Here is a 57671-nt window from a genome sequence, read left to right as displayed (position 1 = left end):
GGAACGGATACCGAACTGATAGATGTTTTTGCCACCCATCAACTCCGCTGCTTTACGTACTGGTGTGGAGTGGGACAATGGCTCGCCTTCATAGTTTTCACGAAGGTCTGCGTGTGCATCAATATGAATCAGGATAAGATCCGGGTATTTCTTGTACATCTGTTGAATGACTGGCCAAGTAACCAAATGTTCGCCACCCAATCCAATTGGAAATTTGTCGTCAGCCAGCAGACTGCCGATGTATTCATGAATCACTTCCAGGCTACGTCCCGCGTTACCGAAAGGCAGTAGCAGGTCCCCAGCGTCAAAGTACGTCATGTCTACAATGCTTTTGTCGAGATACGGGCTGTACTCTTCAAGTCCAACCGATGCTTGACGGATATGAGTTGGGCCGAAACGGGAACCCGGACGGAAGCTGACGGTGTAATCCATCGGCATACCATAGATAACCGCCTTGGAGTTCTCATAATCCTCAGAGCTGCAAATAAATACGTTTCCTGAATAAGCTTGATCCAGTTTCATTAATGATTTCCCCTTTATTTCGTTAAATCTTCCACGAATTTAGGAAGTACAAATGCTGCTTTGTGCAGACGCGGAGAGTAATACTTGGTATCCATCTCCGGAATTTGAGTCTCATCCACTTCGAGCGGGTCATGTTTCTTGCTACCCATGGTGAATGTCCACAAACCACTTGGATAGGTTGGAATATTACAGCCGTACACATGTACGATCGGGAAGATTTCTTTGACGTCTTTGTTAACCTTCTGGATCAGATCCGCCTTGAACCAAGGGTTGTCCGTTTGGGCAACGAAGATTCCGTCTTCTTTGAGTGCTTCGTAAATGCCTTGGTAGAAACCGCGCTCAAATAATGGAGCAGCCGGACCTACAGGCTCAGTGGAGTCTACGATGATCACATCGTATTCATTTTTATGTTCAATAATATGCATGTAGCCATCGTTCACGAGCACTTCAACATTGGGCTCGTCCAACTTGCCGGCGATTTCAGGCAAATATTTTTTGGAGTATTCAATAACTTTACCGTCAATTTCGACGAGAACTGCTTTTTCTACAGCAGCATGCTTAATGACTTCACGAATGACTCCGCCATCGCCGCCACCGACAACCAGAACTTTTTTTGGATTCGGGTGAGTGTTTAGCGCAGGATGTGCCGCCATTTCGTGATATACGAACTCGTCTTTTACGGTAGTCATCACCATGCCATCAAGAAGCAACATGTTGCCGAATTCCTCGGTCTCTACCATGGCCAAATCTTGAAAATCTGTTTTCTCTGTGACATAGGTCTGTTTAATCTTCGCGGTGATCCCGAATACCGGGGTCTGTTTCTCCGTAAACCACAATTCCATAATCTCTACCTTCTTTCCGTAAAGTTAATGATCAGCCATACCCGACCCAAGTGCCGTGCACTATAATCGGTTCGCCCAAGCACGTCCAGCGTTCGGAGCCATATCGCGTTATGATTGCTGGCCTGCGGGAAAGGTCCGCGGTTCTCTCTTCATTATATAGATTAAATTGACCAGAGCGTGCAGAGCGTCTGACTAAAATCAATGAATCAATGAATCAATGACCATTCGTCTGTTCGTCCTTACGCGCTTTAGTATCTTGTGCCGAATCTTACCTTTTCATTACCCTTTTGCATTATACGCGATTGACGTTTATACTGCAAAACGGTTTTTCCGGCGAAAATGCTACATTTTGTTCGCTTATGCACCCGATTGAATATCCCTGCCAATCAAGTCCCATACTGGAAGAAAAGAGAGGAGCCCGTTCCATGATCAAGCCAAACCAAAAGACCCGCAAACGCGGGTTCCGTGTACGGAAATTGTTTAAAAACCTGTCTCTGCTCGCCGTGCTCGCCATACTTGCTACCGCTGCCGGATTGGTCTATCTATACGCAACCAGCCTGCCCCTTGCAGACTCTGACCGGAATTCCAGATTGCTGGACAGTCAGGGTGAAGTCATCGCTACCTTCTCGGCAGGCGGCAAAGACTCTGTGCCCGTTCAACTGGAGGATATCGCTCCAGATCTGGTCAATGCCACTTTAGCAGTAGAGGATCGCAAATTCTATAATCACTACGGGTTCGACGTTCAAGGGATGGGACGGGCTGTGCTCGTTAACCTCGAACACATGCAGATGTCACAGGGTGCGAGTACATTAACCCAACAACTGGCGCGTAACCTGTATCTGTCTCATGAGAAAACATGGACTCGCAAAGCAAAGGAAGCCATGTACACGGCGCAATTGGAAATGAAATATAGCAAAGATGAAATTTTGAAGATGTATCTGAACGAAATCTATTATGGGCACGGTGCATACGGAATCGAAGCGGCTTCGCGGATGTATTTTGGCAAATCAGCCAAACAACTGGATCTCGCAGAGAGTGCCATGCTGGCAGGAATCCCGAAAGGGCCTACCTACTATTCACCCTATAACCATATGAAGAATGCCAAAGACCGACAGAAAATTGTGCTGAATGCCATGGCGGATATCGGAAAGATCACCCAGACCGAGGCGGATAAAGCCTATGAGAAAATGCTTTCGTTCAAGCCGGAAAGTGAACGTAAAACGGTGGAAAGTGCTCCTTATTTCCGTGACTATATTCGAAGTCTGGCCATCAAAGAGCTGGGAATCAGTGAAGCAATGCTGGATCATGGGGGATTGAATATCTACACCACACTGGATCTACGTGTACAAAAAGCGGCTGAAGATGCTGTAGCAAAAGGTATGGATGCCAAAAGCGAGCTGGAGACGGCTCTCGTGTCCATCGACCCTCGCACGGGTTACATCAAAGCCATGGTGGGCGGCAAAAACTACCGCGCCAATCAGATTAACCATGTACTGGCAACCACACGCCAGCCAGGCTCGGCGTTTAAACCCATTATGTATCTGGCAGCACTGGAATCTAAGCAGCTCACCAGTGCATCCATGTTTAACAGTGAACCTACGCTCTTTCATTATGACAATGACCGCAAAACCTATAAGCCTGGCAACTTTGGAGACAAGTATCTTGGTGAGATTGACCTTAGGCAGGCGATTGCCGCTTCAGACAATATCTATGCGGTGAACACCATTATGCAGATCGGTCCTGAGCAGGTTGTGAACATGGCGAAAAACCTCGGTATTACAAGCAACCTGAGCGCTGTGCCTTCCCTTGCCCTGGGAACCTCACCTGTCAGTCCGCTGGAAATGGCATCCGCCTTTTCCGTCATTGCTGCTGGTGGACAACGGACACCACCTGTCGCCATTCTGCAAGTGACAGATGCCGCAGGGCGTGTACTCTATGAATCTCCGCAGACCAAAGCTGAGACCGTGGTGGAACCTGCAGCAGCTTATGTCCTGACTCGTTTAATGGAAAGTGTCTTCGAAAATGGGGGAACGGGTAACCGGGTGTCTGCTGCGATCAAACGTCCGGTAGCCGGGAAAACAGGGACGACCAATACGGATGCATGGCTGGTTGGGTTCACACCGGAGCTCTCCACCGCTGTATGGGTTGGGTATGACCAGGGTAAAGCCATCTCGACTTCGGATGGCCGCCGGGCGGCGCCGATCTTTGCCCAGTTTACAGAGCAGGCACTTGCGAGCGTACCACCCAAAATTTTCACCGTGCCTGATCATGTTGTAAGTGTCTACATTGACCCGGAATCCGGCAAGCTGGCAGGCAACGGTTGTGAAGAGAAACGACTGGAAGTCTTTATTGATGGTACTGAACCGACAGAAGTATGTCATGGCACGACAGATGATTCGGATTCAGGGGAGGACCAGAAAGCCCGTCAGGTAGAGAATCAACAAGGCATACAGGAAGAGAAGCATTCCTGGTGGAGTGACTTCAAACGTTGGTGGGTTGAATGACGAAAACACGAGATGACTTAATTACGTCATCCCTACTCCCTGATTATATTGGGCATTTGGAAATTCCACTTCGGATGAAAACTCATAATTATTCAGATCGGTGAATACTGTTACCATACAAGCAAAAGGCCCCGAACCGAACTTTCCGGTCAAGGGGCCTTTTGTTTTTTTGCTTTTATACTGTATTGAATGATCTGTCTTAGGCCAGTGCTTCCTTCAATACATCCGGAGAAGCATTCCACCATTCTTCGTTGTGTGAGATCAGCAGTGTCTTAAGTGCAGCTCGGGCTTCTGGTCCAAGCTCATCCAGCATGAAGCGACGCTTCAAGGCATAATCCATGCGATTCACATGTTCCGCCAGCAGTTTCCATCCACGTCTTGCTTCCGTATCAATCCACATCTCACATGCCGTTGCCCCACCATACAGTTGGCCTTCCTCCGTGCGATCGACAGCTACCCACACCAGCCATACTTGGCGTCCGTTGGGCACATCTTCACGATTGGTAGAGAACTTGATATTGCGTTCCACTTTGCTCTTCGCATGCATCGCACCGATATCGATCTTGGCTTCGCCATTATCAATAATGACCGGGGAAAGGTTATTCAGATCAATGGAGCCTGCACCGAAGCCTTTATGCTTGCTTTTTGCACTAACGATATTCAAGGCAATCTGTTTTTTGCCGTTTTGCTCGTTTTGGTCCATGTTTATAGCCTCCAAGGGTTGATACAAATATTTTAACTAATAATTGGCCCATTGCAAACATATACATGCTGTAGATGCTTGTCAACGGGAGGTATTTAACGATGATTCCACGACGCGCCAAGAGCTGGCTCACCGCATCCCTGGCCCTGTGTGTACTTGCCGGAGGGATATGGATCACTCTGGGTTATAATCGCTCAACTCAATCCGAATTGCCAGTACTCGCCCCCGAATCGGGCAAGCCCAAGGCAATAGCCCCAACCCCAGCACCTCCAGAAAGTATACAGACCCCTACCGCCGAAGTGTACAGCAACCGTGTTGTGGAGTATCACATGGATGTGAAACTGGCCGAAGGGAACGTATTGAAAGGGACTCAGACGATCACCTGGACACATCCAGGTAAAAAAACCGTCAGTGAACTATATTTTCATATGTATCCCAACGCCTTCTCTTCTGCTGACACCACCTTTATGAAGGAATCCGGTGGAAAGCTTCGGGGTGATATCATGCCTACCAATGGCTATGGCTCCATGAACATTACCGAAATGAAAACGGAGGACGGGCTCTCTCTGCTCCACCGGATGCAGTATGTGCAGCCAGATGACGGAAACATCAAGGATACCACCCTCATTAAAGTACGCTTGCCCAAACCCGTCAAAGGCGGGGAAAGCATCACACTCCACACCCGGTTCGAAGTAAGTCTGCCGAAGATTTTTGCACGGATGGGAACCGCTGATGATTTTGTCATGGCCGGTCAATGGTTTCCCAAATTAAGTGCCTATGAACCTGTGGGCAGGCGTGGAAGAACAACGGAAGGCTGGAATCTGCACCAATACCACGGCAATTCGGAGTTTTACGCCGACTTCGGTATATATAGTGTGCGTATTCGGGTACCTGAAACATACAAAGTTGCTGCTACTGGATTCCCAACGCAGCAAGCTGTGGTGAAGAATGGAGAGAAAGTCTATCAATTCTATGCCGATGATGTGCATGATTTCGCCTGGGCAGCCTCACCCGATTTTGTCTACGCCGAGGAACCCTTCTCTGCACCCAATGTTCCTGGGGTACGAATCAAGCTGTACCTGGACCCTGCTCATCAAGATCTGAAAGAACGATATTTCCATGCCGCTAAGGCCGCACTAGCCAATTATAGCAAATGGTTTGGTCCATATCCTTACGCGACCTTATCCATCGTTGTTCCGCCCAAAACGGGGAACGGTGCCGGAGGTATGGAATATCCCACGCTAATCACAGCCTTTGGTGCGGATGATACCACGCCAGGCTATGACCTGGAACGTACCGTAGTTCACGAGATTGGACATCAATACTTCTACGGCATGGTTGCCAGTAACGAATTTGAAGAAGCTTGGCTGGATGAAGGGTTCACCTCTTATGCAGAAGACAAACTGATGGAGCAGGAATATGGACTGATCCCGAACCTGCCGGTACAATCGGGCCTGATTACGTCTCCTTCATCATTAACACAGGAATCCTGGAAGTTCGAGTCACAGAATGAGTACGCGGCCAATGTCTACACACGTGGCAAGCTTGTATTGCTCGGTATAGAACATCAAGTCGGTGCGAAAACAATGGAACGTATTCTCTCTACCTATGTGAAGAAGTACCGCTTCAAACACCCCACATCAGCTGATTTCCAGAAAGTTGTAGAGCAAGTAACCCGTACTTCCTGGTCTGATTATTTTAATCAATACATCTATGGTAACGGAATGGCTGATTTTGCTGTAGAGGATATTCGTGTTACACCCGTGCAAAAAGACGGCCAAACATTGTACGAGTCTTCCGTGACGATCGTGAAAAAAGGCAGTGATTACAACGCCGTTCCTGTTCGCATTGCTTTTGAAGACGGGCATATCCTTACCAAGCAATGGAATGGCAAAGAAGATCGCATCACCTATAAATTAACTCACACATCCCCTGTCTCCTGGGCCATGACCGATCCTCTGTACACGATCGTGCTGGAGAACCGCCACATGAACAATTTCCTGAAATCCGGACTGGATGAGCCAACAAAATCCCGCTGGAGCATGAGTGTAACCAAACTAATAGAAGCCATATTCGGAGGTCTGTCATGGTGAGGTGGAAACGGTGAAAGCAAAAATACGCGAAGGCTGGTTTCTCGTCCGTCAGCATATGTTCATTGCAGCACTCTTATTTCTCTATCAGCTCATATGGGGATATTTCCTCTATCGAATGGTTCAATCAGCGGTCGTCCCACTGCTCCTGCGCTATCCTGACCCTGATGCCGGGGAGTTAAGTACGCTTTTGTTCAAAATGGAAAGCCAACTTAACCTGTCCACCCATCCGGAGGTTCATCGTTATCTGTGGATCCTGGGGGCTATGCTGCTGGTTCGCATGTTGATCAGCCCCCTCATTCAAGCAGGACTGCTCTACTCGCTTCAGCACTATAATAGTACTGAAGAGCGCATTCCATTCGTCCGCGGAATCAAAAATCTGTGGAAACCGATGCTGTTGCTCCACAGCATACGTACATTATTGATACTTCTACCCGCCTACTGGCTCATACCGAAGCTGTATTCAATTCTACTGGATGGATTTCATTCCCTTCAATTACTCTTGCCCGGCATACCTTATATAGCTGCCTGGTTCATATATGGCTGGGTTATCCATCACGTCCTTCTCTACATGCAGTTCGGTATTTCCGCACCGGAGGGAGAAGGTGGCGCTCACGGCACACTCAAAGCACTCTGGATTGCACTACGACATCTCATCGCCGTGATTGGCATTGCACTGCTGCTGGGCGGAGTTCACCTGCTTATCTTCGGGGCGTTCACTTCAGCCTCATGGTTACTAACAGGACTCACCGGACTTATACTACAACAGACGTATCCTCTTGCCAGATGTCTAATGAGCCTGTGGAAAATATGCGCCCATTTTCGCTTATGGCAGTCCAAAACATCCAAAGGTTAGAGCAAATCGTTTAAAAATTGTTACCATCGCATGTTAAACTCATGGCCTAATAAGTACTTATAAATAGGCAAACCTCAACCTTTCCCCGTCAAAGGTCGAGGTTTTTTTTGCTAAATTTATTGTTAAACGTTGCCAAACCGGTACACCTCTGTTACAATAATCGCAGTGAGTTTTTAGTAACAACTTTGTAATCTTTATATTCATATTTGTAACTACTTAAAATTAAATCGTCATTTCTTGATTTCGCAGGTGCATAACTAGCATAGCCAAATTCCTGGCACCTGGGAAGCGGGGGAACCAGTTATGGGTGAATTGATCTTGCTACAGAGGGATCATAGGGGACCTTCAACCGAATCCTTAAGCTAACCTCGCAGGCGTTGGAAGGGGTATATCTCTTGTTCAAAAAGAAATTAACCGCAGCTGTACTTAGCCTCACATTTGCATTATCGCTTGGTGCAGGCAGCGCATTCGCAGATTCAAAAATGGATACAGTAATTGATTCAGCAATGGGAACTACATACAAAAGCGGGGGAACAACGCTTAACGGCTTTGACTGCTCCGGGTTCACACGGTATGTATTCGACAAGTTGGGTATTGATTTGGCACGCCAATCCAGTTCCCAATTCGAAATGGGCGATTCCGTATCCCGCATGGAGATGAGAGCTGGCGATCTGGTATTCTTTAATACAACAGGTAAAGGCGTATCTCATGTAGGAATCTTTGTAGGGGATGGAAAGTTCGCACACTCCTCTTCTTCCAAAGGTGTTACGATCAGTGCATTGAGTGAAAACTACTGGGCCAATCGTTATGTTGGCGCTAAACGGATTATGAGCACGGACGCATATGAATCACTGGCCCTTGACTAGGGACAAGCTGGGCAACATGATGCTGTAACCATTAACCCTACTGGAACGAAGTAAGAAGTATAACAGAACCGCCCGGTACATTCTCCGCAGGAATGTATCCGGCGGTTTTTTTGTGCTTCATCCCCTGTTCACGTAGCAAGTAACACATGAGGCATATCCTGCGACATCAACAGCTTTACTTGGCGTTCGTTTGTCCGTGCCCTTATGATGTTTTTACCCATCCCGTTATAATATAAACGTAATTACCGGAACTTTTGTTTCATTTTTTTCCCAAAGTTGCAGACTTGCTAAAAGAACTGCTCTTTTGTAGAGTGGACAGAGGGTTTGGTGATGAATGAGAGGAGCGTGCAGATGTATGAATGAAGCCCCTGTGACGTTTCACGTTGTACCCATGCTAGAAGAACATGCGGAGTTTATCTGCAATTGGCAATACGAGCCGCCTTATAATATCTACAGCTGGCTCCCCTGGGAGCAGATGAAGGCACTTGAAGTGGAATTTGGGGATGCACAGCTGCGGCAGGAACAATATGCGATTGTTCTAGATCAGAACGAACGCATATATGGATTTGTTCAATACTTCCCCCTTCAAGGGGTAACCCGGATTGGCCTCGGCATGCATCCAGAGCTGTGTGGTCAGGGTCAAGGGAAAGCTTTTGTCACCGCCATTGTACAGGAAGCCATTCGCCGAAACCGGACGAATGAGATTGACCTGGAAGTGCTGACTTGGAATGCCCGTGCCATTCAAGTCTATCTGAAGAGTGGATTTGTCATCCAGGATACATACGAACGACAGACCCCTACCGGCTTAATGCCCTTTCACTGCATGGTCTATGAAGGGCCTCGTGATTAGAATTCATTGCAAAACAACCAAATCTGCTCCTTGTTATGTGATTAGTTCAAAAAATTACCACAAAATGCTATGATGTGACTACAGGTTCCGTTATAATGATATGGATAGTTTCAGGTTAGATGATCTTTCATTCTGGAGGGGACATAAGGGATGCACAAATGGATCATGAGCGGGGTATTTTTTGCAGCATGCGCTTTAGCTATTGTTTTAATGTTTACGCTTCCAGGGAAAGAGGAAGTGGCTGAAGAAGCGAAACCAACCATGCCGGAAGTGACGATGGATGCAGGACAGGCTGAGGCACTGGTCAAAGCCAACTGTATTTCCTGTCACGGGGATCAGCTTCAGGGTGGCGTAGGTCCTGCTCTGGCAAACATCGGCAGCCAGGATGATCTGGAGAAGATCTATTCTACGATTATCAAAGGTAAAGGTGGCATGCCTGCCTTTAAGGGCAAACTGCAGGATGAAGAGATTGCCAATATCGCCATGTGGTTGTCAGAGAAGAAATAATCTCTGCACGCGCATAACGAAGAGGCCCTTAATCCCCCTTTGGGAGAGTAAGAGCCTCTTTGTTATGCAGATTATTGAGCTTCTGGCGCGTGCTCGGCCAGAAAGGCCTCGACTTCATGTGCGGACGGCATCCCGGACTGGGCGCCGAGCTTCGTCACGGATAACGCGGCCGCGCCCATGGCGAAGCCTACAGCCGCGTCCAAGGTCTCACCGCGCGCGAGGGCTACCGCCAGCGCGCCGTTGAAGCAATCGCCAGCGCCGGTCGTATCGACGGCGCTTACGGCGTAGCCGGGCGCACGGCACGCGCCGGCACGCCCTGCTTGTACGCGGCCACCAGGCGCCGCCGCGTACACTGCCCCCTCGGGGCCGAGCGTCGTGACGACAGCGGCCCCGAGGGATGCGGCGAGCTCTGCAACCGCCGCATCCAGGTCTTCCGGCCGGAGATGATCCCGGCCGGTAAGCACGGCAAGCTCAGTGCGGTTCGGCGTGACAACGTCGACGCACCGCAGGAGCTCTTGGGGCAGACCCGGCACCGCGGGAGCCGGGTTGAGCACAACCAGTGCGCTGCCTTCAGCCGCTAGTTGGGCGGCGCGGGTGACCGCAGGCAGCGGGATCTCCAGCTGCAGCAGCACCGCTGCGGCTGCAGTCAGGCTTTTTACCGTATCCGCCTCCTCCAGCATCGCAGGCACAACTTGTCCATTCGCCCCAGGAATAACAATAATCCGGTTGTCTCCTTGTGAGAGCCAAATGGACGCCGTCCCTGTAACCGTGTCTTCCAATATGCGAACCTGCGAGGCATCTGCACCACTTTCCGTCAGACTGTGCAGTAGACGTTCGCCAAAACTGTCCGACCCCACCGCACCAATCATCGTGGTTTGTCCACCCAGACGCGCAGCGGCAACAGCCTGGTTCGCCCCTTTACCACCAGCGAGATAATGCAGTTCCTCACCGCTCACCGTCTCTCCCTCTTCCGGAATCGTGTCTGTCTTCACCACGAGATCCATATTGAGACTGCCTACGACAGCAATAAGAGGTTGTTTCTGATTATAGCCTGACATGTATGGTTCACTCACTTCCGCCGTGCGATAATAACCGAAATCGTTATTCCGACCTCATTTTGTCATAAGCTTCGTTATACTGCCCTGCTTCCTTGATATCTACAGATGTAATACCGCCCGCATCCCATGACGTAAGACGCAGCGTAACCGTTGTATAGTCAATCGTAATAAAAGGATGATGATTGAATGCTTCCGAGATCGCAGCGACCTCATCCACAAATGCAATCCCTTTCATGTAGTTGGAAAACACGAATTTACGTACAATCCACCGTCCCTCTTCCAGTTCCCAGCCTTCCAGCCTTCCCAGATGAGCTTCGACTTCCTCTTGTGAAAAAACCATGCGTTATCTTCCTCCCCATAAGATGGTACATTACAGACGGATGTCCGTATAACCACCGACACCTTCGATGCGATCCATAGCAACCTCAAAGGCCAGGCACACCGCCATGCGGTTGGCCCATTTCACGACTAACATCTTACCACGGACAAGCTTCAAAATCCAATCAACCAAATGGCATAGATCCAATAACCGTAAGGCTTTGAGAACATGTGCACACACTAAATTAAAGGTACAAACGTCAGCTCTTCTTCCCCGATCAAAATATGAATGCGGTGCTGATCCTTATCATGGATGACGACTCCACTTCCAACCGGGATGACAGACTCTTCACCCAGTGCATAGAACAGATCCTCCGCCAACGCCTCATCCACTTCAAGTTGCTCAGGCGTGCCTAGTCTCTCCCACTCTTCCGAGTCCATTTCAAAGAAAACATACCGATCCGGTATGCGTCCGAGTGCCGTTGTCAAATCTGTCAAAATTCCTTCATAATCCCGTCCATGCTTTACGCCCATTGGCTTTTCACTCCTATTCGGCCCCTAAGGAGCGGATTTGATCTTATTATACCTGAAAATAACCCTTAAAAAAAAAGGCCTATTGGTCGATAAATACTATACATGATCGTTTTAACTGTTTTGGCAATCCAAAAGAGTGCCAAGCATTAAACGAATTGCGGCTCTACGTTCGTCCGGAAGCCCGAATATAGCCGCTTGAAAGGATTCAATTTTATCTCATGGATGAGGTGTATGATGAACATTTCAACAATTATTGGACTTGTTTTGGGACTCGCTTCACTTGTACTCGGTATGATGTTGAAGCATGCTCCCCTAATTAATCTGGTCAACAACCCAGCAGCCTACATGATTATATTTGTTGGTACCGCAGGAAGTATTTTTATGGCATTCCCCATGTCAGAAATTAAGAGAGTTCCGAAGCTCTTCGGGATTTTGTTCAAACAGCAAAAATTGATCGACCGCGTATCCCTAATCGGCACATTTATGGACTGGGCTTCCACTACCCGTCGTGAAGGTTTGCTTGCACTAGAATCAAAAGTTGAAGAAATCGACGATCATTTCCTTCGCAGCGGCATGCGAATGATTATCGACGGGAACGATCAAGATTTCGTCAGCGATGTTCTAATGGAAAATATTCACACTACAGAGGAACGTCACCGCAGTGGTGCACTGATCTTCTCCCAAGCAGGTATGTATGCTCCAACACTTGGCGTTCTTGGAGCCGTAGTTGGTTTGATCGCAGCCCTTGCGGACCTTAGCGATATGGATAAGCTCTCTCAAGCGATTGCAGCAGCATTCATCGCTACCCTCTTGGGTATCTTCACAGGTTATGTACTGTGGCATCCAATGTCCAACAAGTTGAAGCGGATGTCCAAGCAAGAGATGGAAATCAAGCTCATGATGGTTGAGGGTCTGCTCTCGATTCAATCCGGTGTTTCCACCATTGCTATCAATCAGAAATTATCTGTATTCCTGACACCTTCCGAACGTAAACAACTGGAAGAGAAGGAGGGTTCATCAGGTGAAAAAGGCTAAGAAGCATGAGCCACATGAAGAGCATGCAGACGAGAGTTGGTTGCTCCCTTATTCCGACTTGATGACCTTGTTGCTCGCTCTGTTTATTGTGTTGTTCGGCATGAGTTCCATTGATGCGGGTAAGTTTGAACAAATGGCTTCCGCACTAAGCAGCGCATTGAATGGAGGCTCCGGAATTCTGGACCATTCGTCCATGAATCCGGATACGCCAGGTGCTGATTTGGGTAAGAACAAACAGGAACCTACAGAAATCACCAAGAAAACACCAGCTCAGATTACGGATGCGCAGATGGCTCAAAAAGAGCAAGAGGATCTGGAGAAGCTCAAGAAGCGGCTTGACCAGTATATCTCGAAGAGCGGGCTTTCGGACCAGCTGAACACCAAGCTGAATCAGTCTGAATTGAAGATCACGATTAGTGATAACGCCCTGTTCTCCTCAGGCCGAGCAGATGTGAAGCCTGAATCACGATCCCTGGCCAAAGCAATTTCGAGCATGCTGCAGGAGTTCCCTGAATATGAAGTGGTGGTATCCGGTCATACCGATAATGTTCCCATTTCGAACAACCAATATAAGGATAACTGGGATCTGAGTGCGGATCGTGCGCTCAACTTCCTGAAAATCCTGTTGCTGAACACGCAATTGGACCCTTCCAAATTCACACCAAGTGGTTATGGAGAGTATCACCCCATTGCCAGCAACGACAGCAATACCGGACGGGCACAGAATCGCCGTGTAGAGGTGTCTATCATTCGGAAGTATCAAAGTAACAATACAAATGTAAAAGCCGTAGGCGAAGGAAACTAGAGGCCTGCAGCGATTCATTAAACAAAGACCGTTCTCCAGATACAAGGAGAACGGTCTTTTAGGTTTATATAGGGCTTATGTATAGTTTATCTACATATTTCTGTACTATTCGGTATTATTGACCAGCCTTCATTAACTCTGCACTAAAAAGCCCTGCGCTCCTTTTCGGAAAGCAGGACTCAATTGGTTAAATTAGTAAAAGTAGAGTCGACTATTCCAATGAATAGTCCAGCAGACCACCCAGTTCCGCTTTTTCTGCGGTGGTAAGCTCTCTCCATGAACCTGTCGCCATTTCTCCAAGATGAATGTTCATGATCCGAACCCGCTTCAACTTACGGACCTCGTAGCCAAAGGCACTACACATGCGCCGGATCTGACGGTTCTTTCCTTCAGTCAGGATGATACGGAATACTCGATCCGTCATTTGGGTCACTGTACAAGGTAGTGTCATCTCCCCCAGGATCTTCACCCCAGTGCTCATACCTCTAAGGAAACTCGGGGTTACAGATCGATCAACAGTGACGATATACTCTTTCTCATGGCGTCCTTCTGCTCTAAGAATCCGGTTAACGATATCTCCGTCATTCGTCATCAGGATCAAACCTTCTGAGTCCTTATCCAAGCGTCCAATTGGAAAGATACGTTCATCGTGCCCGACAAAATCAACGATATTCCCCTGAATATGCTGCTCGGTTGTACTTGTGATCCCAACCGGTTTATTCAGGGCAATATATACGTGTTTTCTCTTTTCCTTGATTGGCTTGCCATTGATTCGTACATCGTCGCATTCTTCTGCCTGACTGCCCAGTTCAGCCTTAACTCCATTAATCGTCACCTGACCGCTATCCACCAACTTGTCTGCTTCACGCCGGGAGCAGTAACCAGTTTCACTAATAAATTTATTAATACGCAAAAGGTAATCTCACCTCATCTATTTCTCTTCATCTGTAAGTGATTCATCCGTTACCTGATCTACCTCAATAACTTCCGGTTGTTGCTCGGATGCAGGTAGTTCAATAATAACCGTTGTTCCCTTGTTCATGACGCTTTTAATATCCATCATGCCCTTATGTGATTGAATAATGCGTTGACTGACCATAAGACCAAGCCCTGTTCCAGACTCTTTGTTTGTAAAGAAAGGCTCCCCAAGTTTGGGCATCATCTCTTCGGGGATACCAATCCCTTCATCCTTGATCTCAATTCTGACGCGATTCAGCTGTTCGTCATGCTTGAGCTTAATATGGATGCTTCCTCCATTTGGCATGGCCTCCATGCCATTTTTCAGCAAATTGATAAATACCTGCTTCAACTGGTTCTCTTCACAGTGTACCATAGCCGAATCGGATGAGGCACGCAGTACAAATTCTACACCATGCAGATGCGCCTGACTATCCAGCAACGAGATGACATCACCGAGAATAAACCGAATATCCCGATTCTGAAAATGAACTGCCTGCGGTTTCGCCAGAATCAAAAACTCACCGACTATAAGGTTGATGCGATCCAGCTCCGATAACATCAGATCCAGATGACGATGATTCAGCTTATTGCTCTCTTGCTGGAGCTGCAGGAACCCGCGCAGTGTGGTCAGTGGATTACGAATCTCATGTGCTACACCCGCTGCAAGCTGGCCCACCGTTGTTAGTTTCTCAGAGCGTCTGAGCAGCTCTTCCATCCTGTTACGACTTGTAATGTCCCTGGAGACACTAATGAGCGCGGTAATCTCTCCTGCCTCGTCTCGTACCGGAGCCGTACTGACACTGACCTCTACCCGGGTCCCGTCCTTCTTCATCCAGGTGGTTTCGTTGGACGTAATGGACATCCCCTCAACGAGTTGGGCATGCTGACGTTTCATTTCTTCCTCTGCCTCTGGCGGGATGATCTTCAGATTACGACCTTCCACCTCACGACTTCGAAAACCATATAGTTGTTCAAATGCACGGTTAACCCGTAGCACTTTTCCTTCAAGATCCGTAATGTGAATGGCATCAGCCGTCTGATTGATGATGGACTCCAGATGCTCTTTAACCGCCCGATTCTCTTCATACATCTGTTTCAGGCGGCTCGTATAATGGCCCAGATTGCGAATCATGGCATTAATACGGTTGGCCAGTTGGCCAAGTTCATCTTTCCTCCGGACTTTCAAACGGAAATCAAAGTGTCCATCCGCTACCTCATTCACTTTGCCCAGTATGGATTGGATCGGGCGTGTAATATACCCTGCGAGCAAGTAGCTACCAAAGATCACGATCTCCAGTAAAACCAGAGATATTGAGGCATGGCTCACCAGCTGCTCCGATACCATGGAGGATATTTGCTTATAGTCCATGACAATACTGATGACATAGGAAGACTGATTGGGTGTGAAAATGGGAATAAAACTCTTCAGTACCTTCTGTTCGTGCGTTTCACTGACAAAAGACACATTTTGCCCTGTCCGAATGGCGCGCACCACAGCACGATGGTCCTCATCCGCAGAACCATACTGATATGTGCCGAAACGAATCGGTCTGTTATTCAACTTGCTAAAGTTCGAATCTCTTCCGTCACCACCCATGTTCGGGCTGCCGAAAGTTAACGGATTGATGCCTGTAATCTCCAGAATGGAGGGATTGACCTCACGAATTTTATTCAAAATCTCATCCGGACTAGAGATTTTCACATAGTCATCAACTTCCGTATTATTATAGAAGGGATTGATTATGTAGTTTCTCTTTCCATCATGGTAGTAACCCCAGATATCAATATCCGAAGGACTGGATGTAGAATACTCGAATCCATCTGACCAGAAATGATCCAACTTCTGCCCTTGGGGAATCGTCACCTGTTGTTTTTCAAACAACTGCTTAAAGGCTTGATACCAATAGGTCATGGATTTGGTGGATAGTCCGATCTCTCTCGGATCTGAAGATCGACTAACCACAATGTCATCAGCCGTCTGCTCCATCAACGAAATATGCGAGACGCCGACCTTTTGGCTCATGCGGACAAGTTCTTCATTTGTGATATTATTAATATCCGGGTCCAATTCTTCCGCTGCCATAACGGCAGCAAGCCACAGATTGTTTCCAATCTGTCGTTTTACATAATTCGAACTGTATTGATTCTGTTCGACAGCAATTGCAATCTGCTTCGCAGTGAGCACCATCTTGTTTTCACTGTCCTGCCGCAGATTCTCTTCTGTAGTATAATAACTCAATGCGATATTCAACACTAAAATCACGAGCACTGAGCACGACATAATCATGGATAATTTCGTTTTAATAGACAACTTTTTTGTTCACCTCTCGGCTTGTACCCTCTGGCGATATATGGCAAAACCTATACCCATCATAACGCTTGTATGTCTATTTGAAAAGTATAATTGACCTCCGTCCAAAAGTTACCGATTGGCTCAAAAGCTCGAAATTCGTTGTTTTTTGCCTTTTTGGACTCTACAATGAAATTTAATCACTATATTTATCCACAAATCCACAGGCTTGTGGATAGTTTGTTTATAACTATGTGAGCAACTGTACGGTTATCCACAATTCTATACACAACATGTTAACAACCCGAATACTTGTTCGCTGAATAAACGCTTTTGGAAGGAGTTATATTGTAATGACTGACCATTTTCTCCAGCCCGACCTTTCACATTTATCCGAGGAAGCTCAGCATGAGCATTGGATGCGAGAGGCCATTGCCGAGGCATACAAAGCCGAGGCTCTTGGCGAAGTTCCGATTGGAGCCGTAATCGTACAAAATAATCAAATCATTGGTCGAGGATATAATCTGCGTGAAACTACGCTGGATTCCACCGCCCACGCGGAGATGGTAGCTATCCGTCAGGCCAGCGAGACGATTGGAGCTTGGCGTTTACTGGATTGTGCTCTATATGTCACTCTGGAACCCTGTCCAATGTGTGCAGGAGCAATTGTACAATCCAGAGTCCCCCGCGTAATCTATGGTACAGCTGATCCCAAGGCAGGCTGCGCAGGTACACTGATGAATCTGCTACAAGAGCCTCGTTTTAACCATCGTACCGAGGTCGTTCCGGATATTCTTCAGCCTGAGTGCTCCACGATGCTGACTCAATTCTTCAGACGTTTACGCAAAAAATAACAATAATCATCGATTACGAAAGCCCAATTGGAAAGGAAGTGTATTGCAATGGCACTAACACTCTATGATACAGCCAATGGCATAAGCCTTCGGTTGCTCACACCCCAGGATACACCATCCTATCTGGACCTCATTCAGATCACACGCATCCCATATCAAGCTGTAGAACCTGTGCGAGAGGACGATTTCTATACACTGGATGCTCAGACTCGGCGGATTCAGGATCGGGTCAAGGCAGCAGAAGAAGGTACAGGATATCAATTTGGAATCTATACCATTCAAGACAGCCTGCTGATTGGACAAGTAAGTCTCAACAATGTGGTATTGGGCGTTGCCAATTATGCTGACATGGGTTACTTTATCCATCCGGATTATCAAGGCGGTGGACGAATGACAGCAGCGGTTAAACTCGCCGTAGCTTACGGCTTCCGTGCACTGAAGTTAAATCGGATTCAGGCTGCGGTATTACCCTCCAACAAAGGTTCGCAGCGCGTACTGGAGAAGAACGGATTCCAGTTTGAAGGTACTGCTCGCAAATACCTCAAAATCAACGGCAAATATCAGGATCATCAGATCTATGCTGTACTTGCTGAAGACTTGGATGAACTTACAAACTAATTTTAGAAACTCCCCACACAACAGTCTACATTCCAATTCAACAAATTACATTCATATACAAAAAACCGCCTGTATTCAAGCAGAAAGATATTTTCCACTTGAATAACAGACGGTTTTGGTTGGACTCGACGAGATTAGTAACCGTACGAAGCGTTCATCAATTCTTCGAACTCTTGCATGGTAATTACGTCATCGCCCGTAGGGATGTTGATTTTGAATGCTGCTTTTTCGTTAATCTTGGTGTACGTATTGGAACCGGTAAATGCCAATTTCACTTCGTCTTTCGTATCTTCCGGCTTGATCAGCACATCAGCGACCATCTTTTGATATACCGGGAAGTCGTTTTTGTCCAATGCAAAATCGATGTTGAATTGGTTAATTGTCAGAACATCTTTCAATTTGTCCAGGTCTTTAGCCATTTCAGCCTGATCTGCCTCAGTGACTTTCATATCTTCTTTAGCTTTGTCAATATCAGCCTGATCCATTTGCAGCAATTCACGATATTCCTCTTTGGACAGAATATCCAATACTTTAGGCATAGCTTTCGTTACCAGTACAGTAACCGCTTCTTTAACATTGTCATTATTCACCGAGAATTGTACAACCTGCTTCGCATCTACACCTTCAGGAAGTTGTGCATCTTTGGTGTCTAGGTTTTTGAAGAATTTAGCTTGATCGTACTCGCCCAGCACTGCGTCCATTACTTCGTTGCTCAGCTTTTGCGTTTTGGCTGCATCCATAGCATCCGGGTTCCATTCTGTGCCCTCTTGCTCAGCCAATTCTTTCAGATCCAGCTCCAAGAACTTGTTAACAACGTTCTCGGGAATCGGGAAGAATGGAATGTTCGGCACTTTCACATAAAGTTTCTCTGCCGTCATCACCATTGGAATGTTAAAGGTCATCCCCATGTCGCCTTTAAGCTCGATGCCAACAGTCATCTCTGTCTGCATTGGCTCACTTTGGTATACACCCGTTACATTCAATTGAGCATCCTTCAGCATGCTCATAAACTGAGTCATAGTAGGATCAGTTTGTGACGCATCCCCCGGTTTATAGCTCAATTCATTAATTGTAAAGTTGGAACTCATTTCATACGAAGTCAATTTGGAAGCATTGGCCGCAGCCGTCTTCAATGCCTCTTTTGGTTCCTGCTTGCTGCTACATGCTGTCAATGCCATAGATACGGTCAACAGCAATGTAAGAAGAAGCGCCCCCATACGTTTAGTCATTTGTTTCTCTCCTCTCGTGATAACCCCAAAAAAGTAATTCAATCTCAATGATATACCATATCACCAGATACCGAAACCTAATTTGGGAAAAATGTGATCTTTCCTCTTTAAAATGGCTACAAAGACCTATGTCAGCTTGTGGGAATAACCATGTGCCAGTCTTTATATATGTATGAATACGCAAAAGCCCCCTGTTAGGTAACAAGGGACTTTTGCTGTAAATCTGTTTCTTCTATTAACCTTGAGGATTCAAATGATCCACGTGGTTTTGATTTTTAACTTTTTTGGAACCGGATAATGGCTCCTGCATGGAAGAGCGTTTGGATGAATGATGATGCTGTTCGGATGCTTGCGCTTCCGGTACGGGAATTGTTTTCGGTTTGCTCATATTATTGCCCCCTCATCATTGTTTAGGAATGGGATGGGTCCCTATCTTCCGTTTTATCATGATTCAGTGCATCCTGATGACGGCGATCATTAATATCTTGCTGAATCTGCTGAGCATGATGACTGTTTACGGCTGGCTGCTCCAGATCATCAATTACATTTTGCAGGTTTTTGTCTACTCCCGCTTTGGCTTTAGTCAATTGAGTTCACTCCTTCAGATTTCAGGCTATTATCTCGTCTGGGATTGTAACGACTGGGCGCATTCATGAATGTGCCGTGTATAATCGTGAGCCAGTTCCTGAATCGGTTCTGTACGCTCATCTGTCGTTCGTCCATCACGTTCCACATCAATCAGCTGTACGCTGACTTCACGGGAATCGACATATGCACATTTGAAATCAAAAGAGTACATCTCGTGCCCTGCTGTAGCAATGTGTATCCGAATAGCCTGCTGATCGGCTTCATCGGCCATTACCTGAGCCTGGTCTCCAACATTCAGGACTTGAGGCAAACGTTCTTGCCAGGCCCCCACAAGCTCTGTCTGATCGATGTTTAACTCGCGGTTCATCTTACCACCTCCACTCCTATAAAGTGCGGCGATGAGGATGTTTTTATACATAACAGCTTTATTGAAATATACCGTGACACTGGGCAACCTATACATCGACGGCCAACTTCTAGATTCAGGGCTTTATACGTACATATAACGCAAAAAAGGACCCGAGCGATATCGCTCGAATCCTTGTTATAAGTGTAGTATGGCGGAGAGGGTGGGATTCGAACCCACGTGGAGTTGCCCCCTAACGGTTTTCAAGACCGCCCCGTTATGACCGCTTCGGTACCTCTCCAGGGAATTAACTTTTATAAACTTGCCACGAAAATTATCATACCACAATTAGATATGAAGATGCAACCTTTTTTTATATCGCTATTCAAAATTTAGTTCAGATCGCGGATTTAGATATACAATACCTTCCCATCCGCCATTCAGAATGACAGACAGGAATGGTATTCTTTTTGATATGTGAATCGTTAACTCACTCTTAAGAACGACGTGCAATCACACTGATGCCACCCATATAAGGACGCAATGCTTCCGGAATGACAACCGTGCCATCTTCCTGTTGATAGTTCTCCAGGATTGCTGCTACAGTACGACCAACAGCCAATCCTGAACCGTTCAATGTATGAACAAATTCAGGTTTAGCTTTTGGCTCTCTGCGGAAACGGATATTGGCACGACGTGCCTGGAAGTCCTCACAGTTGGAGCAGGAAGAAATCTCACGATAGGTGTCGCTCTCAGGTAACCACACTTCAATATCATACGTTTTAGCTGAAGTGAAGCCCATATCTGCGGTGCAAAGTGTTAGAACGCGGTACGGCAAGCCCAGTAGTTGAAGCACGCGCTCCGCATTTTGTGTCATTTGCTCCAGCTCTTCATACGATGTCTCTGGGGTAGAAAGCTTCAGCAGCTCTACTTTGTTGAATTGATGCTGACGAATCAATCCGCGTGTATCCCGTCCAGCCGAACCGGCTTCAGAACGGAAACAAGAGCTGTATGCCACAAAGTGCTTAGGCAATTGATCTATATTCAGAATCTCTTCGCGGTGGTAGTTCGTTACCGGAACTTCAGCGGTAGGAATCAGATAATATTCAGTATCTTTCAACTTGAACAGATCCTCTTCGAACTTAGGCAGTTGACCTGTTCCGAACAGGCTGTCCCGATTGACGATATATGGAGGCAAGATCTCCTCATATCCATGCTGATCACTGTGCAGATCCATCATGAAGTTGATCAATGCCCGTTCCAGACGTGCTCCCAGACCTTTATAAAAGGTAAAACGGGAACCTGTTACTTTGGCAGCTGCTTCAAAATCAAGGATATCGAGATCCTGTGCAATTTCCCAGTGTGCTTTTGGTGCAAAAGTAAATGACTTGGGCTCTTCCCAGCGACGAATCTCAACATTATCCGCTTCGGAAGCTCCAATAGGTACACTTTCGTTAGGAATGTTCGGAATGGCCATCGTGAGATCATTGATCTTCACTTCCAGTTCACGAACTTCTTCGTCCATAGCTTTGATTTGGTCAGAGACTTCACGCATCTCCACAATCAGTTCGTCTGCATTCTCACGGTTCTTCTTCAGTCTAGCGACTTCACCAGATACCGTGTTCCGACGACTCTTCAGCGTTTCACTCTCTTGAAGCAATTCCCGACGCTTGGCATCCATTTCCGTAAATCCAGCGACAAGATCCAGCGATTTGCCACGGTTAGTCAATGCTTCTTCTACACGTGCATACTCATTCCGCAATATTTTCACATCAAGCACGATATAACCTCCTAAATAACCCCACGAAGTGAAGCTTTATGTTTAATCCAATCTCATAACTCTACTGTGTATACCTTACTGTATACTTATCGGACCCTGTAACCAAAAAAACAACCTATGGTCCAGGTGTCACCCTCCGCTGCGATTCCCGCTTTGAAGCAGATACAGGCAACATCAGGCATCCGTTCAGATGCAACTGCCAACCAGCGGCCATACAAGGCTTCTGGGGAAGTGATCCGATGACCGGGAGATCATAGGTTGTACATCATGCTTTATTTAGGATCTACCAAGGGTGAGTAGGATTTGGCCATGTCTACAAAATAAGCATGCAGACGATAGTCATCCGTCAACTCCGGATGATAGGAGCAAGCCAGCAAATGTCCCTGGCGCGCAGTAACAATCTCATCTTTGTATGTGGAGAGAACCTCCACCTGGTCTCCAACACTCTCAATTAAGGGTGCCCGGATAAACACAGCCCTTACCGTTTCCTCAATGCCTTTGACTGGCAAGTCTGTCTCAAAACTTTCTCTCTGCCGTCCAAATGCATTTCGGGATACAGTCATATCCATTAGCTCCAAATGAGCTTCTTCTTGTCCTGTAATGTGTTTGGCCATAACGATCAAACCAGCACAGGTACCAAATACCGGTTTGCCCTCAGCAGCGAACGCTCGAATGGCATCCATAAACCCGTACTTGCGCATCAGTTTACCGATCGTCGTGCTTTCCCCGCCAGGAAGGATAAGACCGTCCAGATCCTGTAATTGCTGAACCTGTTTGATTGCCACACCTTCTGCTCCAGCACGTTCAATACTCCGAATATGCTCTGTGACAGCCCCCTGAAGTGCTAATACGCCGATCTTCATATGAACATTCCCCTTCTCTTACCAGCCGGATCTTGCATACGGTCAGAAGGTGCAAGTTTGGAAATCTCAATGCCATTCATCGCTGCTCCAAGAATCTTAGACACTTCGGCCCGTAATGCATGTGTCGTTCATTGCCTTGAATATAACGGTTAGCCCGCTCTCCCAGGTAATAGAACAATATACTTTTTTACATCATCACACGTAGAATTCTAACTTGATATTTTACCGGAAAAATTGTAAATATACAATCCATCCGGTCGGAATAACGTGCATTTTATCAGTGATTTAACCACATCAATATTAAAAATCATGATCATGCTCTTTTTCGAGAAATACGCTATTGGTTAAAACAGGTTTTTAATTCCGTCAAAGAGATCCACGAAGAAATCCTTTACAGCCCGGAAGAACAGACGGAACCATCCGCCTTTATCCGCCTCTTCAGCAGTGATCAAGTTCACTGTTTTTTCCTGAGGCTCAATCCCATCTGCTTTATACGTGTACGTAACCGTACCAACCTTCGTACCTGCCTTAATTGGTGCTACCAGCTTGTCGGCCTCAGTTACGTTGGCTTTGAACGTCACATCCAGGTTTTGAGTACCTTTGGGAACAACGAAACTTACCGCATTATCTGTTACAACAGGAACGGTCGTTTCTTTCCCTTTTTTCAAAGGTACAGCTTCCCAGCCCGTTACTTTGGTCTTGCCTGCAACAGCCTGTTTCACTTCAAAGTTGTTAAATCCATAGTCCAGTACCTTTTTAGTTTCTCTGAAACGTGCAGATTCCGAATCGGTGCCCATAACAACACTGATCAGACGCATACCATTACGCTCCGCCGTACCCGTGAAGTTATTACCCGCATTCGAGGTATGGCCTGTTTTCATTCCGTCGAGACCTTCATAGGCATAGCTTTTGAAATTGGTTATATTTTTATTCGCTTCCAGCATCCAGTTGTAATTGATGATTGGAGCTTTATCATTAGGACGGAACTTGTAGGATTGAATGGTTGTGAACTCTTTGTAGTCCGGGTGATCCATAATGATATATCGGCACAGAATTGCTGCATCCAGAGCAGACATCACTGTTTCCTTGTCTTCCGCCGGGCGGAAGTCGGCAGGCATATCTGCACGATCCAGACCCGAAGAGTTAATGAAGAAGGTATCCTTCATCCCCATACGCTTGGCTTCATCATTCATCATTTTCACGAAAGCTTCTTCCGAACCTGCAACATACTCAGCCAAAGCAACTGTAGCATCATTGGCAGAGCCAACAGCCATAGCAATATAGAGATCCTTGACTGTGTGCTGATCCCCTTCCGCCAGGAAGATACGTGATCCGACACTTTGTGCAGCATTCTTTTTAACAGTTACAATATCGTCCCAACCGAATTTTCCTTGTTTGACCTGTTCTGCGACAATGTACTCTGTCATCATCTTGGTCATACTTGCAGGCGGCATCGCTTTATCCGCATCGACAGACAGCAAAACTTGACCAGTTGAAGCCTCCATCAGCACAGCTGCTCTAACTTCGAGCCCGAGTGAGTCCACCCCAGGAACTTGTATTGCTTTTTCCGTCTTTGTTGTTGTTGCCGTAGCAGTCAGAACCTGACCGGAGTTATCCGCAGCAGCCATAACCGGCATTACTGCAGACATGCAAAGCATGTTAATTAGCATAACCGAGGCTACGCTCTTTTTGAGCATTTGGCGTTTCTTTTTATTCAACTGTTTGGTTTTCAATGATGAATACTCCCTTCGATCCAAAGCATGGTTAAATGCTTCAGTGCAGCTTAAGCTGCGATTTTCTTGTTCCCTAACCTGTGCAATGATGTATGAGATGTGTGGTATATGCGCTATATCGAACAAGCAATATTATTGCTCCTAAAGTTCGTTATCGATTGTCACTTAGTCCGCATTTTGCGAATGCTTATGTAAAAGGACGTCCGCGCTTCTGTTTAGCTGCCAGTCTTTTCTGGCATTCGTTTGCTTTTCAAAACCATATTCATAGATTCACGTCAAATTGCCGCCGCAACGCCTTAATCCAATCCTTATCGTCACCGCTTGTTCTATTCTATCACAGGGGTATCTGCAAAAAAAGACAGACCCGGTGAAAATCACCGAGCCTGTCCTGGAAATGATTAACTCTCTTCAGATTACAACGAGTAGTTAGGTGCTTCTTTGGTAATCTGTACATCATGGGGATGACTTTCGCGGAGTCCCGCACCTGTAATTCGGATAAAGCCCGTATCGTTACGAAGTTGCTCCAAGTTGCTTGTACCACAGTATCCCATACCCGAACGCAGACCACCAATCAGTTGGTGGATCGTATCAGACAATGGTCCTTTGTAAGCGACACGACCTTCGATTCCTTCCGGAACCAGTTTCTTGTCATCATCTTGGAAGTAACGATCTTTACTACCTTGTTTCATTGCAGCCATTGAACCCATACCGCGATATACTTTGTAGCTACGTCCTTGGAAGATCTCAGTTTCCCCCGGGCTTTCCGCTGTGCCGGCAAACAAACTTCCCAGCATAACCGCGTGTGCTCCTGCAGCCAGTGCCTTCGTGATTTCACCAGAATATTTAATTCCGCCATCTGCGATAATCGGAACTCCATATTCACGTGCTACTGTTGCACAATCGTATACTGCAGTTACTTGAGGTACACCAATACCAGCGATAACACGTGTTGTACATATCGACCCTGGACCAATACCCACTTTGACCACTGAAGCCCCTGCTTCGATCAGGTCACGAGTTGCTGCGCCTGTAGCGACGTTACCTGCAACGATGGTCAGGCTAGGGAAACGTTCACGAAGCTGACGTACAGCTTCAATAATGTTGATGTGGTGTCCGTGAGCCGAGTCTACCGTAATCAAATCAACACCAGCTTGTACCAAAGCGTCTGCACGTTCGAATGTATCTTTGGAGATACCAATCGCTGCACCAACCAACAAACGGCCTTGAGCATCTTTGGCTGCATGAGGGAATTGAATGGCTTTTTCAATATCTTTAATGGTGATAAGACCTTTCAATGTGTTCGTCTCATCAACTAATGGAAGTTTTTCAATCTTGTGTTTCTGAAGGATACCCTCAGCTTCTTGTAGTGTAGTACCTACAGGAGCTGTAACCAGATTCTCACGAGTCATAACTTCACTAATTTTGATGCCGTAATCATGGATAAAACGCAAATCACGGTTGGTCAAAATACCAACCAGCTTCTGATCTCCTTCAATAATAGGTACACCAGAGATCCGATATTTCGCCATGACTGCTTCCGCATCAGATACCAGGTGATCTGCTGTCAGTGAGAACGGGTTCGTAATTACGCCACTCTCCGAACGTTTAACTCGATCCACTTCTTCTGCCTGTTGTTCAACCGACATATTTTTATGGATAATACCGATACCGCCTTCACGCGCAATGGCAATAGCCAGTGTCGCTTCAGTTACCGTATCCATACCTGCACTGATCAAAGGAATGTTTAACTTTACACTATCGCTCAAACGAATAGATACATCTACTTCTTTAGGCAGTGTCTCGGATTTCCGTGGCACTAGCAATACATCATCAAAGGTGAGGCCTTCCTTACCAAATTTATCTTCCCACACGCAAGTGTTCCTCCTTATGTTTGCTCAGCTTTACGGTCCAAAACCCGAAGATTCCAGGCTGTATTTCACGCCGAAAATACGTTTTCTGAAAAATTTATTATTGCCATCTTAGCAAAGCGATATTTAGACTGTCAAGGAAAAGTACTTGGTTATATCAGGTGTATTGCCTGATAAACACAACTGTTTTTCTAGAGCGGACAAGAGTAGATATTACGACAAAAAAACGTCAATTCGTATCGAATAACGTTATCTTTATACATACTATTGTGCTGTTAAATTACCAAATACATTCTGTATTTTAATCGCGTACTGTATATTATAACAACAAAATAAAAACCACCACCGAATAACATCGGCAGTGGTTCTTTGCTTGGCGGCGTCCTACTCTCCCAGGACCCTGCGGTCCAAGTACCATCGGCGCTAGAGGGCTTAACGGTCGTGTTCGGGATGGGTACGTGTGGAACCCCTCCGCCATCGCCACCAAACGCATAGCTTAGCTTACATTTCAGAGTTGTTGTTCCCTGAAAACTAGATTCGAAACGAAACATGCGAATTATCACTTGCAATTGGATAAGCCCTCGACCGATTAGTACTGGTCAGCTCCATGCATTGCTGCACTTCCACCCCCAGCCTATCTACCTCGTCGTCTTCAAGGGGTCTTACATACTGGGAAATCTCATCTTGAGGGGGGCTTCACGCTTAGATGCTTTCAGCGTTTATCCCTTCCGTACATAGCTACCCAGCGGTGCTCCTGGCGGAACAACTGGTACACCAGCGGTACGTCCATCCCGGTCCTCTCGTACTAAGGACAGCTCCTCTCAAATTTCCTACGCCCACGACAGATAGGGACCGAACTGTCTCACGACGTTCTGAACCCAGCTCGCGTACCGCTTTAATGGGCGAACAGCCCAACCCTTGGGACCTACTTCAGCCCCAGGATGCGATGAGCCGACATCGAGGTGCCAAACCTCCCCGTCGATGTGGACTCTTGGGGGAGATAAGCCTGTTATCCCCAGGGTAGCTTTTATCCGTTGAGCGATGGCCCTTCCATGCGGTACCACCGGATCACTAAGCCCGACTTTCGTCCCTGCTCGACTTGTAGGTCTCGCAGTCAAGCTCCCTTATGCCTTTGCACTCTTCGAATGATTTCCAACCATTCTGAGGGAACCTTTGGGCGCCTCCGTTACTCTTTAGGAGGCGACCGCCCCAGTCAAACTGCCCACCTGACACTGTCCCCGCACCGGATTACGGTACCAGGTTAGAACCTAGATACGATCAGGGTGGTATCCCAACGTTGCCTCCACGCAAGCTGGCGCTCACGTTTCAAAGGCTCCCACCTATCCTGTACAGATCGTACCCAAATTCAATATCAAGCTGCAGTAAAGCTCCATGGGGTCTTTCCGTCTTGTCGCGGGTAACCTGCATCTTCACAGGTATTAAAATTTCACCGGATCTCTCGTTGAGACAGCGCCCAAGTCGTTACGCCATTCGTGCGGGTCAGAATTTACCTGACAAGGAATTTCGCTACCTTAGGACCGTTATAGTTACGGCCGCCGTTTACTGGGGCTTCGGTTCACAGCTTCGGGACTAGTCCCTAACCACTCCCCTTAACCTTCCAGCACCGGGCAGGCGTCAGCCCGTATACTTCGCCTTACGGCTTCGCACAGACCTGTGTTTTTGCTAAACAGTCGCTTGGGCCTTTTCACTGCGGCCCCCTCGTGCTATTCACACTACCGGGGCACCCCTTCTCCCGAAGTTACGGGGTCATTTTGCCGAGTTCCTTAACGAGAGTTCTTCCGCGCGCCTTAGAATACTCTTCTCGCCTACCTGTGTCGGTTTGCGGTACGGGCACCATCACCTGGCTAGAGGCTTTTCTTGGCAGTGTGAGATCATGACCTTCGCTACTGTAATTTTCACTCCCCATCACAGCTCAGCCTTACGATGTGCGGATTTGCCTACACATCAGCCTTACTGCTTAGACGGACATCCATCAGTCCGCGTCACTACCCTACTGCGTCCCCCCATTGCTCATAACGGCTTACGGTGGTACAGGAATTTCGACCTGTTGTCCTTCGACTACGCCTTTCGGCCTCGCCTTAGGTCCCGACTTACCCTGAGCGGACGAGCCTTCCTCAGGAACCCTTAGGCTTTCGGCGGATCAGATTCTCACTGATCTTTTCGTTACTCATACCGGCATTCTCACTTGTATAATGTCCAGCGCTCCTTACGGTACACCTTCAACCCTTATACAACGCTCCCCTACCCCTGATGCAAAGCATCAAGCCATAGCTTCGGTGGTGTGTTTAGCCCCGTTACATTTTCGGCGCAGAGTCACTCGACCAGTGAGCTATTACGCACTCTTTAAATGATGGCTGCTTCTAAGCCAACATCCTGGTTGTCTGTGCAACTCCACATCCTTTCCCACTTAACACACACTTGGGGACCTTAGCTGATGGTCTGGGCTGTTTCCCTTTTGACAATGGATCTTAGCACTCACTGTCTGACTCCCGGAAGTAAGTCTATGGCATTCGGAGTTTGACTGAGCTTGGTAACCCTTGCGGGCCCCGCACCCAATCAGTGCTCTACCTCCACGACTCTGTTTTCCGAGGCTAGCCCTAAAGCTATTTCGGGGAGAACCAGCTATCTCCGAGTTCGATTGGAATTTCTCCGCTACCCCCACCTCATCCCCGCATTTTTCAACATGCGTGGGTTCGGGCCTCCAGTGCGTGTTACCGCACCTTCACCCTGGACAGGGGTAGATCACCCGGTTTCGGGTCTACGTCCACGTACTCAGTCGCCCTATTCAGACTCGCTTTCGCTGCGGCTCCGGCTCTTCACCTTAACCTTGCACGGGAACGTAACTCGCCGGTTCATTCTACAAAAGGCACGCCATCACCCCTAAAACGGGCTCTGACTTTTTGTAAGCACACGGTTTCAGGTTCTATTTCACTCCCCTTCCGGGGTGCTTTTCACCTTTCCCTCACGGTACTGCTTCACTATCGGTCGCTAGGAAGTATTTAGCCTTGGCAGATGGTCCTGCCGGATTCATACGGGGTTTCACGTGCCCCGCACTACTCGGGATCCGTCTCGGAGGGAACAGACTTTCAACTACAGGGCTTTTACCTTCTTTGGCGGGCCTTTCCAGACCTCTTCGCTTAACCGGTTCCTTTGTAACTCCATGTGAGACGTCCCACAACCCCAAAGAGCAAGCTCTCTGGTTTGGGCTTCTCCGCGTTCGCTCGCCGCTACTGACGGAATCACTATTGTTTTCTCTTCCTCAGGGTACTTAGATGTTTCAGTTCCCCTGGTATGCCTCTGCACAACCTATGTATTCAGTTGTGAGTAACTGGAAATTACCCCAGCTGGGTTTCCCCATTCGGACACCCCCGGATCAAAGCTTGCTTACAGCTCCCCGAGGCAGTTTCGTTGTTCGCCACGTCCTTCATCGGCTCCTAGCGCCTAGGCATCCTCCGTGTGCTCTTAGTAGCTTAACCATATTGCTCCGGTTTTGACTGCTCGCTTCCCTTGTTTTGCTTGCGCAAAGCCAAAAGTCGCTCCCATTCAATACCATCGCAAAAGCAATTAACTACCGTTTTTATTGAAACTTGTTCACACAAGTTCAGCTAAAAAGGAATGTTCTAATTCGCATTTACTTTCGTTTCGATATCTAGTTTTCAAAGAACAAGCTCCATGCAAAAGCAAGCTGTTTGAGAGTTTGAGCTCTCAAAACTGAGCAACGAGTGAGTGTTTTGCTCTTCATTTCATCCACACCAAGGTGAAGGACCGAAATGAATTGCGGTCGCAGGTTCTAAGAACCTGCTTATTTGAATGTTTCCGTTACAGGAAACGATTCTCCATAGAAAGGAGGTGATCCAGCCGCACCTTCCGATACGGCTACCTTGTTACGACTTCACCCCAATCATCTATCCCACCTTCGGCGGCTGGCTCCTTGCGGTTACCCCACCGACTTCGGGTGTTATAAACTCTCGTGGTGTGACGGGCGGTGTGTACAAGACCCGGGAACGTATTCACCGCGGCATGCTGATCCGCGATTACTAGCAATTCCGACTTCATGCAGGCGAGTTGCAGCCTGCAATCCGAACTGAGACCGGCTTTGTTGGGATTGGCTCCATCTCGCGATTTCGCAGCCCGTTGTACCGGCCATTGTAGTACGTGTGTAGCCCAGGTCATAAGGGGCATGATGATTTGACGTCATCCCCACCTTCCTCCGGTTTGTCACCGGCAGTCTATCTAGAGTGCCCACCCGAAGTGCTGGCAACTAAATATAAGGGTTGCGCTCGTTGCGGGACTTAACCCAACATCTCACGACACGAGCTGACGACAACCATGCACCACCTGTCTCCTCTGTCCCGAAGGAAAGGTACATCTCTGTACCGGTCAGAGGGATGTCAAGACCTGGTAAGGTTCTTCGCGTTGCTTCGAATTAAACCACATACTCCACTGCTTGTGCGGGTCCCCGTCAATTCCTTTGAGTTTCAGTCTTGCGACCGTACTCCCCAGGCGGAGTGCTTAATGTGTTAACTTCGGCACCAAGGGTATCGAAACCCCTAACACCTAGCACTCATCGTTTACGGCGTGGACTACCAGGGTATCTAATCCTGTTTGCTCCCCACGCTTTCGCGCCTCAGCGTCAGTTACAGCCCAGAGAGTCGCCTTCGCCACTGGTGTTCCTCCACATATCTACGCATTTCACCGCTACACGTGGAATTCCACTCTCCTCTTCTGCACTCAAGTCACCCAGTTTCCAGTGCGATCCGGGGTTGAGCCCCGGGATTAAACACCAGACTTAAATGACCGCCTGCGCGCGCTTTACGCCCAATAATTCCGGACAACGCTTGCCCCCTACGTATTACCGCGGCTGCTGGCACGTAGTTAGCCGGGGCTTTCTTCTCAGGTACCGTCACCTTGAGAGCAGTTACTCTCCCAAGCGTTCTTCCCTGGCAACAGAGCTTTACGATCCGAAAACCTTCATCACTCACGCGGCATTGCTCCGTCAGGCTTTCGCCCATTGCGGAAGATTCCCTACTGCTGCCTCCCGTAGGAGTCTGGGCCGTGTCTCAGTCCCAGTGTGGCCGATCACCCTCTCAGGTCGGCTACGCATCGTCGCCTTGGTGAGCCGTTACCTCACCAACTAGCTAATGCGCCGCAGGCCCATCCCCAAGTGACAGATTGCTCCGTCTTTCCAGTTCTCTTCAGGCGAAGAAAACAATTATTCGGTATTAGCTACCGTTTCCGGTAGTTGTCCCAAACTTGAGGGCAGGTTGCCTACGTGTTACTCACCCGTCCGCCGCTAAGTATCAAGGAAGCAAGCTTCCTATTAACTCCGCTCGACTTGCATGTATTAGGCATGCCGCCAGCGTTCGTCCTGAGCCAGGATCAAACTCTCCAATAAAGTATTGAAAAGAGCGATAAGCTCATTTTGAATCTGACGAGATTAAAAATCTCATTTGTGCTCCAGTCGATTCAAGCCAAGGCTTGTCTCAAACTTTCGCGTTCATTCTGCAAGCAGAATGTTTACTCACTCGTTGTTCAGTTTTCAAAGATCAAACTTGTGCTGTTACCGAATATCGTTCTCTTCAGCAACTTTTATATCTTATCATATCCGAACCAACTTAGCAAGCCCTTTTTTTAAGTTTCTTTCGAAGCTTATTTCATTCGCTTGCCGCACCGTGTGAACCGTGTTTTCTTGGCCGGAATTAGAATATACCATGTACAGATATACATTGCAAGTCTTTTTTTGAACCTATATTAACAATCGGTTTGATCTAATCCGGACGTACATACGGTATTTTCCCAACTTAGCAAGTTCGTATGCACGTCCACCTAGCTTTTTATTGTTTAACATTCCCGACTGGAACTTTTCGTGGCCATAAACTATAGCTAAAGCTTATCAGAAAATCGATACCGAGTATCATTCCCCACACTCTGATCAGATTATTGAAGACAGATGTACGTTCAGCATCACCAATCCACCATATCATGGCGAAGAGAAATGCGCTGCCTATGGCCCAAGCCAATAAATGTCTAAACCATCCACTACGCTCACGACTCGCATGTTCTCTACCATATAACTTGTTGCTCCGAGGATTCTCTCCACCCTTGAACCAATATAGGAAATATCGATCCGCCCAAGCGATCATCTTATGGCCATAAGCAATGCTTACTCCTATATACACCGCAGCAATACCATGAATCATGCTTGCTGTAGCTCCGCGCTGAAGATCCATAACTGTAGCTACCAGCAATAACAGATCCACAACCGGCGTCGCCATCAATAAACCGATACCTAACCGCTTCATGCCAAGAAGATACCTGACACTCAGACCCGCGAACACAAACACCCAAAAGGCAATCTCACAACCTATAATGAAATAACCAATCATCTCAGCCCCTCCTTTTTATGATACATTTGTATTAATTATAATTTAGCACGTTTGTATTATAATAATCAACAGTGATATAATACGCCTATGCCTAAAATTGTTGATCACGATAAACAGCGTGTGCTCGTAGCCGAGGCAGCATGGCGTATTATACGAAGAGATGGCATGGAACAAGCCTCTGTTCGGAATATCGCTGAAGAAGCTGGAATTTCGGTCGGTTCGATGCGTCACTACTTTTCTACTCAATCGGAACTACTACTATATGCCATGAACCTGGTATCTGAACGGGTGTCCCATCGAATCCAACAAATGTCCTTCACCGGCTCTCCCATGGACAATATGAAACGCCTATTGCTCGAATTCTTACCAAACACGGAAGAAAAACTGGCCGAAATGGAGGTGTGGTACGCTTTTACAGCCAGATCGAAAACCGATCCTACCCTCAAAGAACTTGCTAATACCGTGTATGATGAACTTAGACAAGCTGTAGGTTCTGTTATTACCTACCTGATGAAGCTCGATCTCTCCAGACCTGATCTGGACAAAGAACTGGAGATTGAGAGATTGTATGCACTGGTGGATGGCTTAGGCATACATACCGTGCTTAGACCGGATCAGATGAATGGCAAGCTCATGGACGATGTTCTCACTTTGCATCTTGCTTCCTTATGCCGCTAAACAAAAAAAACCGCAGTACATTCGTTGTGACTAATGCCCGTTACGATAACAGGAGTTAGTTCTGAATGTCTGACGGTTTTTCTTTTATCCGATAATAATCCGGCCCTCCGGATGACGATACAGTTTCTTCTCTTTGCGCGGACGTAGGGCATACGCGATAGTTAATGGCCCAATCCGACCTACAAACATGGTAAAGGTAATAATGATTTTTCCCCAATTGGTCAATTCATCAGTAACACCTACGGAAAGTCCCACGGTACCAATTGCCGATGCAGCTTCAAACATCAGTGAAAGGAATGGCGCATCCTCTGTCGTAAGCAGAAGCATCACCACGATCATGAATATAATCAGAGAAACCATGATAATGGTCAATGCTCTCATAAGAAGCTCCTTCGGAACACGTTGGCGGAAAAAGACGATGTCCTTATTCCCCCGAATCATGTCATACACTGCACCAATCATAATCAGGAATGTAGTCGTCTTGATTCCGCCCCCGGTCGATCCCGGTGAAGCTCCAATAAACATCAAAAGGATGAAAAAGAACTGGGTAGCCTGCCTCATCTCCGTGATATCGATTGTACTTGTTCCGGAAGAACGTGTAGAGACAGACTGGAAGAAGGATGCATATATCTTTTCGGTCCAGGTGAGTGAAGCCAGCGTATGTCCATTTGTGAATTCGAAAACAAACAGCACGATCGCTCCTATACCGATCAGCGCTCCAGACACAGACAGCACCAGTTTGGACTGCAGGGATAGACGGCGGCGTTTGCGATACTCGAACAGATCATTCAATACAACAAACCCAAGTCCACCAGAGACAACGAGCACAGAAGCGGTCACGTTGAATATCCAGTCTCCGGTGTAATATTGGAAGCTGTTGCCGAAAAGATCAAATCCGCCATTATTAAACAGGGAAACGGAATGAAATATTCCATAGTATACAGCTTGACCAAACGGCATCTCCGTTGCCCAGCGTAGCGCCAGTATGACAGCAGCCACCCCTTCAATGGTAAAGGAGAAAATCAACACTTTGCGGATAATGCGTACAATCCCCTCCATACTGTCTGCATTAATGGCTTCTTTGAGCAATAGCCTGTCCTTGAGCGAGATTCGTTTACCCAATACTAGCGCAAAGAGAGTAGCCATAGTCATGAAGCCGAGTCCACCGAGCTGCATTAACACCATAATGACGATCTGACCAAACAAATTAAACGTCGTGCCTACATCCACAACGACCAACCCAGTCACACATGCCGCAGAGGTTGATGTAAAGAGAGCATCAATAAACGCCAAATGCTCACCGCTTTGGTTAGAGATCGGCAACATGAGAAGCATTGTTCCAATCGCAATAATAAGCAGAAAACCGCCGACCAGGATTAATGGAGGAGATATGAACTTGGCAAAGTGAAGCCTGAACTTCATGAAGGGCACCTCTTTTAACAAAATACGAACAGGTTAAACTTAATAAATCCGCCTATGTAAACCTAAAGAGGAACTTGCCCCAGCATGATACTGAACGGCAGGTTCCTCTTCTATTATGAACGTATCCTACGTTCCTTATTTAATCTTGCGTACGAGGGCGCATGTGAGGGAAGAGCAGTACGTCACGAATCGACGGAGAATTGGTTAGCAGCATGATCAGGCGATCAACTCCGATTCCCAGTCCACCTGTCGGTGGCATACCATATTCGAGGGCACGGATGAAGTCGTCATCCATCTCATGAGCCTCGTCGTTCCCATGCTCTTTCTCCAGCATCTGTGCTTCAAAGCGCTGACGCTGATCGATTGGATCATTCAGCTCTGTGAACGCATTCGCATGCTCGCGTCCAACGATGAACAACTCGAAACGATCCGTGAAGCGCGGGTCTACATCGTTTTTCTTCGCCAGAGGTGAAATCTCAAGAGGGTGTCCCATAATGAAAGTCGGTTGAATCAACGTCTCTTCCACAAACTCTTCAAAGAACGCGTTCAAAATATGACCGAATGTCATATGTTTTTCAACCGGAACTTTATGTTCCTTCGCTAAGCTATGTGCTTCCTCATCCGTCATGTGTACGGAGAAGTCTACGCCCACAACTTCCTTAACTGCATCCACCATCGTAACACGACGCCACTGTGGCGTAAGATCTACTTCATAATCTCCATACTGGATCACTTGCGTACCCAGTACTTCCTGTGCAATATGAGCAACCAGGTTCTCCGTCAATTGCATAATATCCTTGTAGTCGGCATATGCCTCATACAATTCAATCATCGTGAACTCCGGATTATGACGTGTAGACATACCTTCGTTCCGATATACACGACCGATCTCGTATACCTTCTCCAGTCCGCCTACAATTAGACGTTTCAGGTGAAGTTCAATCGCAATCCGCATGTACAGTTCCATATCCAGCGCATTATGATGCGTGATGAATGGACGTGCTGCGGCTCCTCCTGCAATGGTATGCAACGTAGGGGTTTCCACTTCCAGATATCCAAGGGAATCCAGATAACGGCGCATCGATTGAATGATTTTGGAACGTGCGATAAAGGTCTGTTGAACGTCCGGGCTCATGATCAGGTCAACATAACGCTGGCGGTAGCGCAGCTCTACGTCGGTGAGACCATGGAATTTATCCGGAAGCGGATAGAGCGATTTGGACAGCACTTCAAGATCTTTAACTTTGACAGAAGTTTCACCTGTTTTGGTCTTGAAGATCACACCAGTTACCCCAACGATATCGCCAAGGTCCAGTAGGCTGAATGCCGCATACTTGTCTTCAGGCACGCTATCCTGACGAACATAGATCTGGATTCTGCCGCTCAGGTCCTGAATATGTGCAAAGCTTGCTTTACCCATTCCCCGCTTCGCCATAATCCGTCCGGCAATACTGACTTCGATGTGCTTCTCTTCCAGCTCTTCCTTGGTCAGTTCTTCATACTTCTTCAGAATGGAGCCGGCTTCTTCGGTACGTACGTATTTTTGGCCAAAAGGGTCGATTCCCAATTTGCGGAGCTCGTCCAATTTGTCACGGCGAATTTGTAAAAGCTCGCTAAGTTCGGTTTCCTGATTCAAGACTTCATCCGTCATGATCTGTATTCATCTCCTTATTTACATTGCAGGCATCGCGAGAGGACGCTCTTCCTCAAATGTTGAAAAAGCTTCCCTAAGGAAGCTTTTGTTTACCGTGCCCAACTGCTTCGTTGCTATAGCTTTTTAATGTCTACAATTTTATATTGAATTACACCAGCAGGCACACTTACATCAACAACAGTACCTGTTTTCTTGCCCAGAATGGCTCTACCTACAGGGCTCTCATTCGAAATTTTGTTCTGAAGCGGATTCGACTCCGCAGTACCTACAATGGTATATTCCGTGATGTCTCCGAATTCCAAATCTTCTACAGTAACGGTTGCCCCGACGCTTACAACATCAGTATCGATCTCATCGCTGTTGATAATCCGCGCGTTACGAAGCAATTTCTCCAACGTGATTACACGTCCTTCAATGAAAGCTTGCTCATTCTTCGCGTCTTCGTATTCAGAGTTTTCACTGATATCTCCATACCCGATGGCTACCTTAATCCGTTCAGCCACTTCGCGGCGCTTCACTGATTTCAATGTTTCCAATTCTTCTTCCAGCTTCTTGAGTCCTTCTGGTGTAAGGATAACTTCCTTGTCGCTCATCTCAACCGATTCTCCTGTCGTGGGAATAATTTGATTGTACGGCAACGGAATCAGTGCTTATTACAGAGCTCCGCCCGCATACATCTTCAAAACTATATGAAGTTCTCCAGAGAAATAGAATATTCCTCCTGATGCTATAGCCTTATTAACGCACATGGCGAATTTATACTGAGAAATTATAGGGGAACGATCTCGAAAAGTCAATGTTACGCCCCCTATAGCTGTAAACGTTTTACAGATGCGTTTATGATTAAGATGCATTTCCGGCGATTACCGGTTCTGACTCCAAATTACCTTCGCTTTTCAGCTGACCCACAAAGTTCTCCAGAATCTGTACCATCTCATCGCGCTTGGTACCTTCCATAATAACGTCCTTGATGCGAGCAGATCCTTTCAAGCCTTTCAAATACCAAGCCAGATGTTTACGCATCTCGCGTACGGCAACCGTCTCGTTCTTCAGTGCGATCAGGCGATCCATATGCAGGATGGCAACACGGATCTTCTCTTCCCCATTCGGGTCAGGAAGCAATTCACCTGTGCTTAAGTATTGAATGGTACGATACAGCATCCACGGATTACCCAGGGCGGCACGACCAATCATAACTCCGTCACAACCCGTTTCATCCAGCATACGGCGTGCATCCTCTGGTGTATGGACATCACCATTGCCGATCACTGGAATAGAGACAGCTTCTTTTACATCTTTGATGTGTGACCAGTCAGCTGTGCCTGTGTAAAGTTGCTCACGCGTACGGCCGTGTACACTTACCGCCTGTCCACCAGCACGTTCAACCGCGAGCGCATTCTCAACTGCGAAGATATGCTCGTTATCCCAGCCGATACGCATCTTGACCGTCACCGGCTTCTCAACCGCGTCCACTACAGCGGATACCATCTCATAGATTTTGTCCGGATCAAGCAACCAACGCGCACCCGCATCACATTTCGTCACTTTTGGCACGGGGCATCCCATGTTGATGTCGATGATGTCTGCATTGGTTTCTTGGTCCACGATTTTGGCAGCTTCTACGAGGGAATCACGATCTCCCCCAAAAATCTGAAGACTGAGCGGTTTCTCGCGCTCATCTACAAACAGCATCTCACGTGTGCGCTGGTTGCCATGCACGATCGCTTTACCACTCACCATCTCTGCGCATACGAGGCCTGTTCCGAATTCTTTTGCGATCAAACGAAAAGCCGGATTACATACGCCAGCCATCGGCGCAAGTACGACCTGGTTTTTCATTTCAATGCCACCAATTTTAAGCACGTTAGTCGTTCCACTCCTTTTTTAATTCTGTATAAATCAACGATTAAAGATCGATTAGTGTCTTTGTTGTTGTAAATGACGAAAACGAAACGTCCTACCTGCCCTGTAACTCCTCGATACTGATTGCCAATACTCCAGCAATTCGATCCAGCTCTTGCTGTGATACCTTACGGTTTCCCCGCTCGATGGTTCCCAGAATGGCCAGCGAGATACCAGTTTCGGCAGCAAGTTCATGTTGTGTTAAACCTTTCAGCTTCCGGAATGCCCGGATTCGATTGGCCAATTGCATGTTTTCCAAAGCTGTATTCCATCCTTTCCATCCAGTACAGACAACGATGAGTGTACATAGGTATACAAACCTGACTCCTCACCCGGCGGTACGATATCCGACAGCGGAACCAGCACAAAGGCCCGTTCACCCATGCGGGGATGAGGCAATTGAAGCAGTTCGGTATCTCGCGTCTCACCCTGCATCCAGAGCAGATCCAGATCAACGGTGCGTGGTCCCCAGCGAATATCACGAACACGGCCGAGTCGGTCCTCGATACCCAATAGTTCCGTGAGCAACTGCTCCGGTGTCAGCATCGCCTGTACGGCGACTGCCATATTCAGAAACGCAGGCTGATCTACATATCCTACAGGTTCCGTCTCATATAGCGCAGAGCAGCGCAGAACGGATATATGAGGGTGCTCATCCAGCAAAGACAATGCCTCAAGCAGCGTCTGTTCGCGGTCACCCAAATTGGCCCCTAAAGCAATATAAGCCTCTGAAGATTCAGAGGTCGAATGTGCAATCATGATCGGTTCTCACTTTCTTGTGCGGCGAAGCTCTACCGTTACGCCCTCAAAATGGATGTCGAATGGCGGATGTGGCTTCGTCACCTTGACTGTCAATGCATTGATAATAGTATAAGTGTCCAGTAAAGAAGATGCAATATGTTCGCCCAAAGCTTCAATTAACTGGAATGATTTATTCTCAACAATCTGTTTAACCAGTTCGTGGATCTCTGCATAGTTGATCGTTTTGGTCAGATCATCGTTACGTCCAGCCTCGCTCAGGTCCATATCGATCTCCAGATCAATATAGTACCGCTGTCCAAGCTTCCGTTCTTCTGCAAAAACGCCATGATATCCGTAATACTCCATACGGTGCAACACCATTCTATCCATACAATCCGCCTGCCCTCTATATATATTGAAATAGTTCTCTATTTGAAGATATCTTTTGCCTTACCTTTGAAAAACGTTGCACTTCTACTGGACGGGTCAATCAGACCCGCCAGTATTATTTCCTCCGTAGACCCGGAGAAGTATATAACATAGCATCACACATGTCTGCCGTCCGCCGAATCGACCTCACATCATGAACCCGAACCATTTGGCAGCCTTGGGCGATGCCAAACGCAACGGTCGCTGCTGTTCCTTCCAGCGCATCATCCGCACCGACATCCAGGGTGTTCTGGATGAATCTTTTGCGTGAAGTAGCTAGCAGGACAGGATAGCCCATCTCATTGAGCAAACCGAGCGATGACATGAGCTTCAGATTTTCTGCCAGATCCTTCACAAAACCAATACCCGGGTCCAGGATAATCTGATCTGCCTTCACGCCAGCTTCCAGCGCAATCTGTATGCTCTCCTGCACATCGCTGACGACATCACTTAGATAATCGGTATAATTGCGATCCTGCCGATTATGCATCAGAACAATGGGGCACTCCAGTTCTGCTGCTGTGCGAGCCATATCCGGGTCGGCCTTTGCACCCCACACATCATTAATGATATGGGCACCGGCCAGAATGGCCTGACGCGCAACATCCGCCTTGTACGTATCTACGGATATTGGAATATGCGGGGCTTGCTGATGCAATGCTTCAATAACAGGAATAATCCGGCTAAGCTCTTCATCGGCGTTGACAACCTCTGATCCGGGTCGGGTAGACTCCCCACCGATATCAATCAGGTCAGCCCCGTCTTCCATCATCTGCTTGGCATGGGCAACCGCCCGCTCCACGTTGGTATAACGTCCACCATCCGAGAACGAATCAGGCGTAACGTTGAGAATACCCATAATCTGTGTTCTTGCACCCAGCTTCAACTCCGCTGGCCCCCATGCATATTTCCTTTCATAGATGATCGGTGAGAGTGTCATGAAGTATACCCCGCTTTCTGCCGGTACATACCCAGAAGGACTGCTGTAACTGGGCCTATATGTCCGTTGCTTATTGTCGTTTCTGCTCCGCCCTGATCCCGCAGAGTCGTAACCGGAACCAATTCTGCAACCGAGCCTGTAAGAAATATTTCATCTGCTTGAAGGAGGTCCTCCCACGTAGCAAGCGTTTCGATGCAGGCAAATTCTTGCTGCGAGGCAATCTCCATTACCACAGCTCTAGTGATGCCCGGCAGAATACCGGTTGAGAGTGCTGGCGTGTAGAGTACTTTTTCCCGTATCCAAAATACATTGCTGACGATCCCTTCCGCTATATAACCATCCCGGGTTAGTTGTAACCCTTCTGCACCCTGCACATGCTGCCCGTACCCATTCAGCTCCCGTTTCGCCAAAATGCTGTTCATGTAATGCAGTGACTTGAACCGCACCTTTCCTTCGGGCGTGTTACGAGGTGTAGACAGACGTTGGAGTATTTTGCCGCTCTTATATAAAGAGGGAGAGGGTTCAGGTAATGCTTTTGCCAGTATAATATGATTTGGCTTCGTATAGTCACCAGAAGGTAAGCCTAACGGCGCTTCGCCCGCTGATACCGTGTAACGCACGTAGGCATCCTTAAGTCCACCCACGTGCATGAGACGTTGAATCCAATCCGTCACTTCTGCCGCGCTCGTTGTAAAAGGAATGCCCAATTCCTCACACCCTGAAGCCATCCGCTCCAAATGCCGTTCCAGCAAATAAGGGGTGCCCTGATACGTTCGAAACGTCTCAAACAATCCAAGTCCGTACAAAAAGCCGTGATCCGTTACAGGAACCACGGCCGCCGCCATATTAACCAACTCTCCGTTTATCGCGGCATATTGCATATTATACCTTCACCTGTTGGGACAAGAAGTTGCGAAGCATCTGATGTCCGTGGTCTGTAATAATGGATTCCGGGTGGAATTGAACACCTTCAATCGCATATTCTTTGTGGCGCAGACCCATAATCTCACCTTCAGCTGTCTCCGCTGTAATCTCCAGGCAGTCAGGCAAGCTGCTGTGCTCCACAATCAGAGAGTGATAACGGGTAGCTGTGAATGGAGATGGCAATCCGGCAAATACCGATGTTCCATTGTGGTGCATCTCGGATGTTTTGCCGTGCATCATGCGTTCCGCACGAATGACATTGCCGCCAAACGCTTGTCCAATGGACTGATGACCCAGACACACACCAAAGATCGGGATGCTTCCTTTGAAGTGATCGATGACTGCCAAGCTAATGCCTGCTTCATTTGGTGTACACGGGCCCGGAGAGATCAGAATATGATCAGGTGCCAGTGCCTCTATGCCTGCCAGATCAATCTCATCGTTGCGGCGAACTTCCACCGTCTCACCCAGTTCACCCAGATATTGAACCAGGTTGTACGTGAAGGAATCGTAATTATCGATAACCAGTATCATATGCCTGCTCCTCCTCATCTTCCGTCAACGCAAGTGACGGTTGCTTCATTTTAATTTAGTTTAACAGCTCTGTTCGCTTCCGCTTCCTCGCTGTAGTTCACAGCTCTCATCATCGCTCTTGCTTTGTTACGGCATTCCTTGTATTCCCGATATGGATCGGAATCAATGACAATCCCTGCACCGGCCTGTACATAGCCAATGCCATCCTTGATGGCAAGCGTACGAATGACAATGTTCAATTCCATATTCCCGCTATAATCCATCCAACCGATGGAACCCGTATAAGGTCCACGCCGAACAGGCTCAAGCTCCTCGATAATCTCCATGGTGCGGACTTTGGGCGCTCCTGTAATCGTCCCACCCGGGAATGTCGCAGCGATCACATCAAATACCGATAACCCTTCTGCCAGCCTGCCTTCCACTTGGGAAACGAGATGCATGACATGGGAATACTTCTCGATGGTCATTAATTCAGGCACATGAACCGAACCGTAGGCTGCAACCCGTCCGATATCGTTACGTTCAAGATCGACGAGCATAATATGCTCCGCTCGTTCCTTCTCACTGCCCAGCAGTTCATCCGCCATAGCCTTATCCTCTGCTTCGTCACGGCCCCTTCTTCGGGTCCCTGCGATGGGACGTGCACTGACCTTGCCATTCTCCACTTTCACCAGTAGTTCGGGAGATCCGCTTACCAGTTGAAAATCGGGACTGCGCAGCATCCCCATATACGGTGATGGATTCACCAGGCGCAGCCATTCATAAATATGCTCAGCGCTCGAATGAAGCCGCTTTTCCTGTCTCAAGGACAGATTCACCTGGAACACATCACCCTGCCTGATATATTCCTGCACCGTGCGTACAGATTGTTCAAAGTCCTTCTGGGGAAAGGAGGTCTCCCATCCTTCGGATTCTCTTTCCGCATCTTCAGGCTGCGGGGTGCGATTGACCCGCTTATTGCGACGTTCCAGTGCCTGCTGCTGTTCCTCGGCCTGTGCGAATCCCATAATATGAAGCCAACGTTGCTGCATCGCTGTCGCTCGTGCTTCTGCCGCTGCATATAGGCTACGGATATCGGTTTCGTTCCGGTTAGGCTCTATAGCCAGATGAACCATGCAGAAAAGCGCCTGCTGCTCATGGTCGTACGCCCATATTTCTTCAAAGTGCATCCACCAATAATCCGGTAGAGACGGATTATCTTCAGCCAAGGCTGGAAGCTTCTCCAACGATCTCGCTACATCGTAGCTGAGATAACCTGCGTATCCACCTCCAAAGTCAGGAGCTCCAGTAACCTTGGGTGCGCTGTAAGGGTCTGTCCATCTCTTCAATACGTCAAGCGGCTTGCCGCTGTCTGTCGAAGTGGTTCCTTGCGTCACATGATGAATAACCGCTTCTTGACCTTTACCCGAAATAACGGATACGGGGTCTAGTCCCAGAAATGTATATCTCCCGCCTTTGCCATTCTCCAGCACAATTGCATATGGTGACGCCTGCTGCCAGGCTGCCTCCCACGATAACGGTAAACCGCCATGATACGGTCCCTCATCCGACTTGGTGATATAGGGCATCATGGTCCAGCCTTGTCCAGCCCACTCCAGCCAGTCGGCGTATGTAGTCATCAGGTGTGTCATTGCGGTGTGCCGCCCTCCATCTGTCGCTAGTTCTATTGTCTGATAGTATACTAAAGCGCCGCCCCTTTTAAAAGCATTACGCCAAAAATCCTCCATACCCGTCATGCGGGCAAGGAGGATTAATTTTGACATTCGTAGGCTTAGGCTTCGAAGTTGTAAAGCGGTGTACTGAGGTAACGTTCACCGTTACTTGGCACGATTACAACAACACGTTTGCCTGCTCCCAGCTGTTTTGCAACCTGAAGACCTGCGCGGATCGCTGCACCGGAAGAGATCCCGGACAGAATGCCCTCTTCCTTCGCTACCTGACGAGCAGTCTCGAATGCATCATCATTCTCAATGTGAATGATCTCATCATAGATTTCCTGATCCAGAATCTCAGGGATAAAGTTGGCACCAATTCCCTGAATCTTATGAGGGCCTGGTTTGCCACCCGCCAGAATTGGCGAAGCTGCTGGCTCAACTGCAACAATTTTAACGCCAGGGAAAGCTTCTTTCAGCACTTCGCCTGTACCTGTGATTGTTCCGCCTGTACCAATTCCTGCAACGAAAGCATCCAACGTACCGCCCACGGATTGAATCGCGTCAACAATCTCAGGGCCAGTCGTTTCACGGTGGATCTTCACGTTGGCTTTATTTTTAAATTGCTCTGCCATGAAATAGGATGGGTTTTCCTTCAGCAATTCTTCGGCTTTCTTAACAGCACCATTCATACCTTCGGCTCCCGGTGTAAGCACAAGCTCAGCACCATACGCACGAAGCAAGTTACGACGCTCCAAGCTCATCGTCTCAGGCATTACAATAACAGACTTGTAGCCTTTGGCTGCAGCCACCATCGCGAGTCCAATTCCCGTGTTACCACTTGTTGCTTCGATAATGGTATCACCTGGTTTCAGCTTGCCTTCTTTTTCCGCTTCTTCCACAATACTAATTGCGATACGGTCTTTCACGCTTGAACCTGGATTCTGGTACTCCAGCTTCACGAGTATTTCAGCACTGCCTTCAGGTACAATACGATTCAGACGAACAAGCGGAGTACCTCCGATGAGTTCTGTTACGTTATTAACTACTTTAGCCATATGAATGCCCTCCTTAGTGGGATGAGTAATACTTAAGTCCTGTTACTTTATACTGTGCGGCCGATAGCCTCTGGATGTTATAGAAGAACTGCGGAAATCCTGTTATATCCTATCCCTTACTGCTAAGATTTCTAGACAGGGCGGAGGTTTCCGAAAGTTTCTTTGTTCATAAGTAAATCTTTTATATCCGAGTAAACGAGTAGGTATTTGATTATTTTCATCTTATCAACGTTAACCCTTATTGTCAATATGAGTACTCAAAAAAAATACTCTGCCTTAAGCCCTAGGACCGCAGACAGAGTACTTTTATCAAGATGCAGCAGTACGAGACAATCCTTGCGAATGGAATTCAGGAGGCAGGAATCTCGGACAGGATCACGGCTTCATACTTGTTACGCAGCATTTGCTCCACCTGCGGTAACGGATCAGCCTGACTCAGAGCCAGCTGCATTCGAATCTCCTCATGAACTTCTTCAGCCGACTGCACTTGGCGTTCTTCTATATCATTGAGTCTGATAATCGCATAGCCTTCCTCTACTTGAACTGGACCGGCAATATCGTCAACATCCAGTTCCGCAGCGAGTTGAAGAATTTCTTCAGGCTGGAATGGATCATTCCGCTCAATCCATCCCAGCCTCCCACCAGCTTCACGAGAGAAGCTGTCTGTCGATAGCCTGCGAGCAGCTTCTTCAAAGTCTTCACCATTTTCCAACGCATCCAGTAAGGAATTCGCTTCCTCTTCTTCCTCTACTACGATGATGGACAAATCATATTTCTCAGGAGAAATGTAATCCTCACGGTGTTCGGTCCAGTAATGCTCAATATCTGCATCTTTGATCTGTATGCCGATCGTGGCGATTTTCTCAAGCAGCAGCCTGTATCCGGCTTCCAACTCAAGCTCCTTTTTTGACAGACCTAATTGGGACTTCATTTCATCAAAATACGATTTTTCTGAATCGTACCCCTCCATCGCGGCAGCCAGTTCCCTTGCGATCTCTTGGGGGGTGACGATCAGCTTGCGTTCAATTGCTTCGGCATATACAGCTTTACGATTCAGCATCTGGAGTAACAACTCACTGCCGTAACGTTTTTTCAGCGCGTCGGTCCACTCCTTGTCCGTGATGACTTCTCCGTTGATTGTCGCTACGGTGCTTCCTTCTTCCGTATTGGCATCATGGGATGCATCTGTCTCGTCTTTACCCTGTCTGAGACCATGCATGGCCATCACTGTACCCATGACCAGCATGCCCAGTGTCAAGACAATTACGGCCGTCCACAACCCTTTTTCCTGTCTTGTCATTCCGCATCCCGTCCCCGCATAGATCAGTTCTTGGCTTGCTCTAGGATGGTCTCAAGTTGTTCTTTGTTAAATTCGTAAGCTTCATTACAGAATTGGCAAACCACTTCAGCTCGGCCCTCTTCTTCAATTAATTGCTCCATCTCCGTTTGGCCCAGGCTGATCAGCGTCTTCTCTACCCGCTCACGTGAACACTCACAGCTGAATTGAATATCCAATCCTTCCATTACCTGTACATCTGGCAGTAACCGGCGAAGCAACTCTTCCAGCTCAAGCCCCTGATCCAGCAACGTTGTCACTGGCGGCAACGCGCCAATGGCATTTTCGATCGCCGTGATCTCTTGATCTGTCAAACCCGGCAACAGTTGCATAATGAATCCACCTGCGACAATAACGGAATTATCCGTATCGACGAGTACACCTACCCCTACAGCAGAAGGTGTCTGCTCCGATTGGGCAAAATAGTACGTAAAGTCTTCGCCAAGTTCTCCTGAAATAATGGGCACACTGCCACGGTATGGCTCTTTCAGTCCCAAATCCTTGGTTATGTTAATGAAGCCTTCGGTTCCAACCGCGCCTGCAACATCCAGTTTGCCCATACTATTGCTTGGCAGATGTACGTGTGGATTAGAAACATACCCCCGAACCTCGCCTTTGGCATTGGCATCGGCTACGATCTGTCCAATTGGACCATCCCCATTGACTTGTATCGTTAGCTTTTCATCACCTTTGAGCATCGCACCCATAATAGCTGCTGTTGTAACCGTACGCCCCATGGCAGCTGTAGCCGTGGGAAACGTATCGTGTCTTCTGCGTAGTTCCTCAACCAGTTCCGTAGTCTGGACAGCAAAGGCCCTTACCTTTCCATTCATTGCTGTACCACGAATTAACCGGTCATGCTTGTTGTTGTTTTCCAAGTCATTCAGCCTCCTTTGGCGTATCGCCATTATAGTCCGTAACACAGAAAAAACGGCACAACACTTAAGCTGTAATCTCAGCCCGCTGTATGCCGTCTCTAAGCTCACCTTTCCCGGTTCCGCTCATATATAATACGCAGCCCTTCAAGCGTAAGCAGCGGATCAACTTCCTCTATACTACGGGTTTCTTCTGCAATCAGTGTAGCGAGACCACCCGTTGCAATAACTCTGGGCCTGGCTCCCATTTCTTCGCGAATACGCTCTACAATACCATCTACCTGCCCTGCATAGCCAAATATAATGCCCGCTTGCATCGCATGAATAGTATTACGACCAATCACCTTCTTGGGTTTCTCCAGTTCAATACGAGGTAACTTGGATGCCCGCTCATAGAGCGCTTCGGTGGCAATGTGAATGCCAGGTACAATAGCTCCCCCCAGGTAATGACCTTTCTCGTCAATACAGTCAAAGGTCGTTGCAGTACCGAAATCGACCACGACGAGAGGGCCGCCATACTTCTCAACGGCTGCTACTGCATTAACAATGCGATCTGCACCCACTTCACGCGGATTTTCGTATCGCAGGTTCAGGCCGGTTTTGATACCAGGCCCAACAAGTAGCGGTTTTTTGCCTACATATTTTTCACACATCGATTCGATTACATTCACCAGTGGCGGAACCACAGATGAGATGATTACACCTTCGATGTCGCTTGCCCTGATGCCGGACATATGAAATAAATTATAAATCAATACGCCGTATTCATCCACTGTTGACTGACGTGATGTACTCAGACGAAAGTGGTGCAGCAACTCCCGGCCTTGATATACGCCGAGCACCATATTGCTGTTCCCCACGTCTACAACTAAAATCAAAGAGGTTCACCCCTCTTTCTTTTCATTTAAATCCAGGCTGATATCCAGGCTCTCAAAAGAATAGGTTAACCTGCCAACCGAAATTACATCCACACCGCTCTCTGCAATACCACGAATGGTCTTGAGGGAGACGTTACCTGATGCTTCTATCTTCACATGTGGAGCCTGCTCACGAATGAGTTCTACTGCTTCACGCATCCGATCTGGATGCATGTTATCCAGCATAATGATATCTGCCCTGGCTTGCAAGGCTTCTCTCACCTGCTCCAGATTTTCAGTCTCCACTTCAATCGTCATCGTGTGTGGAATAACTGTTCGTGCACGTTGCACTGCTTCGGTAATTCCGCCTGCACCCTTGATGTGGTTATCCTTAATCATAACAGCATCGTACAGTCCAAACCGATGATTCGCTCCTCCACCTATACGTACCGCATACTTCTCAAGTAACCGGTGACCCGGCGTTGTTTTGCGTGTATCCACCAACCTTGTTTCCAGGCCATCCAGTACATCCACATAGGCACGCGTGCGAGTAGCAATTCCCGACATACGTTGCAGCAAATTGAGTGCCAGTCGTTCACCTGTAAGCAGTGAATGTGTACTTCCCTCTACCTCGGCTAGAGTCGTGCCATGCGTAACCTTGTCTCCGTCTATTACCTTTGGCGTAAATACAAGTTCGGGATCGACTACCTGAAATACGAGTTCGGCTACGGTCATTCCTGCTATAATGCCATTGTCCTTGGCATGTATAATGGCCTTGGACTGATTGCCTGCTGGAATCGTCACACTCGTTGTAACGTCACCTGCACCGACATCTTCACGAAGCCAGTTTCTGATTGATTCGATAAGCCCATCATTATATCCATTTCGTATCATGACATCAATTCCTCCACAATCGCTTGTTCTCGCTGCTGCAGACTATGCTTCTGCCATACGACATCATCACGTGCCGGGAAATCCTCACGATAGTGAGCCCCCCGACTCTCCTCGCGGTGCAATGCTCCGCTGGTAACTAACCAGGCACAGGTCAGAAGGTTGGCGTACTCCATCTCTTCCTTATGGGTGAGTGTCTGATCAAAAAACTGCAATTCCTGGTGCAGCTTGTCCATGGCCTTCTGCAGATTCTCACCATTCCGGCGCAAGCCTACCTGACGAACCATCATTTTCTGTAGTCGTAAGCGTCTTTCGGATATCGGCCTTTGCTCTTTGCTCATCTTGCTACTCATGTCCACAGAAGAAGAGGTATTCCCTCTTAATGAACCAAGCGGAGGAAGAGATTGAATGCGATCTACAATTCTCCGGCCAAATACAATTGCTTCAGACAAAGAGTTGCTTGCCAGACGGTTAGCTCCATGCACTCCTGTGGACGATACCTCTCCACAAGCAAATAACCGGGGGATGCTGCTCTCTCCACTTAGATCCGTTTTCACTCCGCCCATCATGTAATGAGCAGCAGGTGCAACGGGAATCCAATCCGTTGTCATATCTAATCCATAACGCATACAAGTCTCATATATGGTAGGGAACCGATGCTTGATCATCTCTGGCTGTTCATGCGTAATATCCAGGTACACAAAGGTGCTGTTGGTAGACTCCATCTCACTAACAATCGCTCGTGCCACAATATCGCGTGGTGCCAGTTCAAGCTGGGCATGATATCGATCCATGAAGCGTTCACCCTTCACATTGCGCAAAAATGCTCCCTCACCGCGCACGGCTTCTGACACAAGGAAACGTGGGGCCCCCGGGTAACAAAGAGAGGTAGGGTGAAATTGAATAAATTCCATGTCACGAACGATAGCCCCAGCCCGATAGGCCATTGCTACACCATCGGCAGTAGCTACATCCGGATTCGTCGTATATCGATACAGTTGTCCTGCCCCACCAGAGCAGAGAACAGTTGCCTGTGCCTTCACGAAAACTTGCAATCCATCGTCCTTCTGAATCAGAGCGCCGATGCATTCCCCTCGATCTCGATCCGTAATCAGATCAATCACAAAATGCTCATCCCATACTTCAATTCCGGGATGTTCATTCACTTCGACTGCAAGCGCACGTACAATCTCATATCCCGTTGCATCCCCGTTGGCATGCAAAATACGGCGGTGGCTGTGCGCACCTTCCTGCGTCAACGCCAACTCGCCGTTCTCCAGGTCAAACAACGTACCTAAACGAATCAGTTCCTTCACACCGTCCGGCCCCTCATTCACCAATACCTCTACCGCCTCGGAGCGGCATAAGCCCGCTCCTGCAACAAGTGTGTCCTGCAAGTGGTAAGCAGGTGAATCATCTTCAGCAATAACCGCAGCGATGCCTCCCTGCGCATACCGGGTGTTACTTTCAAGTAATGACTTCTTCGTGATCATTAATACACGTTGTTGTTCACTTGCTTTAATAGCGGTAAACAAACCAGCAATCCCTGAGCCTATAACCAGTACATCCGTTTCTACCGTGGGTAGCGCAGATAGATCAAAATCAACTAAATATTGCGGTATCATGTTATTCACCTGTCTTGGAGCAAGAGTAGCGCATCCTACTTCACCAATAACATACGCTCTAGTGATTCTCTGGCTTTGTCGGCAACGGCCGGTGGCACATAGATCTGCGGCTTCATCGTTTCCAGGCATTTAACCAGTTTCTTCAAGTTGTTGACCTTCATGTTAGGACATACGAGGAATTTGGTAGCAAAATGAAACTGTTTATCCGGACTATCCAAGCGAAGTTGATATCCTGTACCATCTTCCGTACCTACGATATATTCCTTCGCTGATGAATTTTTGCAATACTCCAAGATGGCTGTTGTACTGCCTACAAAATCACCCATCTCTACAACCTCGGGACGGCACTCTGGATGGACAACAAACTCTGCATTCGGATGCTTGGCTCTCATCTCCACTACATCTTTGACTGTGAGCATGTCGTGAGTGTTGCAGTAGCCTTCCCAGATAATCATTTTCTTGTCTGTATGCTGCTGGACGTAATGTCCCAAGTTTTTATCCGGTACCCAGATAATTTCGTCGGAATCTACCGATTGAATAACCCGAACTGCATTCGCCGATGTACAACAGATATCGGTCTCTGCCTTGATCTCAGCCGAGGAGTTGATATAAGTGACAACCTTGGCATTAGGGTGTTGTGCCTTCAATTTGCGAAGTCCATCCACATTCACCATATCTGCCATTGGGCAACCCGCACGTTCGTCCGGGATAATAACTGTTTTGTTCGGCGCCAGAATTTTAGCGCTTTCACCCATAAAGTGAACACCACAGAAAACGATCACATCTGCATCGGTTTGTGCTGCCTTCTGGGCTAATAGAAACGAATCTCCACGGAAGTCAGCAACCTCCTGTACCTCGTCACGTTGATAATAATGGGCAAGAATAATGGCATTACGTTCCTTCTTCAATTCCATCAGCCGCGCACGCAGTTCGCGGTTCATCTCAGCCTTGCGCTCTAAAGCCAGAGCTTCCACCTGTGATCCTCTCCTTTATCGGGACAGCGTCATGCGCTGTTTCGTAGGGCCAACCTAGTCGTTATCTTCGCTTGAGAAACGAATCACAAGCGGTTTAACAACTAATTTACACAACGTTCATGACTCTGTCAATAAATGAAAAAGGCCCAGAACAACGCCGTAACCACCCGTTTGCTAACTGGTTCGCCATCTAACTCCCGTTTATCTTTATCTATCCTCTTTAAAATAATGGACAAAAAAAGAGAGCCCGAGGGCTCTCTTGATTTCACCTGCTAGTATAGCCAGATGTATTATGCATTAAGACGTTGGCTTCGTTCCGCCATCATCCGGGTTATTGTTATTACCCTTTTCCAGATTCGGAGCTTCGTTCGGAATATCTCCGGCTGGTGGCTCAGGCGTTTCATCTTTACCTTGAATACGGACACGCACATCACCGATGTTGTCAATGATGGGCTCTCCGCCTTCAGTTGGCGTATCTTCACCGTCATTGTCATTCTCTGCTTTTGGAGTCAAAGAACCTGTTTCGATCAATTGTTTGATCTGATCCATTTCCAGAGTCTCAACCTCAAGCAAAGTCTGAGCGATCAGATGCATCTCTTTTGAATGTTTAACAAGCAAGTCCTTACACTTCTCATAACAGTCATTGATAAAGCGTTGCATTTCCTGATCAATCTCATAAGCAATGGAATCCGAGTAATTCTGTTCATGGCCGATATCCCGACCAAGGAATACCTGTCCTTGTGAACTTCCGAATTGCATAGGTCCCAATTTCTCACTCATACCGTACTCCATAACCATGCTGCGAACAATACCTGTCGCTTGCTGGAAGTCACTGTATGCACCAGTACCAATTTCTCCGATGAACAATTCTTCAGCTACACGACCCCCGAGAAGTCCGGTTACTTTATCCAGCAATTCCTGCTTGGTAACCAGCATACGGTCTTCTTTTGGCAACATGATTACATATCCACCCGCACGTCCGCGCGGAATAATGGTCACTTTATGTACCATATCAGCATGTTCCAGGAAGTATCCTACGATGGTATGACCTGCTTCATGATAAGCAACGATTCGTTTCTCACGATCACTGATGACACGGCTTTTCTTCTCCGTACCAACGATGACACGGTCAATCGCTTCGTCAACTTCCTTCATGGAAATATCTTTACGGTTACGACGTGCTGCAAGCAATGCCGCTTCGTTCAAGAGATTCTCCAAATCCGCACCAGAGAAACCTGTTGTACGCTTCGCGATAATATCCATCTTCACATCTTTGGTCAGTGGTTTATTACGGGAATGTACTTTCAGGACAGCTTCACGACCTCTTACATCAGGGCGATCAACCGTAATTTGACGGTCAAAACGTCCAGGACGCAGCAAGGCAGGGTCCAAAATATCTGCCCGGTTCGTTGCGGCTATGATGATAATACCTTCGTTAACTCCGAATCCGTCCATCTCAACGAGCAATTGGTTGAGTGTCTGTTCACGTTCATCGTGACCACCACCGAGACCAGCACCACGCTGACGTCCTACAGCATCAATCTCATCGATAAAGATGATACATGGCGCATTTTTCTTCGCATTTTCAAACAAATCACGTACACGTGATGCACCGACACCGACAAACATTTCCACGAAGTCAGAACCTGAAATAGTGAAGAATGGTACACCCGCTTCACCGGCTACGGCACGAGCGAGCAATGTTTTACCGGTACCTGGAGGCCCTACGAGTAATACGCCCTTAGGAATCCGTGCACCTACTGCTGCGAACTTACGAGGGTCCTTGAGGAAGTCTACAACCTCAACAAGTTCCTGTTTCTCTTCGTCAGCACCCGCAACGTCTTCAAATGTAACCCGCTTCTTCTCTTCGTTGTAGAGACGAGCACGGCTTTTACCAAAGTTCATTACTTTACCGCCGCCGCCTTGAGCCTGATTAAACAGGAAGAAGAACAGCAGGAACATAATGATCAAAGGAATAAAGGAAGTCAGCAACGTCAACCAGATGCTGTCACCTTTCATCGGCTCCTGATGATATTGGAAATTGTTAGTTTCACTTGCAGCTACAAGCTCACTAATTGCCTCATCCGTAGGAGGAATATACGTTGAGAAATTTTCTGATTTGGCGCCATCAGGTGCCTTCTTGTATTGACCGGTCACGAGATACGTTTGACCGTTGAATTGAACCGTCAATTCAGAGACATTGTTGGCTTTGATCGCTGCACGCAACTGATCATATCTAGGATTATCGGTGGCTTCGCCGCCATTGCTGACGAACTGGACTATCCCCACCACAACTAAAAAAAGAATCAAATAAAAACCAGAATTCCGGATGAACCGATTCATCCCCTACCTCCTCTCGAGACACTTTAATTATTTTAACATAGCCCGACATGGCTTCTCAACAGAAGCCAAGAACAGCTCAAGGCTTGGGTCGGGCAGGATATTAGCTAGTGTAGACTTCCGGCTTCAAAATCCCGATATAGGGCAGGTTCCGGTACTTCTCGGCAAAATCCAAACCGTAACCTACGATGAATGCGTCAGGAATGTCAAAGCCTGTGTAATGAGCTTCCAACTCCACTTTACGGCCTGAAGGCTTGTCGAACAGCGTAACCACACGCACCGATTCGGCACCACGGTTCTCTAGCAGTTCAATCAGATAGCTGAGTGTAAGTCCGCTGTCGATAATATCTTCGACAATCAGAACTTCCCGTCCTTCAACGGATACATCCAGATCCTTAATGATTTTGACAACACCTGATGACTTGGTGGAAGCGCCATAACTGGATACCGCCATAAAATCCATTTCAACAGGTACCGTTATGTTTTTAACCAAATCAGCCATAAATATAAACGCACCCTTGAGCACACAAATGACCAAAGGATTGCGGTTTGCATATTCGGCACTTAGTGTTGCGCCTAATTCCTTGACTTTACTCTGAATTTCTTCTTCACTGATCAATACTTCCTGAATGTCGTTCTGCAACTGTGCGAACCTCCTAAGTTATACTATGAAAGCCTTACCTGAACCATAACCACTACCCCTGAATCGCTGAATCGCCTACAGTCATGTACAGGATTGCGGAAGTGCCCTCCCTGACAGGAGCCACATTGGACCGTCGAACACCCGGTAACCAGATGATATGACCTGCTCCATCACATACCACAGGAATACGTGGACGGACAGATGGGGGGATTTTCTCATCGATGAAAATATTTTTCACCTTTTTGCTTCCGTTTAATCCCATTACTTTCATGGTATCTCCAGGTAAACGTGAACGCACAACCAGCGGCATAAGCAGTTGATCCGCATCAAACGCGGCTTGATTCGCCGATTCTGGTACATGATAGTCCTCGGGACTCACCGGCATCAACCGAATATACCGGTTAATCTCGGTGAGTGAAAGCTCATAAGTTCCACTCCATTGCGCAAGACGATACTCGTAAGATTGATCCTGTACGTCCGTCCGTATGCCAAAAGAAATCAGATTATACTCCCGAGTGCAGGCGAGTGTCTGTCCTATATCCAGGCTCCAGGTCGTCACATGGGTCTCCATGACCTTGCGACGAATGGTTTCTATACGGGTAAAGTCGACAAAATCACTGTCCAAAGGCAGATAATTCAATATTAGTTTAATCAACCTTCGTTGTAAAGCGACATGTAACTTCAAGAAGGAAGGCACCTCAAAGGTTTGCCTTCCGCCGTTCACCTGCACAAGACACCTGTATGTGTCATATGCACTCTGCTCCATGAAATCGTCTTCATCACCCACAATTTCGGCAAGCCGATTCAATGACGGCGTGAGTTGTCCATTATACTGCCCCAAAAAAGGAAGCACATCCAAGCGAATGGCATTACGCCGATATTTACGCAGGGAATTGCTCTCATCATTGAAATACATAAAACCCTGGGTATTACAAGCTTCTACAAGGTCTGTCTTGTTTATACGAAGGCATGGACGAATAAGTTCCACATTTTTTTCACGTCTTTTAAACTTCATTCCTGCGAGTCCCGATAAGCCGGTTCCACGAAGCAGATGAAGCATGACCGTCTCTGCCTGATCATCCGCATGATGTGCCAAAGCGATGCTTGCCGCATTATATTTGGAAGCCACTTCGTGCAAAAAGGCATATCGCTTGTTGCGGGCCGCTTCCTGTGGTCCTTGACCCGTCAGCTCCATATATGAAGGAACGTCAGCCTTGATCCATTCAAAAGCAATCCCAAGCTGCTGTGCCAGTTCCATCATTTTCTCCGCTTCATCATCAGATTCACTCCGGAAGCCATGATGCACGTGGGCACATATCAATTCAAGCGGCACATGCCGCGTGCTGATCTCGTGCATGATATGCAAAAAAGCCACCGAGTCCGGCCCGCCCGATACTGCGACGACAATCCGATCCCCGGGAACCCATAACTGATGCTCTTCCGCTGCATCCAGCACGTTATTCACCAGCATGTTCCAGCGTAAAGCCTCCATACCTGTTCCTCATTCCTTGCGTTATGTATATGCACTCTCTCAGATTAGAAACGTAGTGCATAGATGAGCACCCCAATAAGTAATATCACAGATACAGCGAATGCGTTCTTAAGCCAGCGCGGTGTTGTACTTTTGGAACGACGGCGAAGAGGCGTGGGGCGTGCCATCATTTCCTTCCACCCTTGTGCTGCATGGCCTGCATCAGGAAATTGACCTCGTAAGGCCTGGATTGTCCAATTGCGAAAAGGACCAAGTCGTTCACTACGCTCCACCAGCGCTACGAGCTGATTCACACTTCGCAGTTGCGGTAACCCTTCTGCTGCCAGTGCCTTGAGCGCGTCTGCTTCAAGTACATGAATCAACAATAATGCAAAAGCAAATACATCATAGGTACCGTCTGCTGTTCGGCTGCCTGCATTCCAAAAGCCCCGATCATACCATTCGGTGAACTGCTTGACGCTTCGACCAATTGACGTAACTCCGCCGTAGTCGATCAATTCCACATGCCCATAGTCAGATACCAGCACATTCTGAGGCTTGAGATCACCGAACACCCATCCCGCCTGATGCAGCTGTGCCAGCTTCTGCAAGAGTCTAAGTCCCACCAAAAGTGTCCAGTCTGTCCCCTGACGCCGAATGAAGTGATGAAGAGCCTCACCTCGAACGTAACGCATCACATAAAAGGGAATATCCCGGCCACGAACGGCATAATCATCCACATCTTTAAGATAGGAAGGAATGCCGCTCTGCCGAAGGGCCTCATGATTACGCTGTAGTTGAAAAGATTTGAGCACATTGACTTCCGATTGCAGATCAACCGGATCAAATCCCATTTTAAGCGCGTAGTGTTTGCCATTTTCACCCCGTTGGACTAGAAAAACGATGCCATTGGCTCCTTTGCCCAGTAGCTTCCGAATCGTGTAACGACTGCGATTCCATTTCCCTGTAACCACTGTTCCTGGCGGGAAAGAGGCGTCAGACAACGTTGTCACCGAGCATCCCTTCTCTTTCAATGCGATAGTTCCCTTCTATTTCCTGCTGTTTCTCCAGTGTACCATAACGGTAAAAATCAATCACCTTCTGAATTGCAGGACCTGTCGGTGTTGCACCCTTCATCTGCAATCGTCCAAACAGGGACCGAACACGGCCTGGATCCGTTGTCCAGTCAATATCCATTACCGCATCTTCGCCACTGTGTCTTCCTGGAAAATGAAATACCGAAAGCTTGCTCTGACCTATACGCGCCTGCAAACTTAGCATTAAATCGCGAATGCCTTCTTCTACTGCAGCTAGTTTGGGCTTCATGCTGGCACTGACGTCAATCAGCAATATAACCTGTAACGCTGTAGTTTCAGCCATATCATCCATCACTTCCACGACCCGGGCGCGTTGTGCGGGTTCCAGATCAGTTACCGTTTTGGGCTCCTTCTCTCCCAAAATTTGTGTTAACTCTCTATTAACCGCCTGCTGAATCGTCTGAACCACCGTTTTCCTTGTCATCATCTGCATGGTATGGGCAAGCTGCCGTGTACCTACAATTTGGCTAATTCCACCTCCGGCTCTGGCAATGTCCTCAATCTCCCGGCTACCCAGCTCACCAATGGTTCCATAATCAATCACGCCAACCACATTAACCGTGATCCCTTCTTCCTGCGCTTCGGCCGCTGCCAGCACCGGA

General features: G+C 47.7%; 52 protein-coding genes, 1 tRNA gene, 3 rRNA genes and 1 riboswitch (2 of these 57 cut by a window edge). Of the genes, 11 read left to right on the top strand and 45 right to left on the bottom strand.

Annotation, left to right across the window (positions count from 1 at the left end; genetic code table 11):
• Together speB and speE are read right to left on the bottom strand one after the other, a co-directional pair.
• Positions 1-522, bottom strand: the 5' portion of a protein-coding gene (gene speB / locus M1D71_RS00555) for an agmatinase (RefSeq protein WP_458124849.1). It extends 348 nt beyond the left edge of the window; only the first 522 of its 870 coding nucleotides appear in the window; its start codon is at positions 520-522; its stop codon lies off the left edge, out of view.
• Between the two features lie 14 nt (positions 523-536).
• On the bottom strand, positions 537-1364 hold the full coding sequence (gene speE / locus M1D71_RS00550; protein WP_017691306.1) for a polyamine aminopropyltransferase: 828 nt from the start codon (positions 1362-1364) through the stop codon (positions 537-539).
• A gap of 425 nt (positions 1365-1789) precedes the next feature.
• Between speE and M1D71_RS00545 the strand changes: the two genes are divergently transcribed.
• The gene (locus M1D71_RS00545) at positions 1790-3868 is read left to right on the top strand and encodes a transglycosylase domain-containing protein (protein WP_458124848.1); all 2079 of its coding nucleotides are present in this window, start codon (positions 1790-1792) and stop codon (positions 3866-3868) included.
• Between the two features lie 199 nt (positions 3869-4067).
• Here M1D71_RS00545 and M1D71_RS00540 read toward each other — a convergent pair whose 3' ends face one another.
• Positions 4068-4571, bottom strand: coding sequence for a YwhD family protein (locus tag M1D71_RS00540; RefSeq protein WP_076217003.1), 504 nt, complete (start codon positions 4569-4571; stop codon positions 4068-4070).
• A gap of 101 nt (positions 4572-4672) precedes the next feature.
• Here M1D71_RS00540 and M1D71_RS00535 point away from each other — a divergent pair, with 101 nt between their 5' ends.
• The 5 genes from M1D71_RS00535 to M1D71_RS00515 all read left to right on the top strand — a co-directional run bounded on the left by M1D71_RS00535 (position 4673) and on the right by M1D71_RS00515 (position 9740).
• Positions 4673-6664 (top strand): M1 family metallopeptidase, encoded by a 1992-nt coding sequence (locus M1D71_RS00535; protein WP_458124847.1) that lies wholly within the window; start codon positions 4673-4675, stop codon positions 6662-6664.
• Between the two features lie 10 nt (positions 6665-6674).
• Positions 6675-7517, top strand: coding sequence for a hypothetical protein (locus tag M1D71_RS00530; RefSeq protein WP_458124846.1), 843 nt, complete (start codon positions 6675-6677; stop codon positions 7515-7517).
• 254 nt (positions 7518-7771) lie between these two features.
• Positions 7772-7909, top strand: a riboswitch (cyclic di-AMP (ydaO/yuaA leader).
• 3 nt (positions 7910-7912) lie between these two features.
• The gene (locus M1D71_RS00525; RefSeq protein WP_145326601.1) at positions 7913-8383 is read left to right on the top strand and encodes a C40 family peptidase; all 471 of its coding nucleotides are present in this window, start codon (positions 7913-7915) and stop codon (positions 8381-8383) included.
• A 355-nt stretch (positions 8384-8738) separates the two neighbouring features.
• Entirely contained in the window at positions 8739-9233 is a 495-nt protein-coding gene (locus M1D71_RS00520; protein ID WP_458124845.1) for a GNAT family N-acetyltransferase, read from the top strand.
• A gap of 150 nt (positions 9234-9383) precedes the next feature.
• A complete protein-coding gene (locus M1D71_RS00515) occupies positions 9384-9740 on the top strand; it encodes a c-type cytochrome (RefSeq protein ID WP_458124844.1) in 357 nt (118 codons plus the stop codon).
• 71 nt (positions 9741-9811) lie between these two features.
• Here M1D71_RS00515 and rbsK read toward each other — a convergent pair whose 3' ends face one another.
• The 4 genes from rbsK to M1D71_RS00495 are packed head-to-tail and all read right to left on the bottom strand — an operon-like array spanning position 9812 to position 11650.
• Positions 9812-10798 carry a ribokinase gene (gene rbsK, locus M1D71_RS00510; RefSeq protein ID WP_458124843.1) on the bottom strand — a complete coding sequence of 329 codons (987 nt, stop codon included), beginning with the start codon at positions 10796-10798 and terminating at the stop codon, positions 9812-9814.
• A gap of 43 nt (positions 10799-10841) precedes the next feature.
• Positions 10842-11138: a 4a-hydroxytetrahydrobiopterin dehydratase gene (locus M1D71_RS00505; protein WP_062838136.1), complete on the bottom strand. Its 297-nt coding sequence runs from the start codon at positions 11136-11138 to the stop codon at positions 10842-10844.
• A 30-nt stretch (positions 11139-11168) separates the two neighbouring features.
• Complete coding sequence (locus tag M1D71_RS00500) at positions 11169-11309, bottom strand: hypothetical protein (protein WP_458124842.1); 141 nt, start codon at positions 11307-11309, stop codon at positions 11169-11171.
• A gap of 47 nt (positions 11310-11356) precedes the next feature.
• The gene (locus M1D71_RS00495; protein WP_458124841.1) at positions 11357-11650 is read right to left on the bottom strand and encodes a hypothetical protein; all 294 of its coding nucleotides are present in this window, start codon (positions 11648-11650) and stop codon (positions 11357-11359) included.
• 234 nt (positions 11651-11884) lie between these two features.
• On the opposite strand from M1D71_RS00495, the gene motA reads away from it, so the two are divergent.
• Together motA and motB are read left to right on the top strand one after the other, a co-directional pair.
• Entirely contained in the window at positions 11885-12685 is an 801-nt protein-coding gene (gene motA, locus M1D71_RS00490; RefSeq protein ID WP_458127123.1) for a flagellar motor stator protein MotA, read from the top strand.
• On the top strand, positions 12672-13490 hold the full coding sequence (motB, locus tag M1D71_RS00485) for a flagellar motor protein MotB (RefSeq protein WP_458124840.1): 819 nt from the start codon (positions 12672-12674) through the stop codon (positions 13488-13490). Before motA ends, motB begins: the two co-directional genes overlap by 14 nt.
• 211 nt (positions 13491-13701) lie before the next feature.
• On the opposite strand, the gene M1D71_RS00480 is transcribed toward motB, so the two are convergent.
• Positions 13702-14403: a pseudouridine synthase gene (locus tag M1D71_RS00480; RefSeq protein ID WP_458124839.1), complete on the bottom strand. Its 702-nt coding sequence runs from the start codon at positions 14401-14403 to the stop codon at positions 13702-13704.
• An 18-nt stretch (positions 14404-14421) separates the two neighbouring features.
• Complete coding sequence (locus M1D71_RS00475) at positions 14422-16761, bottom strand: PAS domain S-box protein (RefSeq protein ID WP_458124838.1); 2340 nt, start codon at positions 16759-16761, stop codon at positions 14422-14424.
• A gap of 332 nt (positions 16762-17093) precedes the next feature.
• On the opposite strand from M1D71_RS00475, the gene tadA reads away from it, so the two are divergent.
• Positions 17094-17594, top strand: a complete 501-nt coding sequence (tadA, locus tag M1D71_RS00470; RefSeq protein WP_458124837.1) for a tRNA adenosine(34) deaminase TadA — start codon at positions 17094-17096, stop codon at positions 17592-17594.
• A 48-nt stretch (positions 17595-17642) separates the two neighbouring features.
• Entirely contained in the window at positions 17643-18212 is a 570-nt protein-coding gene (locus M1D71_RS00465; protein ID WP_458124836.1) for a GNAT family N-acetyltransferase, read from the top strand.
• Between the two features lie 134 nt (positions 18213-18346).
• Here M1D71_RS00465 and M1D71_RS00460 read toward each other — a convergent pair whose 3' ends face one another.
• From M1D71_RS00460 to M1D71_RS00400, 13 genes are all read right to left on the bottom strand, one after another.
• The gene (locus tag M1D71_RS00460) at positions 18347-19441 is read right to left on the bottom strand and encodes a hypothetical protein (RefSeq protein WP_458124835.1); all 1095 of its coding nucleotides are present in this window, start codon (positions 19439-19441) and stop codon (positions 18347-18349) included.
• A 235-nt stretch (positions 19442-19676) separates the two neighbouring features.
• Complete coding sequence (locus M1D71_RS00455; RefSeq protein WP_145326589.1) at positions 19677-19829, bottom strand: small acid-soluble spore protein P; 153 nt, start codon at positions 19827-19829, stop codon at positions 19677-19679.
• Between the two features lie 22 nt (positions 19830-19851).
• Positions 19852-20028, bottom strand: a complete 177-nt coding sequence (locus M1D71_RS00450) for a hypothetical protein (protein ID WP_186328016.1) — start codon at positions 20026-20028, stop codon at positions 19852-19854.
• 29 nt (positions 20029-20057) lie between these two features.
• Positions 20058-20396 carry a hypothetical protein gene (locus M1D71_RS00445; protein ID WP_036607297.1) on the bottom strand — a complete coding sequence of 113 codons (339 nt, stop codon included), beginning with the start codon at positions 20394-20396 and terminating at the stop codon, positions 20058-20060.
• A gap of 191 nt (positions 20397-20587) precedes the next feature.
• Positions 20588-20676, bottom strand: a tRNA-Ser gene (locus M1D71_RS00440).
• Between the two features lie 195 nt (positions 20677-20871).
• A complete protein-coding gene (gene serS / locus M1D71_RS00435) occupies positions 20872-22155 on the bottom strand; it encodes a serine--tRNA ligase (protein WP_458124834.1) in 1284 nt (427 codons plus the stop codon).
• Positions 22156-22427: 272 nt separating this feature from the next.
• The gene (gene pdxT / locus M1D71_RS00430) at positions 22428-23018 is read right to left on the bottom strand and encodes a pyridoxal 5'-phosphate synthase glutaminase subunit PdxT (RefSeq protein ID WP_458124833.1); all 591 of its coding nucleotides are present in this window, start codon (positions 23016-23018) and stop codon (positions 22428-22430) included.
• Positions 23019-23362: 344 nt separating this feature from the next.
• Positions 23363-24715, bottom strand: a complete 1353-nt coding sequence (locus tag M1D71_RS00425; protein WP_458127122.1) for a D-alanyl-D-alanine carboxypeptidase family protein — start codon at positions 24713-24715, stop codon at positions 23363-23365.
• Between the two features lie 449 nt (positions 24716-25164).
• Complete coding sequence (gene guaB / locus M1D71_RS00420; protein WP_062838151.1) at positions 25165-26622, bottom strand: IMP dehydrogenase; 1458 nt, start codon at positions 26620-26622, stop codon at positions 25165-25167.
• 368 nt (positions 26623-26990) lie between these two features.
• Positions 26991-27107, bottom strand: a 5S ribosomal RNA gene (rrf, locus tag M1D71_RS00415).
• An 81-nt stretch (positions 27108-27188) separates the two neighbouring features.
• Positions 27189-30116 (bottom strand): 23S ribosomal RNA (locus M1D71_RS00410).
• 366 nt (positions 30117-30482) lie between these two features.
• Positions 30483-32035, bottom strand: a 16S ribosomal RNA gene (locus tag M1D71_RS00405).
• The 16S, 23S and 5S rRNA genes sit together here, the layout of an rRNA operon.
• A 439-nt stretch (positions 32036-32474) precedes the next feature.
• Positions 32475-33026, bottom strand: a complete 552-nt coding sequence (locus M1D71_RS00400) for a hypothetical protein (RefSeq protein WP_458124832.1) — start codon at positions 33024-33026, stop codon at positions 32475-32477.
• A gap of 87 nt (positions 33027-33113) precedes the next feature.
• Here M1D71_RS00400 and M1D71_RS00395 point away from each other — a divergent pair, with 87 nt between their 5' ends.
• Positions 33114-33704: a TetR/AcrR family transcriptional regulator gene (locus M1D71_RS00395; protein ID WP_458124831.1), complete on the top strand. Its 591-nt coding sequence runs from the start codon at positions 33114-33116 to the stop codon at positions 33702-33704.
• A gap of 84 nt (positions 33705-33788) precedes the next feature.
• On the opposite strand, the gene M1D71_RS00390 is transcribed toward M1D71_RS00395, so the two are convergent.
• From M1D71_RS00390 to M1D71_RS00280, 23 genes are all read right to left on the bottom strand, one after another.
• Positions 33789-35126 (bottom strand): TrkH family potassium uptake protein, encoded by a 1338-nt coding sequence (locus M1D71_RS00390; RefSeq protein WP_458124830.1) that lies wholly within the window; start codon positions 35124-35126, stop codon positions 33789-33791.
• A 139-nt stretch (positions 35127-35265) separates the two neighbouring features.
• A complete protein-coding gene (lysS, locus tag M1D71_RS00385) occupies positions 35266-36777 on the bottom strand; it encodes a lysine--tRNA ligase (protein WP_458124829.1) in 1512 nt (503 codons plus the stop codon).
• A 116-nt stretch (positions 36778-36893) separates the two neighbouring features.
• Positions 36894-37373 carry a transcription elongation factor GreA gene (gene greA / locus M1D71_RS00380; protein WP_145326549.1) on the bottom strand — a complete coding sequence of 160 codons (480 nt, stop codon included), beginning with the start codon at positions 37371-37373 and terminating at the stop codon, positions 36894-36896.
• 250 nt (positions 37374-37623) lie between these two features.
• Entirely contained in the window at positions 37624-38643 is a 1020-nt protein-coding gene (gene dusB, locus M1D71_RS00375; RefSeq protein WP_458124828.1) for a tRNA dihydrouridine synthase DusB, read from the bottom strand.
• A 94-nt stretch (positions 38644-38737) separates the two neighbouring features.
• The gene (locus M1D71_RS00370) at positions 38738-38932 is read right to left on the bottom strand and encodes a helix-turn-helix domain-containing protein (protein ID WP_440131322.1); all 195 of its coding nucleotides are present in this window, start codon (positions 38930-38932) and stop codon (positions 38738-38740) included.
• Positions 38893-39441, bottom strand: coding sequence for a 2-amino-4-hydroxy-6-hydroxymethyldihydropteridine diphosphokinase (folK, locus tag M1D71_RS00365; protein WP_458124827.1), 549 nt, complete (start codon positions 39439-39441; stop codon positions 38893-38895). Before folK ends, M1D71_RS00370 begins: the two co-directional genes overlap by 40 nt.
• A 9-nt stretch (positions 39442-39450) precedes the next feature.
• The gene (gene folB / locus M1D71_RS00360; protein ID WP_062838071.1) at positions 39451-39813 is read right to left on the bottom strand and encodes a dihydroneopterin aldolase; all 363 of its coding nucleotides are present in this window, start codon (positions 39811-39813) and stop codon (positions 39451-39453) included.
• Positions 39814-39928: 115 nt separating this feature from the next.
• Complete coding sequence (gene folP, locus M1D71_RS00355) at positions 39929-40792, bottom strand: dihydropteroate synthase (protein WP_458124826.1); 864 nt, start codon at positions 40790-40792, stop codon at positions 39929-39931.
• Positions 40789-41673 carry an aminotransferase class IV gene (locus tag M1D71_RS00350; protein ID WP_458124825.1) on the bottom strand — a complete coding sequence of 295 codons (885 nt, stop codon included), beginning with the start codon at positions 41671-41673 and terminating at the stop codon, positions 40789-40791. Before M1D71_RS00350 ends, folP begins: the two co-directional genes overlap by 4 nt.
• Position 41674: 1 nt before the next feature.
• Complete coding sequence (pabA, locus tag M1D71_RS00345; protein ID WP_458124824.1) at positions 41675-42250, bottom strand: aminodeoxychorismate/anthranilate synthase component II; 576 nt, start codon at positions 42248-42250, stop codon at positions 41675-41677.
• 50 nt (positions 42251-42300) lie between these two features.
• Positions 42301-43881 (bottom strand): anthranilate synthase component I family protein, encoded by a 1581-nt coding sequence (locus M1D71_RS00340; protein ID WP_458124823.1) that lies wholly within the window; start codon positions 43879-43881, stop codon positions 42301-42303.
• A 140-nt stretch (positions 43882-44021) separates the two neighbouring features.
• On the bottom strand, positions 44022-44960 hold the full coding sequence (cysK, locus tag M1D71_RS00335) for a cysteine synthase A (protein ID WP_145326541.1): 939 nt from the start codon (positions 44958-44960) through the stop codon (positions 44022-44024).
• Positions 44961-45309: 349 nt separating this feature from the next.
• The gene (locus M1D71_RS00330; RefSeq protein ID WP_458124822.1) at positions 45310-46260 is read right to left on the bottom strand and encodes a peptidylprolyl isomerase; all 951 of its coding nucleotides are present in this window, start codon (positions 46258-46260) and stop codon (positions 45310-45312) included.
• Between the two features lie 23 nt (positions 46261-46283).
• Entirely contained in the window at positions 46284-47204 is a 921-nt protein-coding gene (gene hslO, locus M1D71_RS00325; RefSeq protein WP_458124821.1) for an Hsp33 family molecular chaperone HslO, read from the bottom strand.
• Positions 47205-47278: 74 nt separating this feature from the next.
• Positions 47279-48049: a type III pantothenate kinase gene (locus tag M1D71_RS00320; protein ID WP_458124820.1), complete on the bottom strand. Its 771-nt coding sequence runs from the start codon at positions 48047-48049 to the stop codon at positions 47279-47281.
• Positions 48050-48055: 6 nt separating this feature from the next.
• Positions 48056-48922 carry a carboxylating nicotinate-nucleotide diphosphorylase gene (gene nadC, locus M1D71_RS00315; protein ID WP_458124819.1) on the bottom strand — a complete coding sequence of 289 codons (867 nt, stop codon included), beginning with the start codon at positions 48920-48922 and terminating at the stop codon, positions 48056-48058.
• Entirely contained in the window at positions 48919-50544 is a 1626-nt protein-coding gene (gene nadB / locus M1D71_RS00310; protein WP_458124818.1) for an L-aspartate oxidase, read from the bottom strand. Before nadB ends, nadC begins: the two co-directional genes overlap by 4 nt.
• Positions 50545-50579: 35 nt before the next feature.
• Positions 50580-51518, bottom strand: coding sequence for a quinolinate synthase NadA (gene nadA, locus M1D71_RS00305; RefSeq protein WP_458124817.1), 939 nt, complete (start codon positions 51516-51518; stop codon positions 50580-50582).
• A 297-nt stretch (positions 51519-51815) separates the two neighbouring features.
• Positions 51816-53861 (bottom strand): ATP-dependent zinc metalloprotease FtsH, encoded by a 2046-nt coding sequence (gene ftsH / locus M1D71_RS00300; RefSeq protein WP_458124816.1) that lies wholly within the window; start codon positions 53859-53861, stop codon positions 51816-51818.
• A gap of 100 nt (positions 53862-53961) precedes the next feature.
• Positions 53962-54501: a hypoxanthine phosphoribosyltransferase gene (hpt, locus tag M1D71_RS00295; protein WP_458124815.1), complete on the bottom strand. Its 540-nt coding sequence runs from the start codon at positions 54499-54501 to the stop codon at positions 53962-53964.
• A 52-nt stretch (positions 54502-54553) separates the two neighbouring features.
• Positions 54554-55993, bottom strand: a complete 1440-nt coding sequence (tilS, locus tag M1D71_RS00290) for a tRNA lysidine(34) synthetase TilS (RefSeq protein ID WP_458124814.1) — start codon at positions 55991-55993, stop codon at positions 54554-54556.
• 44 nt (positions 55994-56037) lie between these two features.
• Positions 56038-56985 (bottom strand): serine/threonine protein kinase, encoded by a 948-nt coding sequence (locus M1D71_RS00285; RefSeq protein WP_458124813.1) that lies wholly within the window; start codon positions 56983-56985, stop codon positions 56038-56040.
• On the bottom strand, positions 56969-57671 hold the 3' portion of the coding sequence (locus M1D71_RS00280) for a VWA domain-containing protein (protein ID WP_091018321.1). The gene runs 50 nt beyond the window's last position; 703 of the gene's 753 nt are visible here — the last part of the coding sequence; its start codon lies beyond the right edge, outside the window; its stop codon occupies positions 56969-56971. The genes M1D71_RS00285 and M1D71_RS00280 overlap by 17 nt, the downstream gene beginning before the upstream one ends.

Source organism: Paenibacillus sp. Z3-2 (assembly GCF_054161325.1).
This window is presented reverse-complemented; position numbering and strand designations above follow the sequence as displayed.

Coding starts and splice junctions, on each gene's coding strand:
- speE (WP_017691306.1), bottom strand. CDS start 1,364: ATGGAATTGTGGTTTACGGAGAAACAGACCCCGGTATTCGGGATCACC.
- M1D71_RS00545 (WP_458124848.1), top strand. CDS start 1,790: ATGATCAAGCCAAACCAAAAGACCCGCAAACGCGGGTTCCGTGTACGG.
- M1D71_RS00540 (WP_076217003.1), bottom strand. CDS start 4,571: ATGGACCAAAACGAGCAAAACGGCAAAAAACAGATTGCCTTGAATATC.
- M1D71_RS00535 (WP_458124847.1), top strand. CDS start 4,673: ATGATTCCACGACGCGCCAAGAGCTGGCTCACCGCATCCCTGGCCCTG.
- M1D71_RS00520 (WP_458124845.1), top strand. CDS start 8,739: ATGAATGAAGCCCCTGTGACGTTTCACGTTGTACCCATGCTAGAAGAA.
- M1D71_RS00515 (WP_458124844.1), top strand. CDS start 9,384: ATGCACAAATGGATCATGAGCGGGGTATTTTTTGCAGCATGCGCTTTA.
- rbsK (WP_458124843.1), bottom strand. CDS start 10,798: ATGTCAGGCTATAATCAGAAACAACCTCTTATTGCTGTCGTAGGCAGT.
- M1D71_RS00505 (WP_062838136.1), bottom strand. CDS start 11,138: ATGGTTTTTTCACAAGAGGAAGTCGAAGCTCATCTGGGAAGGCTGGAA.
- M1D71_RS00495 (WP_458124841.1), bottom strand. CDS start 11,650: ATGGGCGTAAAGCATGGACGGGATTATGAAGGAATTTTGACAGATTTG.
- motA (WP_458127123.1), top strand. CDS start 11,885: ATGAACATTTCAACAATTATTGGACTTGTTTTGGGACTCGCTTCACTT.
- tadA (WP_458124837.1), top strand. CDS start 17,094: ATGACTGACCATTTTCTCCAGCCCGACCTTTCACATTTATCCGAGGAA.
- M1D71_RS00465 (WP_458124836.1), top strand. CDS start 17,643: ATGGCACTAACACTCTATGATACAGCCAATGGCATAAGCCTTCGGTTG.
- M1D71_RS00460 (WP_458124835.1), bottom strand. CDS start 19,441: ATGACTAAACGTATGGGGGCGCTTCTTCTTACATTGCTGTTGACCGTA.
- M1D71_RS00455 (WP_145326589.1), bottom strand. CDS start 19,829: ATGAGCAAACCGAAAACAATTCCCGTACCGGAAGCGCAAGCATCCGAA.
- M1D71_RS00445 (WP_036607297.1), bottom strand. CDS start 20,396: ATGAACCGCGAGTTAAACATCGATCAGACAGAGCTTGTGGGGGCCTGG.
- pdxT (WP_458124833.1), bottom strand. CDS start 23,018: ATGAAGATCGGCGTATTAGCACTTCAGGGGGCTGTCACAGAGCATATT.
- M1D71_RS00425 (WP_458127122.1), bottom strand. CDS start 24,715: ATGCTCAAAAAGAGCGTAGCCTCGGTTATGCTAATTAACATGCTTTGC.
- M1D71_RS00400 (WP_458124832.1), bottom strand. CDS start 33,026: ATGATTGGTTATTTCATTATAGGTTGTGAGATTGCCTTTTGGGTGTTT.
- M1D71_RS00395 (WP_458124831.1), top strand. CDS start 33,114: ATGCCTAAAATTGTTGATCACGATAAACAGCGTGTGCTCGTAGCCGAG.
- M1D71_RS00390 (WP_458124830.1), bottom strand. CDS start 35,126: ATGAAGTTCAGGCTTCACTTTGCCAAGTTCATATCTCCTCCATTAATC.
- lysS (WP_458124829.1), bottom strand. CDS start 36,777: ATGACGGATGAAGTCTTGAATCAGGAAACCGAACTTAGCGAGCTTTTA.
- greA (WP_145326549.1), bottom strand. CDS start 37,373: ATGAGCGACAAGGAAGTTATCCTTACACCAGAAGGACTCAAGAAGCTG.
- M1D71_RS00370 (WP_440131322.1), bottom strand. CDS start 38,932: ATGCAATTGGCCAATCGAATCCGGGCATTCCGGAAGCTGAAAGGTTTA.
- folK (WP_458124827.1), bottom strand. CDS start 39,441: ATGATTGCACATTCGACCTCTGAATCTTCAGAGGCTTATATTGCTTTA.
- folB (WP_062838071.1), bottom strand. CDS start 39,813: ATGGATAGAATGGTGTTGCACCGTATGGAGTATTACGGATATCATGGC.
- folP (WP_458124826.1), bottom strand. CDS start 40,792: ATGACACTCTCACCGATCATCTATGAAAGGAAATATGCATGGGGGCCA.
- M1D71_RS00350 (WP_458124825.1), bottom strand. CDS start 41,673: ATGCAATATGCCGCGATAAACGGAGAGTTGGTTAATATGGCGGCGGCC.
- pabA (WP_458124824.1), bottom strand. CDS start 42,250: ATGATACTGGTTATCGATAATTACGATTCCTTCACGTACAACCTGGTT.
- M1D71_RS00340 (WP_458124823.1), bottom strand. CDS start 43,881: ATGACACACCTGATGACTACATACGCCGACTGGCTGGAGTGGGCTGGA.
- cysK (WP_145326541.1), bottom strand. CDS start 44,960: ATGGCTAAAGTAGTTAATAACGTAACAGAACTCATCGGAGGTACTCCG.
- M1D71_RS00330 (WP_458124822.1), bottom strand. CDS start 46,260: ATGACAAGACAGGAAAAAGGGTTGTGGACGGCCGTAATTGTCTTGACA.
- hslO (WP_458124821.1), bottom strand. CDS start 47,204: ATGGCGATACGCCAAAGGAGGCTGAATGACTTGGAAAACAACAACAAG.
- nadC (WP_458124819.1), bottom strand. CDS start 48,922: ATGATACGAAATGGATATAATGATGGGCTTATCGAATCAATCAGAAAC.
- nadB (WP_458124818.1), bottom strand. CDS start 50,544: ATGATACCGCAATATTTAGTTGATTTTGATCTATCTGCGCTACCCACG.
- ftsH (WP_458124816.1), bottom strand. CDS start 53,861: ATGAATCGGTTCATCCGGAATTCTGGTTTTTATTTGATTCTTTTTTTA.
- tilS (WP_458124814.1), bottom strand. CDS start 55,993: ATGGAGGCTTTACGCTGGAACATGCTGGTGAATAACGTGCTGGATGCA.